The 57,671-nt window shown below is 71.5% G+C and carries 46 protein-coding genes (1 of these 46 running past the window's edge); 16 read left to right on the top strand and 30 right to left on the bottom strand.

The genetic code is table 11. From position 1 onward, the window contains the following. The 4 genes from AX018_RS14950 to AX018_RS14935 all read right to left on the bottom strand — a co-directional run. Positions 1 to 56: the 5' end (the start) of a VirK family protein gene (locus AX018_RS14950; protein WP_111878538.1), read on the bottom strand. Its footprint begins 394 nt before the window's first position; the window shows 56 of its 450 coding nt (coding positions 1-56); its start codon is at positions 54 to 56; its stop codon lies off the left edge, out of view. Positions 57 to 397: 341 nt separating this feature from the next. Further along, complete coding sequence (locus AX018_RS14945; protein WP_111878536.1) at positions 398 to 1,432, bottom strand: tripartite tricarboxylate transporter substrate binding protein; 1,035 nt, start codon at positions 1,430 to 1,432, stop codon at positions 398 to 400. A gap of 83 nt (positions 1,433 to 1,515) precedes the next feature. Next, positions 1,516 to 2,736, bottom strand: coding sequence for a CaiB/BaiF CoA transferase family protein (locus AX018_RS14940; protein WP_111878533.1), 1,221 nt, complete (start codon positions 2,734 to 2,736; stop codon positions 1,516 to 1,518). 78 nt (positions 2,737 to 2,814) lie between these two features. Beyond that, positions 2,815 to 3,816: a hydroxymethylglutaryl-CoA lyase gene (locus AX018_RS14935; RefSeq protein WP_111878531.1), complete on the bottom strand. Its 1,002-nt coding sequence runs from the start codon at positions 3,814 to 3,816 to the stop codon at positions 2,815 to 2,817. Between the two features lie 120 nt (positions 3,817 to 3,936). On the opposite strand from AX018_RS14935, the gene AX018_RS14930 reads away from it, so the two are divergent. From AX018_RS14930 to AX018_RS14915, 4 genes are all read left to right on the top strand, one after another. Beyond that, positions 3,937 to 4,905 (top strand): LysR family transcriptional regulator, encoded by a 969-nt coding sequence (locus AX018_RS14930; protein ID WP_245951563.1) that lies wholly within the window; start codon positions 3,937 to 3,939, stop codon positions 4,903 to 4,905. Positions 4,906 to 5,049: 144 nt separating this feature from the next. After that, on the top strand, positions 5,050 to 5,367 hold the full coding sequence (locus tag AX018_RS14925; protein ID WP_111878528.1) for a winged helix-turn-helix transcriptional regulator: 318 nt from the start codon (positions 5,050 to 5,052) through the stop codon (positions 5,365 to 5,367). A 128-nt stretch (positions 5,368 to 5,495) separates the two neighbouring features. Beyond that, entirely contained in the window at positions 5,496 to 5,855 is a 360-nt protein-coding gene (locus tag AX018_RS14920) for an FKBP-type peptidyl-prolyl cis-trans isomerase (protein ID WP_111878526.1), read from the top strand. Between the two features lie 194 nt (positions 5,856 to 6,049). Further along, the gene (locus tag AX018_RS14915; protein ID WP_111878524.1) at positions 6,050 to 7,132 is read left to right on the top strand and encodes a TIGR03118 family protein; all 1,083 of its coding nucleotides are present in this window, start codon (positions 6,050 to 6,052) and stop codon (positions 7,130 to 7,132) included. 46 nt (positions 7,133 to 7,178) lie between these two features. Here AX018_RS14915 and AX018_RS14910 read toward each other — a convergent pair whose 3' ends face one another. From AX018_RS14910 to ppsA, 4 genes are all read right to left on the bottom strand, one after another. Then, positions 7,179 to 7,658: a hypothetical protein gene (locus AX018_RS14910; protein ID WP_111878521.1), complete on the bottom strand. Its 480-nt coding sequence runs from the start codon at positions 7,656 to 7,658 to the stop codon at positions 7,179 to 7,181. A 114-nt stretch (positions 7,659 to 7,772) separates the two neighbouring features. Continuing rightward, on the bottom strand, positions 7,773 to 9,842 hold the full coding sequence (locus AX018_RS14905; protein ID WP_111878567.1) for a VC_2705 family sodium/solute symporter: 2,070 nt from the start codon (positions 9,840 to 9,842) through the stop codon (positions 7,773 to 7,775). Next, complete coding sequence (locus AX018_RS14900) at positions 9,835 to 10,182, bottom strand: DUF4212 domain-containing protein (RefSeq protein WP_111878519.1); 348 nt, start codon at positions 10,180 to 10,182, stop codon at positions 9,835 to 9,837. The genes AX018_RS14905 and AX018_RS14900 overlap by 8 nt, the downstream gene beginning before the upstream one ends. Before the next feature lie 34 nt (positions 10,183 to 10,216). Beyond that, positions 10,217 to 12,607 (bottom strand): phosphoenolpyruvate synthase, encoded by a 2,391-nt coding sequence (gene ppsA / locus AX018_RS14895; RefSeq protein WP_111878516.1) that lies wholly within the window; start codon positions 12,605 to 12,607, stop codon positions 10,217 to 10,219. Positions 12,608 to 12,835: 228 nt separating this feature from the next. Here ppsA and ppsR point away from each other — a divergent pair, with 228 nt between their 5' ends. Beyond that, positions 12,836 to 13,657, top strand: a complete 822-nt coding sequence (ppsR, locus tag AX018_RS14890) for a posphoenolpyruvate synthetase regulatory kinase/phosphorylase PpsR (protein WP_111878514.1) — start codon at positions 12,836 to 12,838, stop codon at positions 13,655 to 13,657. Positions 13,658 to 13,862: 205 nt separating this feature from the next. On the opposite strand, the gene AX018_RS14885 is transcribed toward ppsR, so the two are convergent. The 12 genes from AX018_RS14885 to ahpC form a co-directional block, all read right to left on the bottom strand. Then, positions 13,863 to 14,666 (bottom strand): heme ABC transporter ATP-binding protein, encoded by an 804-nt coding sequence (locus AX018_RS14885; RefSeq protein ID WP_111878511.1) that lies wholly within the window; start codon positions 14,664 to 14,666, stop codon positions 13,863 to 13,865. After that, the gene (locus AX018_RS14880) at positions 14,663 to 15,733 is read right to left on the bottom strand and encodes a FecCD family ABC transporter permease (RefSeq protein ID WP_111878509.1); all 1,071 of its coding nucleotides are present in this window, start codon (positions 15,731 to 15,733) and stop codon (positions 14,663 to 14,665) included. Before AX018_RS14880 ends, AX018_RS14885 begins: the two co-directional genes overlap by 4 nt. Then, entirely contained in the window at positions 15,730 to 16,626 is an 897-nt protein-coding gene (locus AX018_RS14875; RefSeq protein ID WP_111878564.1) for a heme/hemin ABC transporter substrate-binding protein, read from the bottom strand. The genes AX018_RS14880 and AX018_RS14875 overlap by 4 nt, the downstream gene beginning before the upstream one ends. A gap of 32 nt (positions 16,627 to 16,658) precedes the next feature. After that, positions 16,659 to 17,750 carry a hemin-degrading factor gene (locus AX018_RS14870; RefSeq protein WP_111878506.1) on the bottom strand — a complete coding sequence of 364 codons (1,092 nt, stop codon included), beginning with the start codon at positions 17,748 to 17,750 and terminating at the stop codon, positions 16,659 to 16,661. Continuing rightward, complete coding sequence (locus AX018_RS14865) at positions 17,747 to 18,100, bottom strand: hypothetical protein (RefSeq protein WP_111878504.1); 354 nt, start codon at positions 18,098 to 18,100, stop codon at positions 17,747 to 17,749. The genes AX018_RS14870 and AX018_RS14865 overlap by 4 nt, the downstream gene beginning before the upstream one ends. Before the next feature lie 21 nt (positions 18,101 to 18,121). Then, complete coding sequence (locus tag AX018_RS14860) at positions 18,122 to 20,350, bottom strand: TonB-dependent hemoglobin/transferrin/lactoferrin family receptor (protein WP_245951562.1); 2,229 nt, start codon at positions 20,348 to 20,350, stop codon at positions 18,122 to 18,124. A gap of 188 nt (positions 20,351 to 20,538) precedes the next feature. Further along, entirely contained in the window at positions 20,539 to 21,306 is a 768-nt protein-coding gene (locus AX018_RS14855) for a DeoR/GlpR family DNA-binding transcription regulator (protein ID WP_111878501.1), read from the bottom strand. Positions 21,307 to 21,390: 84 nt separating this feature from the next. Further along, positions 21,391 to 23,583, bottom strand: a complete 2,193-nt coding sequence (locus AX018_RS14850; RefSeq protein WP_111878498.1) for a phosphocholine-specific phospholipase C — start codon at positions 23,581 to 23,583, stop codon at positions 21,391 to 21,393. A gap of 49 nt (positions 23,584 to 23,632) precedes the next feature. Further along, positions 23,633 to 23,803, bottom strand: a complete 171-nt coding sequence (locus AX018_RS25270) for a hypothetical protein (protein ID WP_170146269.1) — start codon at positions 23,801 to 23,803, stop codon at positions 23,633 to 23,635. A 282-nt stretch (positions 23,804 to 24,085) separates the two neighbouring features. Further along, the gene (locus AX018_RS14845; RefSeq protein WP_170146270.1) at positions 24,086 to 26,128 is read right to left on the bottom strand and encodes a patatin-like phospholipase family protein; all 2,043 of its coding nucleotides are present in this window, start codon (positions 26,126 to 26,128) and stop codon (positions 24,086 to 24,088) included. Positions 26,129 to 26,600: 472 nt separating this feature from the next. After that, the gene (gene ahpF, locus AX018_RS14840; RefSeq protein WP_111878493.1) at positions 26,601 to 28,169 is read right to left on the bottom strand and encodes an alkyl hydroperoxide reductase subunit F; all 1,569 of its coding nucleotides are present in this window, start codon (positions 28,167 to 28,169) and stop codon (positions 26,601 to 26,603) included. Positions 28,170 to 28,339: 170 nt separating this feature from the next. Beyond that, complete coding sequence (ahpC, locus tag AX018_RS14835) at positions 28,340 to 28,915, bottom strand: alkyl hydroperoxide reductase subunit C (RefSeq protein WP_111878490.1); 576 nt, start codon at positions 28,913 to 28,915, stop codon at positions 28,340 to 28,342. Between the two features lie 254 nt (positions 28,916 to 29,169). Between ahpC and bfr the strand changes: the two genes are divergently transcribed. Beyond that, entirely contained in the window at positions 29,170 to 29,646 is a 477-nt protein-coding gene (gene bfr / locus AX018_RS14830) for a bacterioferritin (RefSeq protein ID WP_111878488.1), read from the top strand. Between the two features lie 88 nt (positions 29,647 to 29,734). On the opposite strand, the gene xopAF is transcribed toward bfr, so the two are convergent. Continuing rightward, the gene (gene xopAF / locus AX018_RS14825; protein ID WP_146749329.1) at positions 29,735 to 30,556 is read right to left on the bottom strand and encodes a XopAF/AvrXv3 family type III secretion system effector; all 822 of its coding nucleotides are present in this window, start codon (positions 30,554 to 30,556) and stop codon (positions 29,735 to 29,737) included. Between the two features lie 149 nt (positions 30,557 to 30,705). On the opposite strand from xopAF, the gene AX018_RS14820 reads away from it, so the two are divergent. The 7 genes from AX018_RS14820 (at position 30,706) to AX018_RS14790 (ending at position 38,849) form a co-directional block, all read left to right on the top strand. Then, positions 30,706 to 32,799 (top strand): TonB-dependent siderophore receptor, encoded by a 2,094-nt coding sequence (locus tag AX018_RS14820; RefSeq protein ID WP_211322446.1) that lies wholly within the window; start codon positions 30,706 to 30,708, stop codon positions 32,797 to 32,799. A 43-nt stretch (positions 32,800 to 32,842) separates the two neighbouring features. After that, on the top strand, positions 32,843 to 33,151 hold the full coding sequence (locus AX018_RS14815) for a DUF3649 domain-containing protein (RefSeq protein WP_111878559.1): 309 nt from the start codon (positions 32,843 to 32,845) through the stop codon (positions 33,149 to 33,151). Further along, positions 33,148 to 34,821, top strand: coding sequence for a PepSY-associated TM helix domain-containing protein (locus tag AX018_RS14810; protein WP_111878480.1), 1,674 nt, complete (start codon positions 33,148 to 33,150; stop codon positions 34,819 to 34,821). The genes AX018_RS14815 and AX018_RS14810 overlap by 4 nt, the downstream gene beginning before the upstream one ends. A 3-nt stretch (positions 34,822 to 34,824) precedes the next feature. Continuing rightward, the gene (locus AX018_RS14805; RefSeq protein ID WP_111878478.1) at positions 34,825 to 35,169 is read left to right on the top strand and encodes a DUF3325 domain-containing protein; all 345 of its coding nucleotides are present in this window, start codon (positions 34,825 to 34,827) and stop codon (positions 35,167 to 35,169) included. A gap of 130 nt (positions 35,170 to 35,299) precedes the next feature. Further along, positions 35,300 to 36,016 carry a DUF4198 domain-containing protein gene (locus tag AX018_RS14800; RefSeq protein ID WP_111878475.1) on the top strand — a complete coding sequence of 239 codons (717 nt, stop codon included), beginning with the start codon at positions 35,300 to 35,302 and terminating at the stop codon, positions 36,014 to 36,016. 174 nt (positions 36,017 to 36,190) lie between these two features. After that, positions 36,191 to 38,407 (top strand): TonB-dependent siderophore receptor, encoded by a 2,217-nt coding sequence (locus AX018_RS14795; RefSeq protein WP_111878473.1) that lies wholly within the window; start codon positions 36,191 to 36,193, stop codon positions 38,405 to 38,407. A 103-nt stretch (positions 38,408 to 38,510) separates the two neighbouring features. Further along, positions 38,511 to 38,849 (top strand): hypothetical protein, encoded by a 339-nt coding sequence (locus tag AX018_RS14790; protein WP_111878470.1) that lies wholly within the window; start codon positions 38,511 to 38,513, stop codon positions 38,847 to 38,849. Positions 38,850 to 38,879: 30 nt separating this feature from the next. On the opposite strand, the gene AX018_RS14785 is transcribed toward AX018_RS14790, so the two are convergent. Continuing rightward, on the bottom strand, positions 38,880 to 39,884 hold the full coding sequence (locus AX018_RS14785) for a sodium-dependent bicarbonate transport family permease (RefSeq protein ID WP_111878467.1): 1,005 nt from the start codon (positions 39,882 to 39,884) through the stop codon (positions 38,880 to 38,882). 74 nt (positions 39,885 to 39,958) lie between these two features. On the opposite strand from AX018_RS14785, the gene AX018_RS14780 reads away from it, so the two are divergent. After that, positions 39,959 to 40,864, top strand: coding sequence for a LysR family transcriptional regulator (locus AX018_RS14780; RefSeq protein ID WP_111878465.1), 906 nt, complete (start codon positions 39,959 to 39,961; stop codon positions 40,862 to 40,864). Positions 40,865 to 41,091: 227 nt separating this feature from the next. On the opposite strand, the gene AX018_RS25675 is transcribed toward AX018_RS14780, so the two are convergent. The 7 genes from AX018_RS25675 to AX018_RS14740 all read right to left on the bottom strand — a co-directional run bounded on the left by AX018_RS25675 (position 41,092) and on the right by AX018_RS14740 (position 55,308). Further along, positions 41,092 to 42,756, bottom strand: a complete 1,665-nt coding sequence (locus AX018_RS25675; protein WP_146749328.1) for an oleate hydratase — start codon at positions 42,754 to 42,756, stop codon at positions 41,092 to 41,094. A 246-nt stretch (positions 42,757 to 43,002) separates the two neighbouring features. Next, positions 43,003 to 46,332 carry an ATP-binding protein gene (locus AX018_RS14765; protein WP_111878460.1) on the bottom strand — a complete coding sequence of 1,110 codons (3,330 nt, stop codon included), beginning with the start codon at positions 46,330 to 46,332 and terminating at the stop codon, positions 43,003 to 43,005. Between the two features lie 149 nt (positions 46,333 to 46,481). Continuing rightward, positions 46,482 to 47,921 (bottom strand): NAD-dependent succinate-semialdehyde dehydrogenase, encoded by a 1,440-nt coding sequence (locus AX018_RS14760; RefSeq protein ID WP_111878458.1) that lies wholly within the window; start codon positions 47,919 to 47,921, stop codon positions 46,482 to 46,484. 278 nt (positions 47,922 to 48,199) lie between these two features. Further along, positions 48,200 to 49,711, bottom strand: coding sequence for an efflux transporter outer membrane subunit (locus AX018_RS14755; protein WP_111878455.1), 1,512 nt, complete (start codon positions 49,709 to 49,711; stop codon positions 48,200 to 48,202). 29 nt (positions 49,712 to 49,740) lie between these two features. Continuing rightward, positions 49,741 to 52,971, bottom strand: coding sequence for an efflux RND transporter permease subunit (locus AX018_RS14750; RefSeq protein WP_111878452.1), 3,231 nt, complete (start codon positions 52,969 to 52,971; stop codon positions 49,741 to 49,743). A 34-nt stretch (positions 52,972 to 53,005) separates the two neighbouring features. Continuing rightward, complete coding sequence (locus AX018_RS14745; protein WP_111878450.1) at positions 53,006 to 54,256, bottom strand: efflux RND transporter periplasmic adaptor subunit; 1,251 nt, start codon at positions 54,254 to 54,256, stop codon at positions 53,006 to 53,008. Positions 54,257 to 54,474: 218 nt separating this feature from the next. Further along, positions 54,475 to 55,308: an alpha/beta hydrolase gene (locus AX018_RS14740; RefSeq protein ID WP_111878448.1), complete on the bottom strand. Its 834-nt coding sequence runs from the start codon at positions 55,306 to 55,308 to the stop codon at positions 54,475 to 54,477. 165 nt (positions 55,309 to 55,473) lie between these two features. Between AX018_RS14740 and AX018_RS14735 the strand changes: the two genes are divergently transcribed. Both AX018_RS14735 and AX018_RS14730 read left to right on the top strand, forming a co-directional pair. Further along, positions 55,474 to 56,385 carry a LysR family transcriptional regulator gene (locus AX018_RS14735; protein ID WP_111878443.1) on the top strand — a complete coding sequence of 304 codons (912 nt, stop codon included), beginning with the start codon at positions 55,474 to 55,476 and terminating at the stop codon, positions 56,383 to 56,385. A gap of 47 nt (positions 56,386 to 56,432) precedes the next feature. Beyond that, positions 56,433 to 56,711, top strand: coding sequence for a VF530 family protein (locus AX018_RS14730; protein ID WP_111878439.1), 279 nt, complete (start codon positions 56,433 to 56,435; stop codon positions 56,709 to 56,711). Between the two features lie 43 nt (positions 56,712 to 56,754). Here AX018_RS14730 and AX018_RS14725 read toward each other — a convergent pair. Continuing rightward, a partial coding sequence (locus tag AX018_RS14725) for a calcium-binding protein (RefSeq protein ID WP_245951561.1) occupies positions 56,755 to 57,671 on the bottom strand: 917 nt, incomplete at its 5' end.

The following is a 57,671-nucleotide window of genomic DNA, read 5'->3' as shown; positions in this document are numbered from 1 at the left end:
CACAGGGCCGAGGCGATGACGAGGGTTCGGGTGCGGAGACGGTTCTGGGTCGTCATGGAAGTCCTTCCTGGGTGGACGGTTGAAAGAGGGGCGCCGGCACGCGCGGCAGCCCCCGAAAGGCGGGCAGATGCGCGACGGCGGGCCGATGGTAGGCGCTGTCGCATGCGGGACACCATCAACCCGATTCACGCCGACCGGCCCCCGCCCGCCAGCGCCGCACCGGTCCCGCACCCCGGAAACCCTTGCGGCATGCGGCCTGCGGGCGGATTCGCGGGGCGTGCCTAGCGTCCGCCGCATGCCGGCATGGCATGCAGTGCATTAGAAGATTTGCACAATCTGACGGCCCGTTACCGTGAAACCAGACCAGGGGCCGTGCCGTCCGCCCCTCCCGGATCGATCAATCCATGTGCACGTTGGCGTTTTTGACCACCTGCGCCATGCGCGCGGCCTCGCTGCGGAAGAAGGCCGCGGCCTGCTCGGGCGGTGTCAGCTTGATCTCGTAGCCCTGGGCGACGAGCGCGTCGCGCGCCTCGGGCATCTCCATGGCGGCCTTGAAGCCGGCATAGAGGCGCGCCAGCTCGGCCTTGGGCAGCCCGGCCGGCCCCACGGGCGCAATCCAGCCGTCCAGTTCGAAGCCCGGCAGGCCCTGCTCCGCGATGGTCGGAACCCCTGGCAGCATGGGTACGCGCGCCGCGGTGGTCACGCCCAGCGCCCGCAGTGCCCCGGACTTGATGTGCGGCGCGGCCGGTGCCGCCGCCACCACGCCAAGCTGCACCTGCCCGCCGAGGATGTCGTTCATGAGCGGCCCCATGCCCTTGTACGGGATGTGCCTGATGTCCAGCTTCGCCTGGTCCACGAACATCGCCGCGCCCAGGTGCAGGATCGTGCCGTTGCCGGACGATCCGTAGTTGAGCACGCCGGGCTTCGAGCGCGCATAGGCGATCAGCTCCCGTACGTTGGTGGCCGGCACCGAGGGATGGGCGATCAGCACGAACGGCGTGGCGCCCAGGATGGTGATGGGGGTGATGTCGGCCAGCGAATCGAACGGGATGTTCTTGTACACGCTCGGGTTCACCACGTGGTTGTTGGAGACCACGCCGATGACGGAGCCGTCCCGGGGCGCCCGCACGATCTGCGCCGTGCCCGTGATGCCGCCCGCGCCCGGCAGGTTCTCGATCACCACCGGCTGGCCCAGCGCCCGGGAGAGGCTGTTGCCGATCGCGCGGATGGCGCCGTCCGCGCCCGAACCGGCCGACAGCGGCAGGATCACGCGCAGCGGCCTGTCGGCCGGGGGCTGGGCCCGCGCGGGCCGCAGCCCGCCCCATCCCGCGGCGCCCACCAGGGCGGCGGTCCAGGCGGCCGCCCTGCGGCGGGTGAGCGAAGCGGCGGCCCCCACGGGCACGGCGAGCGGGTTCGGGTGCGGGATCGGCATGCGGATGTCTCCATCATTGTGGCGGGCCGCGCGGACGGACGCCGCGCTTGGTCGGGGAAAGGCCCGGGGGAATCGGTCGGTCGTCAGGCCACGGCGCGGGCCTCCTGCAGCGCCGCGATGGCGCCGGGCGCATAGCCCAGGCCTTCGAGCAGCTCGCGCGTGTGCTGGCCCAGGCGCGGCGGATCGGTGCGCACCGGCAGGCGCTCGCCATCCATGCGCAGCGGCATGAGCGTGACCCGCGCGGTCTGGCCGGCGCGTTCGCCGTCGGGCAGCGTGACCTCGGCCAGCCCGCCGGTGGCGTTCAGGTGCGGATCGTCGAAGAGCTGCTCGGGCCGCAGGATGGGCGCGAACGGCAGGCCGTGGCGCTCGAAGATCGCCGCCAGCGCCTCGGCCGTGTGCTCCGCGAGACGGCGGCGCAGCTCGGGCAGCAGCGTCGGGCGGGCGCGCACGCGGTCGTTGTTCAGGGCCAGCGCGGGGTCGGCCAGGAGGTCCGCGTAGCCCATGGCGTCGCAGAAGGTTTTCCACTGCGCATCGCTCACCGCCGCGAGGAAGATCTGCCCGCCCCCCTGCACGCTGAACACGTCGTAGACCGCCCACGAGGAGATGCGGTCCGGCATGGGCGCGGCGGGCTGCCCGGTGACGGCGTACTGCATCATGTGCTGGCCCACCAGGAAGACGTTGTTCTCGAACAGCGCGGAGTCCACCTCCTGGCCCCGCCCCGTCGCGGCGCGCTGCATCAGCGCGGCCATCGCGCCGATGGCGCCGAACATGCCGCCCATGATGTCGTTCACGCTCGTGCCCGCGCGCAGCGGATCGCCCGGGCGCCCGGTCATGTAGGCGAGGCCGCCCATCATCTGCACCACCTCGTCGAGCGCCGTGCGGTGCTCGTAGGGCCCGGGCAGGAAGCCCGCGTGGTTCACGTACACCAGCCGCTCGTTCAGGCGCGAGAGCGCCGCGTAGTCGAGGCCGTATTTCGCCATCACGCCAGGCTTGAAGTTCTGCGCCACCACGTCGGCCGAGGATGCGAGGCGGATCGCCACCTCGAGCCCCCCGGGGCTGCGCAGGTCGATGGCGATGCTTTTCTTGTTGCGGTTGAACATGGGGAAGAACCCCGCGCCCGCGCCCAGCAGGTGGCGGGTGCGGTCGCCCTCCACGGGCTCCACCTTGATGACCTCGGCCCCCAGGTCGGCCAGCACCATGCCGCAGGTGGGGCCCATGACCATGTGGGTGAACTCCACCACGCGCAGGCCGGCCAGCGGCAGGGGATGGGCGGAAGCGGGCGGCGAAGTATCGGGTGCGGTCATGATGAAAGCGGCTCCGGAGCGCGAAGCGGAAAACGGATCAGGAAGGTCGGCGCGCAAAGCGCCGGGCCGGAGTCTGCCTCAGGCCGGAGCGGGCGCGGGCTGCCGCGATGGCGCCTGCGCCACCAGGCCGCCCGTGGGCAGGCCCGCGCGCCAGAGCGTGCCATGCAGCGTCTCGCCGGCGAGCCAGCCCTGCAGGTGCCCGCGCAGCGCCAGCAGCGCGGGCACCTGCAGGCCCGTGTCCACGCCCATGCGCTCCAGCATGAAGGCCAGGTCCTCGGTGGACACGTTGCCGCTGGCGCCGGGCGCGTGCGGGCAGCCGCCGATGCCGGCCAGGCTGGCATCGAAGCGGGTCACGCCGGTCTGCCAGGCCGCATAGGCGTTGGCCAGCCCCATGCCGCGCGTGTCGTGGAAATGCGCGCAGGCCAGCCGGTCGCCGACGAGGGCGCGGGCCTTCTCGAAGAGGCGGCGCACGCCGTCCGGGTCGGCATAGCCCACGGTATCGGCGAGGCTCACGCGGTCGGCCCCCGCGTCCAGCAGCGCCTGCATCAGGCGCAGCACCTCGCTCTCGGCCACGTCGCCCTGCAGCGTGCAGCCGAAGGCCGTGCCCACCCCGCCCTCGATGAGCGTGCGGTGGCCGGCCGCGTCGCGCGCGGCGCGGATGCGGCCCACCTCGGCCACCACCTCGTCGGGGGTCTTGCGCAGGTTGGCGAGGCTGTGGGCATGGCTGGCCGACAGCGGCACCACCATGAGGTGCGCGCCGCACTCCAGCGCCCGCCCGGCCCCCTGGAGGTTGGGCACCAGCACCGAGGCCGTGATGCCGGGCAGCCCGAGGGCGAAGGCCAGCACCTCGGCCGTGTCGGCCAGTTGCGGCAGCCGCCGCGCGGGCACGAAGGAGCCGACCTCGATCTCGCGCAGGCCGGCGGCGTGGGCCGCGGCGATCCATTCGATCTTGCGCGCCGTGGGCAGGATGGTGGCGATGCTCTGCAGGCCGTCGCGCAGGCCGACCTCGCGCAGTTGGGCGCGCGGCCGCTGCGGCGCGGTGGGGCCGGGCGTGCCGGCCTCGTGGGAAATCCGGGTCATAAGGTTTGTCTCCTCGCGCCATCCAGGGTTAGCGATGGTGAGGGCATTCTAGAAATTCCCACAAACTCCATGGAATCAATCTTGGAAGCCCAGCATTTCCATTACGGAACACCTCAATCCATGCGCCCTCTCGATCTGCAGACCCTGCGGCTGTTCGTCGCCGTGTGCGAGCACCGCAACATCGCCCGCGCGGCGGAGCACGCCTCCATCGTGGGCTCGGCCGTCAGCAAGCGGCTCGCGCAACTGGAGGATGCGGTGGGCACGCGCCTGCTGGTGCGCAAGCGCCACGGCGTGGCCCCCACCCCGGCGGGCGAGACGCTGCTGGAGCACGCGCGCGGGATGCTCGCCGCCATGGGCCGCATCGAGCGGGACATGGCGGGCTTCGCCTCCGGCGTGCGCGGCCACGTGCGCATGCTCGTGACGGCCTCGGTCATGGCCGAATCGCTGGCCGACGACGTGGCGGCGTTCCTGCAGGACCCGGCCCACCGCGACATCCAGGTGAGCATGGAAGAGCGCGTGAGCCCCGAGGTGGTGCGCGGCGTGCGCGAGGGCAGCGCCTCGCTGGGCATCTGCTGGGATGCGGCCGATCTGCAGGGCCTGCACACGCGCGCCTACCGCAGCGACCACCTCGCCATCGCGGCCCACCCCTCCCATCCGGTGGCGCGGCACGGGAGCGTGCGCTTCGCCGATGTGCTGGAGCACGAGTTCGTCAGCATGCCGGGGCTCAGCGCCGTGCAGGTGCTGCTCGCGCGCGCGGCCGCGCTGGAGGGGCGCACGCTGGTGCACCGCGTGTTCGTCTCCAACTTCGATGCGGCGCTGCGCGTGGTGCGCGCCAACCTCGCCATCAGCGTGGTGCCGCGCGAGGTGGCCGAGCCCTTCGCGGCCCTCGGCGGCGTGCGGGTGGTGCCGCTCGGCGATCCCTGGGCCCGGCGGCGGTTCGCCATCTGCTCGCGCGCGCAGGACGAACTGCCCGCCGCCGCGGCCCTGCTGGCGGATTACCTGGCCCGCCGCGGCGCCGGCCCGCCCCCCCCCCCTCCGCCGGCCCCCACCAGGCCCGTGGCTGAAGTGCAACAACCCGGTAACACCTGAGTTTTTTGCGCTAGGCGCCTGCCAGATATACCTCTGGAGCTATTAAACTTGTAGCAAAATCATTTCCACGCTATATTCCCCGGCGTCCCGGGGGCACCCCCTGACGCGACGCCGTCTCTCTCTACCGCGCAAGGAGAAGCTTCCATGAGCTCCAAGGAAAACGCCGCCATCAACCAGCTCTTCGAGAAACTCGAATGCCGCTATGCGCTGCGCGTGCTGTGGGCCTTGCGCGACGGCCACCCGCAGACCTTCCGGCTGCTGCAGGACAGCGTGGGCGGCATCACCCCCAACACGCTCAACACCCGCATCAAGGAACTGCGCGAGGCCGGCCTGCTCGACCACGGCAGCGAGGGCTACATCGTCACCCCCTCGGGCGTGGACCTGCTCAAGCGCCTGAGCGACGTGCAGGCCTTCGCCACCCGCTGGGTCGCGGCCCGCGCCGCCAAGGTGCCGAAGCCCTGATACCCCTCAGGCCCCGCTCCACCCCACCGACCCGCGCCCCCGCGCGGGTTTGGTCCATTCAGGGCTCATGTCGCCGTATCTGCTAGACATGCAGCTACATTTTCAATAGCAAACCAAGGAGTTTCGCGATGGCATTCACCACCACCCCGTCCGGCCTGCAGTACGAAGACACCACCGTGGGCGAAGGCGCCGAGGCCACGCGCGGCCAGCCGGTGCGCGTGCACTACACGGGCTGGCTCTACAACGACGGCCAGCAGGGCGCCAAGTTCGATTCCAGCCGCGACCGCAACGATCCGTTCGAATTCCACCTGGGTGCCGGCATGGTCATCAAGGGCTGGGACGAAGGCGTGCAGGGCATGAAGATCGGCGGCCAGCGCACCCTGATCATTCCCGCCAGCCTGGGCTATGGCGCGCGCGGCGCGGGGGGCGTGATCCCGGCCAACGCCACGCTCAAGTTCGACGTCGAGCTGCTGGCCGTCGGCAACTGACGGCCACGGCGCCCGGCAGGGGCGAGGCTTCGGGCGGCGCGGCCCGCCTCCCCCGTTCCGCCGGCCCTGGGGCGTGGGCAGCGCCCGCCCCACGGGCCCGCCCCGCTCCACTTTCCGCACCACGGCAACCTTTCACGCGCCGCCCGGCACCCACGCGCGCAGGACCCCTCCTGCCAACATCCAGTGGAGTACACGTGAAATTTTCCAAATTCCTGCTGGGCCTGGCCCCCGCAGCCGCTCTCCTCGTCGCCGGCTGCGGCGGCAGCGATTCGGCCCCTACCGCCACCGCATTCACCGCCCGGGCCGTCGTCTCGGACGGCAGCATCCCCTCCACCCAGACGGACGCCAATCTCAAGAACGGCTGGGGCATCGCCTTCAACCCGCAGGGCTTCGTGTGGGTGACCGCCACGGCCACCCAGAAGTCCACCCTCTACGACGGCAACGGCGTGCCGCAAACGCTGGTGGTCACCGTGCCCGGCGCCGGCAGCGCCCCGGCCAATCCGACGGGCATCGTCTTCAGCGGCGGCAACGGGTTCCAGGTCACCAGGAGCGGAGTGACCGGCCCGAGCCGCTTCATCTTCTCCAGCGAGGACGGCAGCATCTCCGGCTGGAGCCCCGCGGCCGACCTGAACAACGCCATCGTCACCTACAGCGACGGCACGGGCGGCGCCGTGTACAAGGGCCTGGCCATCGCCTCCAACGGCGGCTCGGACTTCATCTACGCCACCGACTTCCGCAACCGCAAGGTCGATGTGTTCAATGCGTCGTTCGGCAAGGTGCAGCTGGCCGGCAGCTTCTCCGACACGCAGCTGCCCGCCGACTACGCGCCCTACGGCATCCAGGCCATCGGCACGCGCATCGTCGTGACCTATGCGCAGCAGGACACCAACCGCCGCAACGCCGTGGCCGGCAGCGGCCTGGGCGCGGTGAACGTGTTCAACACCGACGGCACGCTGGCCCAGCGCCTGCTGCCGCCCGGCGCACCGCTCAACGCCCCCTGGGGCGTGGCCCTGGCACCGGCCAACTTCGGCGGCGCCAGCGGCAATCTGCTGATCGCCAACGAGGGCGACGGCACGATCAATGCCTTCGACTTCGCCACCGGCCGCTGGAACGGCGCGCTGGCCCGGCGCGACGGCACGGTCCTGCGGGTGGACGGCCTGCGCGGCATCGCGTTCGGCAATGGCCTGAACCAGCAACCGCTCAACACGCTGTTCTACATCGCCGGCCCCAACAAGGGCGTGAACGGCGCCTACGGCCGCGTCGACATCCAGCCCTGACCCGCTGGCGCGAAGGTCGCCGCGCCGGGCACGCCCCGGCGCGCGGTCAGCCGAACAGCGCCTCCTGCAGGCGCCGGTATTTCTCGTCGCCGACCAGCTCGCGGATCTTCGGCGCCAGGGCCGCGAGCTCTTCCATGCTGCGCGCCCCTTCCACGGCCAGGTTCAGGCGGAACCCCTTCAGCCCGAGGCTGGCCGTGAGTTCCGTGGCGACCCGGTAGGCGTTCTGGTAGCGGTCCGCCAGGGCCATGCCCACGCCGGGCGAGGGTGCGGGCGCGGCCGCCGCGTCGCCCGCCGGCGCACCCGCCCGGAGGACCGGCACCTTGCCGCCCGGCGACTCCAGCAGGCCCTGATCGACCATGGTCTGCACGTCTTCCATCGAGATGCCCATCGCCGCCGTGGCCGCGAGCACCTGGGCCACCGTGCGCTGGCCGTCGAACAAGATGAACGCCGACCGCTGGCGCGACGTGAGCCCGCCGTTACGGTCTTTGAGGGCCAGTTGGCCCGCGGGGGTTTTGACGAGAAGCACGGTTCACCTTGGGTCACGGGAGCCGCGGCGCGGCGAAGTGCGAAGCAGAGTCGCATGGGCCCCGCGGTTTGTGAATCGGGGTTTCTGTCCATGCCGGGCGGGCGCGGTCCGCGATCAGGGCGGCGCCGCAGGCCCGGGGTGCGCCGGCCGGGTCGCCAGGCTCACGATCCAGGTCGCGAGCAGGCCCGCGGGCACGCCGAACACCCCGGCGGAAACCGGATCGATGCCGAACCAGGGCGCGTCCAGCCGCAGCCACGCGGGCGCCACGGCGTGGACGGCCTCGGTCTGCGCGGCCAGGTAGTACACCGACAGCCCCAGGCCGCAGAGCATGCCCGCCACCGCGCCCTGGCGCGTCGCGCCGCGCCAGAAGATGCCCAGCACCATCGCCGGCACGAAGGCCGACGCGGCGATCGAGAACGAGGCCGACACCATGGGCAGGATCTCCGAGCGCTTGAGCGCGGCCACGAAGGCCGCGAGCAGCGCCACGGCCAGCAGCGCGAACTTGGACAGGATCACGCGATGCTCGGGCGAGACCGGCCGGCGGCGCCCGTGGAAGAACAGGTCGCGCACCAGCGCATTGCTGATGGTGAGCAGCAGGCCGTCGGCCGTGGAGAGCGCAGCCGCCAGCCCGCCGGCCGCCACCAGCCCCGAGACCACGTAGGGCAGCCCGCCCAGCTCGGGCGTGGCCAGCATGATGAGGTCGGCCCCGAGGCGGATCTCGCCGAACTGCACGATGCCGTCGCCGTTGACGTCCTCCACCGAGAGCAGCGCCGGGTCCACGCGCGACCACTGCCCGATCCAGCCGGGCAGCGCGTCGAAGCGGCTGCCCACGAGGTTCTGCATGACCTCGAACTTCACCAGCACCGCCAGCGCCGGCGCGCTGAGGTACAGCAGCGCGATGAAGAACAGCGACCACGCCACCGACGAGCGCGCCGCCGCCACCGAGGGCACGGTGTAGTAGCGCGTGAGCAGGTGCGGCAGGCCCGCCGTGCCCACCATGAGGCAGAACATCAGCGCGAGAAAATTGCGGCGCGATGCCTCGTAGGCCTGCCGCTCGGCCGGCGTGCCCTCCGGGTCGCCCGCGTAGGCCTGGCCGTGCGGCGGCAGACCGCCCAGGGGATGGATGCGCTCCAGGCTCTCGCGCATCTCCCGCGTCCAGCGCTCGCGCGCGGCCTCCTCGCTCTGCGGCAGGGCCGCCAGCTCGCGGCTGGCCGCCACGATCAGGCCGACGTCGGCGTTCTGGTCGCGCAGCGCGTGGATGCGCAGGCGCGCCGCCTCGCGCTCGCGCTCCAGCGCCGTGCCCACGTCGCGCAGGCGCTCCTGCAGCTCGCGGGCGCGGCGCTCGTAGGCGGCCACCACCTCGCGCTCGGCCGGGGAGTCGAGCAGCCCGTGCTCCAGCGCCGCGATCTTGCCGAGCTGGGCGCCGTACACCGCTGACGCGACCGGGTTGCCGAGCTGCTTGTAGGCCAGCCAGGACACGGGGATCAGGAAGGCCAGCAGGATGACCACGTACTGCGCGACCTGGGTCCAGGTGATGGCCCGCATGCCGCCCAGGAAGGAACACAGCAGCACGCCCCCCAGGCCCAGCATGATGCCGATCTCGAACTGCACGCCCGTGAGGCGCGAGGCGATCAGGCCCACGCCGTAGATCTGCGCGACCACGTAGGTGAACGAGCACAGCACCGCCGAGAGCGCCGCGATCACGCGCGGCCAGCGCCCGCCGAAGCGCACCTGGAAGAACTCCGGGATGGTGTAGAGGTTCATCGCGCGCAGGTGCGGCGCGATCAGCAGCGCGACGAGGCAGAAGCCCCCCGTCCACCCCAGCAGGTAGGCCAGCCCGCCCGCCTGCCCCGGCATGCCCGAGAAGCCCTGCAGGTACAGCGCCCCTGAGAGGCTGATGAACGACGCGGCGCTCATCCAGTCGGCCGCCGCCGCCATGCCGTTGTAGAACGGCGGGATGCGCCGGCCCGCGACGTAGTACTCGTCCGGGTCGGTCGTGCGGCCATAGACGCCGATGGCGGCATAGACCATCACCGACAGGAACAGGAAGATCGGCCCGATCCAGTGGCGCGAGAGCCCGCGCTGCTCGGCCCAGGCCATCAGCGCCAGGAAGGCCACGACGCCCAGCGCATAGAGCGCGAGCATGCGGTGCAGCCGCCAGCCGGCGCCGCGCCCCTCAGCCATGGCCGGGCGGTGCGGCCGGCGGCGCGGCGGGGGCCTGGGGTGCGGCGCCCGCGGCGCGGGCATCCATGCGCTCGAAATGGTTCATCGCCACGCAATAGGCCACGACGATGCCGATGAAGACCAGCACGGCCCCCTGCGAGGCGATCCAGTAGCCCAGCGGCCAGTCGCCCACGCGCCATGCCAGATCGCGCACGAAATAGCAGGCCCCGAACGAGACCGACGCCCAGACCGCCAGCAGCACGGCCTTGAGCCAGAGGTGGCGCGCGTCGTGCAGGTCGGGCGGAAAGGGCGCGCCCGCGGCGCCCTCCTCGGCTTGCGGATGGGGCGGGCGGGCTGCCATGGAGAAGAAGGGGCCTCGCGCGCCGCTGCCGCCGTCAGCCGGCGAGCTTCTGCCAGGTGGCGATCACGCTGTCGGGGTTGAGCGAGATCGAGGAGATTCCCTGCTCCGCCAGCCACTGCGCGAAGTCGGGGTGGTCGCTGGGGCCCTGGCCGCAGATGCCCACGTACTTGCCCTGGGCCTTGCAGGCGGCGATGGCGCGCGAGAGCAGCGCGCGCACGGCCGGGTCGCGCTCGTCGAAATCGGCCGCGAGCAGTTCGAGGCCCGAGTCGCGGTCCAGGCCCAGCGTGAGCTGCGTGAGGTCGTTGGAGCCCACCGAGAAGCCGTCGAAGAACTGCAGGAACTCGTCGGCCAGCACGGCGTTGGAGGGCACCTCGCACATCATGATGAGCTTGAGCCCGTTCTTGCCGCGCTCCAGGCCGTGCTCGGCCAGCAGCTTCGTCACGCGCTCGGCCTGGCCCAGCGTGCGCACGAAGGGCACCATCACCTGCACGTTGGACAGGCCCATGCCGTTGCGCACGCGCTTGAGCGCCTCGCACTCCATCGCGAAGGCCTCGCCGAAGTCCTGGCTGATGTAGCGCGCCGCGCCGCGGAAGCCCAGCATCGGGTTTTCTTCCTCGGGCTCGTAGCGGCTGCCGCCGATGAGCTTGCGGTATTCGTTGGACTTGAAGTCCGACAGGCGCACGATGACCGGCTTGGGCCAGAAGGCCGCCGCGATGGTCGCCACGCCCTCGGCCACCTTGTCCACGTAGAAGGCACGGGGCGACGCATGGCCGCGCGCCACGGATTCCACGGCCTTCTTCAGGTCGGCGTCCACGGCGGGGTAGTCCAGGATGGCCTTGGGGTGCACGCCGATGTTGTTGTTGATGATGAACTCCAGCCGCGCCAGGCCCACGCCCTCGTTGGGCAGCTGGCAGAAGTCGAAGGCGAGCTGCGGGTTGCCCACGTTCATCATGATCTTGGTGGCGATCTCGGGCATCTCGCCGCGCTGCACCTCGGTCACCTCGGTTTCGAGCAGGCCGTCGTAGATCCGGCCGGTGTCGCCCTCGGCGCAGCTCACGGTGACCAGCGTGCCGTCCTTGAGCAAGCTGGTGGCGTCGCCGCAGCCCACCACGGCCGGGATGCCCAGCTCGCGCGCGATGATGGCCGCGTGGCAGGTGCGCCCGCCGCGGTTGGTGACGATGGCGCTCGCGCGCTTCATCACGGGCTCCCAGTTGGGGTCGGTCATGTCGGTGACGAGCACGTCGCCGGGCTGCACCTTGTCCATCTCGGCGATGTCGCTCACGAGGCGCACGGGGCCGGTGCCGATCTTCTGGCCGATCGCGCGGCCCTCGGCCAGCACGGTGCCCGAGCCCTTGAGCTTGAAGCGCTGCTCGGCCTGGCCCTTGGACTGGCTCTTCACCGTCTCGGGGCGGGCCTGCAGGATGTAGAGCTGGCCGTCGGTGCCGTCCTTGCCCCACTCGATGTCCATCGGGCGGCCGTAGTGCTGCTCGATGAGCAGGGCGTAGCGCGCGAGCTGCTCCACGTCGGCGTCGGTGAGCGAATAGCGGTTGCGCAGCTCGGTGGGCACGTCGGTGGTCTTGACCAGCTTGCCGCTGGCCTTCTTCTCCTCGGGCGAGGCGAACACCATCTGGATCAGCTTGCTGCCCAGGTTGCGGCGGATCACGGCCTGGTTGCCGGCGGCCAGCATGGGCTTGTGGACGTAGAACTCGTCCGGGTTCACGGCGCCCTGCACCACCGTCTCGCCCAGGCCGTAGCTGGAGGTGATGAACACCACCTGGTCGAAGCCGGACTCGGTGTCGATCGTGAACATCACGCCGGCCGCGCCCAGGTCGGAGCGCACCATGCGCTGCACGCCGGCCGAGAGGGCCACCACGTCGTGGGCGAAGCCCTTGTGCACGCGGTAGCTGATGGCGCGGTCGTTGTAGAGGGAGGCGAACACCTCCTTCATCTTGTGCAGCACCGACTCGATGCCCACCACGTTGAGGAAGGTCTCCTGCTGGCCGGCGAAGGAGGCGTCGGGCAGGTCTTCGGCCGTGGCGGAGGAGCGCACGGCGAAGCAGGCCTCGGCGTTGCCGCCGGAGAGCGTAACGAAGGCGCCGCGGATGGCTTCTTCGAGGTCGGCCGGGAAGGGCTGGGCCTCGACCATGGCGCGGATCTCGGCGCCGGCGGCGGCCAGGGCGCGCACGTCTTCGGTGTCGAGGGTCTTCAGGCGGTCGCTGATTTTCTGGGCCAGCCCGTCGTGGGCGAGGAACTGGCGGAACGCGTGGGCCGTGGTGGCGAAGCCCGTGGGCACGCGCACGCCCTCGGGCAGTTGGGAAATCATCTCGCCGAGGGAGGCGTTCTTGCCGCCCACCGACTCGACGTCGGTCATCCTCAGGTTTTCAAACGGAACGACCAGGGCGGTCGGATCGAACAGTGCAGACATGGGAAAGCTCCAGAAGTTGAAACCGGGTCTGCGCGCCGAGAGAGGCCCGCGCGCGAAGGCGGGCTGGCGCTGCTGTCACCCCTGCATGCGCTCTGGCTTGGCTGTTCTGGTTGTAGGCCGGCGGAATGCATGGTGGAAATGGGAATAATGGGCGCGATTGTAGGCCGGCCGGGCGCGAGGCGCTCGCGCGGCACGGCCGGCCCGCCCTTTTCCGGAAGCACCCGCCCCATGCACACGCGCACCGTTTTCTTCATCTCCGACGGCACCGGCATCACCGCCGAAACCTTCGGCAACGCCATCCTGGCGCAGTTCGACATCAAGCCGCGCCACGTGCGCCTGCCCTTCATCGACGACGAGGACAAGGCCCACCAGGCTGTGCGCCGCATCAACCACACGGCCGAACTGGAGGGCAAGAAGCCCATCGTGTTCACCACCCTGGTCAACATGAGCGTGCTGCGCATCATCCAGGACAACTGCAAGGGCATGCTGCTGGACATGTTCGGCACCTTCATCCGCCCGCTGGAGGGCGAGCTGGGCATCAAGTCGCTGCACCGCGTGGGCCGCTTCGCGGACGTGAGCCTGAGCAAGGAATACACCGACCGCATCGAGGCGATCAATTTCAGCCTGGACCACGACGACGGCCAGAGCCACCGCGACCTGGACGGCGCCGACGTGATCCTGGTGGGCGTCTCGCGCAGCGGAAAGACGCCCACCAGCCTCTACCTGGCCATGCAGTGCGGCCTGAAGGTGGCCAACTACCCGCTCATCCCCGAGGACTTCGACCGCCGCCAGCTGCCGCCCGCGCTGGAGGCGCACCGCAAGAAGATCTTCGGCCTGACCATCCAGCCCGAGCGGCTCTCGCAGATCCGCAACGAGCGCCGGCCCGGATCGAAATACGCCGACCTCGCCAACTGCCGCCACGAGGTGTCCGAGGCCGAGGCGATGATGCGGCGCTCGGGCATCCGCTGGCTCTCCACCACCACCAAGAGCATCGAGGAGATCGCCACCACCATCCTGCAGGAGGTGCGGCCGGAGCGGCTGGTGTATTGAGCCGCCGGAAGGCGGCGGCGCCCCGGCACTACATTTTTGATAGCAAACTATGTAGAAAACACGGCGACGTGGCCGCGGTTTTCTTCATTCCAAGGCATTCCATACGGGTTTGCAATCAAAAAGAGAACAAGGCGCGAAGCTGCAGACAGTGCAGTCGCACGGCAAAGCGAAGCAACGCCGTTATCTTTTTGATTGCGAAGCCGTATCAGCCGCCGATGAGGAACTGCGGCGTGCCATCGGCAGCCATGGCGGGCGTGCAGGACACGCCCCAGGTGCGCTCGATGGCCCCGGCCTGCAGCACCTCGCCCACCGGGCCGAACACGGCCCCGCCGCCGGCCGCCGGGCCGAGCAGCAGCGCATCGTCGGCGTAGCGCAACGCAAGGTTCAGGTCGTGCAGCACGGCCACCACGCCCACGCCCTCCTCCCGCGCGCGCTGGCGCAGCAGGCCCAGGCAGCGGTGCTGCCAGGCAAGGTCCAGCGCGGCGGTGGGCTCGTCCAGCAGCAGCCAGCGCGCGGCGCCGTCCGGCAGGGGTTCCCAGAGCTGCGCCAGGGCGCGCGCGAGGTGGGCGCGGGCCTTCTCGCCGCCCGACAGGCGCTGCACGCCGCGCCCGGACAGGTGCGCCACGCCGGTGGCGTCCATGGCCTGCTCCACGATGGCGGCCTCGCGCGGGCTGGGGCGCAGGCGGTGCGGAAAGCGCCCCAGCTCCACCACCTCGCGCACGGTGAAGTCGAAGGCCACGGCGCCCTCCTGCGGCAACACGGCGCGCCGCAGCGCGAGGGCCGGCGCGGCGGTGTCCGCCAGGGGCCGGCCGTCGAGCGCGATGCGGCCGGCCAGCGGCGCGCGCTCGCCCGAGAGCAGGGACAGCAGCGTGGATTTGCCAGCGCCGTTGGGCCCCACGATGGCCGCCACGCGCCCCGCCCGGAACGCGGCCGAGACGACGGCCAGCGGCGCGCGCCCGCGCACGCCCACGGCGACGCGCTCGCAGGCCAGGGTGCCGGCGGCGCTCACACCCGCTCCCGGAACTGGCGCAGCATGGCCAGGAAGAGCGGCACGCCGATGCAGGCCGTGAGCACGCCCAGCGGCAGCTCGGCCGGCTGCACGACGGTGCGCGCCGCCGCGTCGGCCACCAGCACCAGCGCCGCGCCCAGCAGCGCCGAACCGGGCAGCACCACGCGGTGGTCCGGCCCGGCCGCCAGCCGCACCCAGTGGGGCGCCACGAGCCCGATGAAGCCGATGATGCCGGTGGTGGCCGTCACCGCGCCCACGGCCAGCGCGGCGGCCAGCACGGCCAGGCGCTTGGTGCGCTCCACCGGCACGCCCAGCAGCGCGGCCTGGGCCTCGCCCAGGGCGATGGCGTTGAGCGCGCCCGCCAGCCGCAGCCCCAGCCCGCCCGCCACCGCCACCAGGGCCGAGACGGTGAGCACCGCGCTCCAGCGCGCGCCGCCCAGGCTGCCCAGCAGCCACATCTGCACGTTGCGCAGCTGCTCGTCGGTGGAGATGAAGCTCAAGTACCCCAGGCCCGCCATGGCGAGCGCGTTCACCGCCACGCCGGCCAGCAGCATCAGCGCCATGCGCGTGCCGCCGCCCGCCTGCGCGAGCAGGTAGATGAACAGCGTCACCGCCAGCCCGCCGCCGAAGGCCGCGGCCACCAGGGCGCCGCTGCCCAGGCCGCGCGGCAGCGCCGGCCACCACAGCCCGCCGAACACGATGGCGGCGCCCGCGGCCAGCGCCGCGCCGCTGCTCACGCCCACGAGGCCGGGGTCGGCCAGCGGGTTGCGGAACAGCCCCTGCATGAGCGCGCCGGCCAGCCCCAGGCCGGCCCCCGCCACCGCCCCGAGGACCAGGCGCGGCAGGCGGATGTGGAAGAAGACGAGGTGCTCCGGGCTCGCGCCCGCCGCGCCGGGCCGCAGGGCCTCGGCCAGCAGCGCGGGCCACTGGCCGGGCGCGATGGCGTAGGCGCCGTGCGCCGCGCCGAACACCAGGGCCGCCGCCACCAGCGCCACGCCCAGCGCCAGGGCCGCGCCGCGTCCCAGGCGACGCGACGGCGCCGACGCGCGGACGGAGGCCGCCGTCATGCGGTGGCGTCGAGCAGCCGGCCGTGCAGTTCGGCCACGGCGCCGGGCAGGCGCGGGCCGAAGCCCAGCAGGTGGTTGGCCTCCATCGCCACCAGGGCCTTGCGGCGGAAGGCGGGCGTCAGGACCAGTTCGGGGCGGCGCCAGAAGGCGTCCGCCCCGCCCAGGGCCTCCATGCCCTGGGTGGTGTTCAGGAACAGGTCCGGCGCGGCGCCGGCGAGCGCCTCGGCGGTGAGCGGGCGGTAGCCCTGGAAGGCCTCGCCCACGGGGTTCACGCCGCCGGCGAAGCGGATCAGCGCATCGGCCGCCGTGCCGCCGCCGGCCACCATGGGGCTGCCCGAGTGCGACAGCAGGAAGATCGCGCGCGGGCGGCGCGGCGCGGCCGCCACGCGCTGGCGCGTGGTCTGCCAGTCGGCGTCCAGCCGCGCCCACAGCGCCTGCGCCTCGCGCTCGCGGCCCGCGACGCGGCCCACCAGCAGGGCCTTGCGCCGCACCTCGTCCCAGGTGTGGTCGGCCTGCACGATCTCCACCGCCACGCCCGCGCCGCGCAACTGCTCCAGCACCACGGCGGGGCCGGCCTCGTGCGTGCCGATCACGCAGTCGGGGCGCAGCGAGAGCAGGCCCTCGGCCGAGAGCTGGCGCATGTAGCCCACCTTGGGCGTCTTCTGCGCGGCCTCGGGATAGAGGCTGGTGGTGTCGGTGCCCACGAGCAGCGATTCGGCGCCCAGGACATAGACCATCTCGGTGAGCGCGCCGCCCAGCGACACGATGCGTCGCGCGGGCGCTCGCGCCGGCTGGGCCCGCAGCGGCCACGGCAGGGTGGCGGCGGCAAGCGCCGCGCCGCCGCGCAGCACCACGCGGCGCGGCAGGGGAGAGGCAAGCGGATCGGAAGGCATGGAAGGCATCGCGGAAGGGAGCGTCATGGGGATCAGGGCAACGGCAGCTGCGCCACCAGGGCGCGCCACCCGGGCAGCTCCGCCCGCCCCGGCTTGCGCTCGCCGAAAAACATGGCCATCACCTCGCCGTCGGCATCGAAGGCCTCCACCGAGGTCACCACGCCATCGGCGGTGGGCTTCTCCACCACCCACACGTGGGCGATGCGGTCGGCCCGCAGGTGCAGGTTGAAGCCGGCATCGAGCACGTTGATCCAGCGCGCGGCGGGCGTCTCCAGGGGTTCGACGCGGTGCACCGTGCCGGTGTGGATCTGGATGCAGCCGGCATTGCCCACGAAGACCATGATGGGCAGTGCGCCGTCGGCGGCCGATCGCAGCAGCGCGGCCACGCTGTCCGGGCCCAGGCGGCGCGCGAAGCGGCCCTCGGCCAGGCGCAGGCCCTGCTGGCGCTCCACGCCGAAGCGCGTGAGCAGGCCGAAGAAGTCGTGCGTGTCCCGCAATTCGGACCAGGCCTGCAGGAAGCCGGCGGCGTCGATGTGCGCGTCGGGCCGGGGCACCGGGGCGGGCGGGCGCGGGCGGAACACGTAGCCCGCGCTGGGCTGGGCGAAGCGCGCCACCAGGGCATCGAACGCGGCGGCGTCGCTGGCCTCGCGCAGGTAGACCTTGTGCACGGCGTCGCCGTGCGGGTCGAAGAACTGCAGGCTGCGCGCGGGCGGCTGGTCGGCCGCGCGGCCGGGCTCGGTGACGGCATAGCCGGCGTGCCAGTGCTGGAAGAACAGGCGCAGGTCGATGTCGGCACCGAGCGCGATCCCGATGCGGCCCTGCGGCCCGGTGGCCGAGATGTTCTGGTAGGTGCCGGTCTTCTCGTGCACCGTGCTTTCGTTGCGCGTCAGGGCCATGAGCGGGCCGCAGGCGCCCAGCGCCTGCAGCATCTCCACCCACGCGCCCTGCAGCGGCACGGCCTTGATCGGGTGCCCGTGCTCGCCGGCGTGGGCGGCGATGGCCGCGCCCTCGGACAGGCCCAGGTGCAGCGCCGCGTCGCGCGCGCGCCGCCCGGCAGCGCGCGCGGCGGCGAAGCTCTCGCGCACCTGCGGCGCGGGCGGGTCGGCGGCCAGCACGGCGCTCATTGCAGTGCCTCCGGCGCCGTGTGCCACAGGCGGCGCTGCAGCTCGTCGGCACTCGGCGCGGCATCGCGCGGATCGGGCTCCAGCAGCCCCAGGCGACGTGCCCAGCGGTTGCGCAGGTTGCCCACCATCGCGCGGAAGTGCGGCGTGAGGCCCTCCATGCGCGAGAGGCTCTGCAGGTGGGCCGCGATCTTGCGGCCCATGGCCAGCCGGTCGCTCTCGCGATCGCTGTGCGCGTAGCCGGTCATCAGCGCCAGCGTGCCGGCGAGCAGCGCTTCAGCGCAGGGCAGCCCGGGCTCGGCGCCCTCGGGCGTCAGCAGGGGGTTGTCGGAGGTCTCAGGGGAGTGGGACACAGGCGTGCTCCTCGCGAAATGTCAGAAATCGGCCACCAGCGCCACGCGGGCGTAGCGGCCGGGCTGGGTGTAGGCGTCGATGAACGCGGCATTGGCGGCCAGGCCGCGCACGTCGGACCAGCGCCAGTACTTCTTGTCCGTCAGGTTGTAGATGCCGGCCGTGAGGCGCAGGTCCTTGCGGATGCGCCACTGGCCCGAGAGGTCGAGCACCGTGTAGGCAGGCGTGAGGAACTGCGTGGCGCCGTTCACGTCGCTGGCCTTCTTGGCCGCGCTGTGGGTGGCGTCCAGGCGCAGCATCCAGCCGGGCGTGTCGTAGCGCAGGCCGGCGGAGAGGCGCTGCGGGTCGATGGAGTTCACCGGCTGGTTCGTGGCCGTGTCCTTGCCCTGCGTGCGGCCGTAGGCGAACGGCGTGCTGAGCATGCCGCCCGCGAAGCGGCCCCAGCGCACGTCGCCCTTGACCTCGAAGCCGCTGATGCGCACCTTGCCGAGGTTGATCGACTGGAACACCAGCGGGTTGCCCGGCGCGCCCGTGCCGCTCACCTGCTGCAGGTCCTCGATGAAGTCGCGGTAGCGGCCCGTGAAGGCGGCCACGTCGAGCGACACGTCCTTCATCCGGCCGCGCACGCCCACCTCGAAGTTCTGGCTCTTCTCGGGCTTCAGGTTCGCGTTCGGGATGGTGCGGTAGTTGCCCACCGGGTTCTCGAAGAAGGCGTTGATCTGCCCGGCGTTGGGCGCGCGGAAGCCCGCCGCGTAGTTGCCGAACACGCTCCACTGGTCGTCCACGCGGTAGAGCGCGCCCAGCTTGGGGCTCAGCTCGGTGCCCGAGAGCGAGACCACCGTGGCGTTGAAGCCCGTCTGGCTCGGCTTGATGCGGAAATGGTCCAGGCGCGCGCCGGGCGTGATGCTCCAGCGGCCGGCGACGATCTCGTCCTGCAGGTAGAGCGCGGTGCTGGTCTCGGTGGTGTCGGGGAAGCGCTTGAGCGGGAAGGTCTCGCCCACGGGCGGCGTCACGCCGGTCTGCAGGTTCTCGACCTGCGTGCGTGTGAAGTCGAGGCCGTAGGTGATCTTCTGCGACCAGCCGCCCTCCATGCGCAGCAGCTTGCCGGCCTGCAGGTTGGCCTGCCAGGTGCGCTCGTCGTAGGTCACGTCGCGCACGCGGTCGGCGGCGGTGTTGCGGTCCTCGTTGATGAGCTCGCGCGAGTGGGCGTCCTGGAAGCTCAGCACGGCCTTCAGCTCGTCGGCCACGGCGGTGTTGACGCGCCAGTTGCCGTCCCAGGTGGCGCGCGTGCGGCGCATGTCGGTGGACGAGCTCGACGACAGCACCGAGGTGGCGGCGAGCGGCGGCGTGGCGCGCGAGGTCAGCAGTTCGTAGTCGGCGCTCTTGTCCACGTGCTCCAGCGTGAACACGTGGCGCTGGCCGCCGCCGGGCGTCACCACGGCCTTGGCGAGCAGGCTGCGGCCCTCGTCCTTCTCGGGGTTGGGGCGCGTGCGGCTGGCATTGGCCGAATCGTTCGTGCCCTGGTTGTCCAGCTCGCGCGAGCGCGACACGCTCGCGCCCACCAGCCACTGCACGGTGTCGTTCGGCCGGCCCGCGAGCGTGGCGCCCAGGCGCTTGCCGTGGTCGTCGCCGTCATAGCCCACGCTGGCGCGGCCGCCGAGGGTCTTGCCGCCTTCGAGGAACTGCGCGGGATCGGCGGTGATGAAGTTCACGAGGCCGGCCATGCCGTCGGAGCCGTAGAGCGCCGAGGTGGCGCCGCGCACCACCTCGATGCGCTGCACGAGGCCGATGTCGAGGTAGTCGCGCCCGAAGGCGTTGGCGCTGAAGGCATAGCTGCGCGGCAGGCGGATGCCGTCCACCATCATCAGCACGCGGTTGCCGTCCAGGCCCCGGATGTTGAAGCCCGCGTTCTGGTCGCGCCCGTTGCCGGTGGCCTGGCCCGCAAGCGTGAAGCGCGCCGGGCTGCGCGCCACGGACACGTTGGGCAGCGAGCGCGCGGCGTCGCGGATGTCGGTGATCTGCTCTTCCTCCAGTTGCCGGGAGCCCAGCACGTCCACGCTCATGGGCAGCAGATCGGGGTCCTGCTCGCTGCGCGAGCCGCTGATGACCACCTCCTTCATCACCGCCTCCGCGGGCGCGGCCTGCGCGGCGGGGGCGGTCTGGGCCTGCGCGCCGACGGCCACGCAGGCCAGGGCGGCGAACCACGCCAGCGGATGGAGAGCGAAATGCGGGAGAGCGGGGGAATGCGCCACGGAAATGAGCCCTTGTGTCTGGATCGGAAAAACGAACAGAGCTGGCTCGGGACAGCCCGCCCGGGGGGCAGCTGCGTGGCTTGCTGGAGGGCGAGTATATGAGAATAGTTATCAATACGTAACCGTGATTCGTGGAATCCCCTTCCGGCATTCCAGGTACGGAGGGCGCGCCAGCGCGCCCCGCGGCGCTATGCCAGCACGACCCGGCCCACGGCCTTGCGCAGCGGCGCCAGCGCGGCCAGGCCACCGGCCTGCCGGTCGGTCACCAGCACCGCCACGTCGCGCGCGGCGCAGTAGGCGACGCGGCTGCCCGCGCCGATCTTGCCGTGGTCGGCCAGAATGGCCACCTGGCCCGCCTGCCGCGCCATCGCCTGCGCCACGGCGGCCTCGTGGTGCTCGTAGCTGCTGGCGCCCTGCTGCGCATTCATGCCCACGGGCGACAGCAGCGCGATGTCGGCGCGGTAGCGGTGGATCTCGTTCACCGTGGCCTCGCCGTAGGTGGCCTGCACGTCGGCGCGGGGCTCTCCGCCCAGCAGCAGCACGCGGTGGCCGGGAGGCCCCTGGGGCGAGAGGGCCAGCGCGATGGCGATGGAATTGGTGATCACGGTGAGGCCCGCCATGGAGCGCAGCTCTTCGGCGAAGCAGCCCATCGTGCTGCCGGCGTCGATGAACAGCGTCTGCCCGGGCGACACCAGCCGCAGCGCGGCCTTGGCGATGGCGCGCTTCTCACGGGCGCGCAGGCGCTGGCGCTCGGCGTAGGGGGCCTCGGGCACCGGATGGAGCGCCACGGCCCCGCCGTGCACCCGGCGCAGCACGCCGCGCGCCTCCAGCGCGAGGATGTCGCGGCGCGCGGTCTCGCGCGAGATGTCCAGGTCCTGCGCGATCCGCTCGGTGCTCACGCGCACGACGGTGGCCAACAGGGATTCGATGCGAAGCAGGCGCTCCTCTTGCAGCATGGTCGGGTCGGGATCTGTCTGGGGGGATGGGGAGCGCGCCATCGTGCCACAGGGCCCGGGCCCCGCGGCGCCCCTCTCCCGTGCCTATCCGGCCTGCCCCATGGCCGGGTCGCTCAGCCCGTCGCGGCCGGTCTCGACGCGGCCCGCGAAGCGCCGCGAGAACCCCGGCAGCGCATCGCAGGTGACCACGAAGTCGTACCAGCTCGCGCTGCCGGACAGGTCCCAGTGCATCTCCTGGGTCTGGCCGGGCGCGACCGTGGCGCTCCACGGGCCGTCGCCGCGGTAGGCCCGGGCCTGCACGGTCAGGGCCGTCTCCGTCCCGCCCAGGTTCATGAGCGTGAGGTACACGTTGCCGTTGGCGACGTCGTAGCACACGCGCACCTCGGGGGCGGGCGTGCCCGGCACGCCCAGCGCGGCCAGGTTGCCCGTGAAGCCCCGGTGGAAGCCGTTGGGGCCCAGCACCCACAGGTCGTAGGCGCCGTTGTCGGCCCCGGTGTTCCAGCGGTCGTCGAGCTGCCTGCCAGCCTCCACCGCGTAGCGCCGGGGCGCGCGGTCCAGGTGCAGCCGGTCGTACACGTGGAAAACGCCGGCGGCGGTGCCCGTGTTGGAGAAGATCATCTGCACCATGCCGGTGGACGGCTCCGCCCGCGCGCTGGCGTGCAGCTCGTAGGGCAGCGCGCGCGAGGGGCGCGTGCCGGCCGTCTGCCGGGGCACGGTCTGCGGCGCGGGCACGGCGATCTGCGGCAGCGCGCCCTGCGCGGCGCGCAGCGCATCGGCCTGGTCCCGGCTGCGCCGGCCCGCCAGCGTGGCCAGGGGCGCCTCGTTGGGCGTCACGAAGTCGAAGGCCGTGGTCAGGTCGCCGAACACGGCGCGGCGGTAGGGGCTGATCTGCGGCTCGCGCACGCCGAAGCGTGTCTCCAGGAAGCGCAACACCGAGGTGTGGTCGAAGTTCTGCGAGTTCACCCAGCCGCCCCGGCTCCAGGGCGAGATCACCCACATCGGCACGCGCGGCCCGGGGCCGTAGCAGTCGCCGTCGGGCGGCGGCATGTCGGTGTTGGGATACGGCGTGTGCGTGTAGTACTCGTAGGCCATGTCCCGCGCCGCCAGCGTGGTCTTGCCGAACGTGCCGCCCTGCCCGTCCAGCGACGGCGCGCACGGTGGCGGCAGGTGGTCGAAATAGCCGTCGTTCTCGTCGAAGTTGATGAGCAGCACGGTCCGGCTCCACACGTCGGGATTGGCCGTGAGGGCATCGAGCACGTCCTGCACGTACCAGCCGCCCTGCACGGGGCTGGAGGGGCCCGGGTGCTCGGAATAGATGGCCGGGGGCACGATCCACGACACCTGCGGCAGCGTGCCGCCCAGCACCGCCTGCCGGAAGGTGCCCAGGAAGCCGCCGTCGGGCATGGTGTTGGCGATGCCCTTGTAGAGCGGGTTGCGCGCGTCGTCGGTGGCCGGGTCGTAGGCCGGGTTGACCTCGCGGTCGGTATAGACCGGCTTGCCCGAGGCCAGGTTGGCCTGCCGGTACTGCCGGAAGCCGATCAGCGGGTTGTCGGTGAAGTTGTCGGGCATGTTCTGGTAGACCATCCACGACACGCCGGCCTGCTGCAGGCGCTCGGGGTAGGTGGTCCAGTCGAAGCCGCCGGTGCGGATGTCGGTGTCGGAGTCCAGCTCGTCCCAGACGTTGTTCACCACCACCTGGGCCGCCGGCCCCGTGGCGCCGTTGGTGCCGGTCCAGTGGAACAGCCGGTTGGAATTGGTGCCGCCGTGCAGCGAGCAGAAATACGCGTCGCAGATCGTGAAGGCCTCGGCCAGCGCGAACTGGAACGGAGCCTCCTGCCGCGTGAAATAGCCCATGGACTGCGGATGCTTGTAGCGGGCCCATTCGTGCATGCGGCCCCGATCCCAGGCGTTGCGCGCATCGATCCAGCTGTGCGGCGTGCCGCTCGCCCGCTGGGCATTGCCCGCCGTCTGGTCCAGGTGGTAGGGCGTCACCGGCTGGCCGTTCGCGTCGAGCTGCCGCCAGACGCCGAGGCCGCCCGGCGCGGGGATGGTGAACCGGTCGCCGAAGCCGCGCACGCCCGCGAGCGTGCCGAAGTAGTGGTCGAACGAGCGGTTCTCCTGCATGACGATGACGACGTGCTCCACGTCCATGATCGTGCCGGTGCGCTGGTGGGCCTGGATGGCCAGGGCGCGCTGGATGCTGGGCGGAAACAGGGCCAGCGCGGCGGTGCCGGCGGAGGCCTGCAGGAACTTCCGTTTGGAGGAGTCGAGGGTCATGGCGGTGCGGGCTTCGGGGTGGAGGGGCGGGCTCGGCGGTGGGGGCCGGTCAGGGAGCGCAGCGCAAACGGGGCTGGGCCGTGCCGGAGGCACTGCTGCTGCCGCTGTCGCCGCCGCCCCCGCAGCTGGCCAGGGCCAGCGCGATCGCCGCGCCGGCCAGCAACGCGAGGAGGCGCCACGCCCGCCGGGGGCGCGAGGGATGGGCATCGATTGGGGTCATCGGGGGCCTCGTGGGTCGGTTGGAAATCTGCCGGATGCCGGGGCGGAAGACACACCATCCGGCCACAATTTGCAGAAAAACACACAAACGCAAAAATCTGCAACCAGAATGATCCGCAGCCCCCATGTCAGCCGGATGACCCAGGCTGTCATCGTTGTTGCCGCCTGCAACCGTTCCTTCAAAAAGCAAAAGCGGCCCGCAGGCCGCCGCGTGCGCCGCGTGGCCACGCCCCCCGGCGAAGCAACGCAGTGATCTTTCGGGTTGCGAGACCGTAACGCAACCTCATGCCGGGTCGGGAAGGGACAGGCGCGCCCGCAACAGGCTTTCCCGGTCCTTGCTCGACAGGTCGTCGCGCCGCAGCGCCTCATCCAGCTTGAGCGCCATGGCCTGGACATCCGAGCGGCCGCTCGCGGCGGCCAGCGTCCTGCCCGCTTCGCCCAGCACGTCGCGGATCGCGGGGGTGATTCCCGCGCGGCCCATCGCCGGATAGAGGATCTGGGTGGACACCCGCAGGCCCTCGCGCCGGGCCGTCTGGTCCGCGTCCTTTTCGCGGCACAGGCGCAGAAAGGGGCCGTCCCCATCCGATGGCTGGCCTCGCACCAGGTCCATGATGCGCTGGTGCGCCGGCTGCGGCGATGCGGTCAGCATCGATGCCCAGGCATCCAGGCGATCGGCATGGCCGTCCGCTTCGGCCTCCACCGTGCGCGCCCAATCGTGGATCTGGTGGCGCAGCGCATCGACCGGCGTGGCGGCGTCCGCGCTCTCCAATGCCCGGGCCATCCGCGCGAGACCGGCACGCATCCATGCCGCGGCCCCGAACGCTTCGCTAAATCCGGGGTGTCCTTCGGGCACGGGATTTTCCGGGCGGCCGATCTGCGCGAACCGATCGCCGTCCAGGCCCGACAGCAGGTGGTCCAGCGACCGGAAGGACACATCGGCACTGCGGGATTGCAGGTGGCTGTCGATCTTGTCGAAGAATGCATCCTGCAGCGCGGCCCGCTCCCGGGAGGTCATTTCCAGGGCCAGGGTGCCTTTGGAGCCGGAATAGTCGGCATCGACACCGGGAACCCCTTTCAACTGCGCCATGACCGTCTTCGGGCGCAGATCCTCCTGGGCCAGCCGTTCAGCGGCGAACTGGCGCGAGGCGTTGTTGAGCCGGCCAGACTCGCTGCTGTTGCGCACATGGTCCACCACCTTGGCCCACAGGCCCGCGTCCCCCGGGCCGGAGGATTCGCCCAGGGCCTCGCTGAAGACGGGGTGCTCCAGGGTCAGCACCAGGCTCTCTTCCTTCGGAGCATCGGCGTCGATCAGTTCGAGGGCCGCGGTGTTCATCAGGACGCCGCCATCCTCGAACCGGATCTTCAGGGAACCATCGGTCGTGTCGTGCGGCAGGCTCTGCGTGCCTTGCGCCACGATGCCGGGCAACGAGGCGGACAGTCTGGCGGCGTGGGAAACCTCCATCCAGTGCAAGTCAGGGTTGTCGGAGCTGAAGACCGCGAGTTGCCGGTCGGGGCGCCGGCCCTCTGTCTCGCTCACGATGGCGGTGCTGGTGCAGAAAAATCCCTTGATGCCCGGAACCTCCCGGCCCAGGCGGTCGACGTCGCCCAGGGTCAGCTCGCCGCAGGCGGCGTCATCCAGCTCAGCCTGCAGGCGCGCCCGCTCCTCCTCCTGCCCAGGGTGGCCGATCAGGCGCTGCAGAGCGCCCCTCGCGACCTCGTAGCGTTCCTGGCGGTGGCGCAGTGCCTCCAGTTCGGGCAGGGCCTCGCCGGCCAGCGCACCGCTGCGCTCCAGGCCTTCCAGCGCGTCGAGCCGTTCGCGGGCCTGCAGCCGGGCCTGGATCCGCCGGATATCGGCCCGCGTGTCCGCCAGCCCCGACGCGGCGATGCGCTGGAGGGCCGATTCGCGGACCTTGCGGTTGAGCAGGTTCGTGAGGTTTGGCATCTCGGTGCCCCGGTTGCTCGCCATCCGGACGAGCGCGCCGATCTTGCCCGGCGGTGGCCTGGACGCGGCGCCCGGCGGGCGGGCCTTCTTGCCCATCATGCCGAGCATGCCGAGCATGTCGAGCTGGTTGACCGTTTCGGCGAGGTCGTCCGGCTGCGCGCCGCTGGCCAGCATGGCGGCCACGAGGGCGCCCGCCGAGGCGCCCCCCACTTGGCGCAGGTGTTCCAGTTGCCCGTGGGCCTGCAGGGCCTTGATGGCGCCGGGATAGACCGCGCCTTTCGCGCCGCCGCCGGTGAGTTCCAGGCGGCGCAGCATGAGCGGCTGCTTCAGGATGGCGGCGCCACGGGCGTCCAGGTGGATGGAAAAGCCCTGGCCTGAAAACACGGGCGGAGGCAGGACGGGCGCCGGAGCCAGCGGTGCCAGAAGACGGGCCACCGGCGGGGGACCCCGCCGCTCCGGCCTCTGGACCGGGCCACTGCCCTGCGCCGTGTCCGCCACGTCCGGGGACCGCATGCAGCCCAGGAGCGCCGATGCCGAGTCCCGCCATGACTGCCGCCGCTGCAACGGATGCCCGGACCCCGGCGCGGGGGTGGACGCGTGCTGCCGAAGCGGGGGAGAGGCCGCATCGGCGGGTCCGGAGGCGCGGATCGGCGCGGAGGTGGACGACAGCAGTCTGGGGATCATGGCGGCGGAGGTGGAATGGTTTCATTCCATCTTCCGGAACCCGGGCCGCCGCCAGCGCACGCGGAGCGAAACGCTCGACGGGAAAACGCATGGCCGGCCACGCCTCCGGCCGCCTTTCCCACGAAGCGGGACAAAGCCGGGCGGCTCGTCGGGCCACCCGGTGAGCCCGCCGTCAGGCCGGAGCGGTGGTGCGGATCAGGTGGTCGAACGCGCCCAGCGCCGCCTTCGCGCCCTCGCCCGCCGCGATGATGATCTGCTTGTACGGCACCGTGGTGCAGTCGCCGGCACCGAACACGCCGGGCACGCTGGTGCGGCCATGCGAGTCCACCACGATCTCGCCGAAGCGCGACAGCTCCACCGTGCCCTTGAGCCAGTCGGTGTTGGGCAGCAGGCCGATCTGCACGAAGATGCCTTCGAGCGCGAGATGGCGCGCCTCATCGTTGGTGCGGTCGGTGTAGCTCAGGCCGGTGACGCGGTTGCCGTCGCCCTTCACCTCGGTGGTCTGCGCGTTGAGGATCACGTCCACGTTCGGCAGGCTGCGCAGCTTGCGCTGCAGCACGGCATCGGCCTTGAGCTCGCCGGCGTACTCCAGCACCGTCACATGGGCCACCACGCCGGCCAGGTCGATCGCGGCCTCCACGCCGGAATTGCCGCCGCCGATCACCGCCACGCGCTTGCCCTTGAAGAGCGGGCCGTCGCAGTGCGGGCAATACGTGACGCCCTTGGTGCGGTACTTGTCCTCGCCCGGCACGTTCATGTTGCGCCAGCGCGCGCCGGTGGAAACGATCACGGTGCGGGACTTCAGCGTGCCGCCGTTCTCCAGCTCCACCTCGATCAGCCCGCCCTCGGCCGCGGCGGGCCGCAGGGCCTTGGCGCGCTGCAGGTTCATGAGGTCCACCTCGTAGTCGCGCACATGCTGCTCCAGCGCGGCGGCGAACTTGGGGCCGTCGGTCTTGCTGACCGAGATGTAGTTCTCGATGTCCAGCGTGTCGTTCACCTGGCCGCCGAAGCGCTCGGCCGCCACACCCGTGCGGATGCCCTTGCGAGCGGCATACACCGCCGCCGCGGCACCGGCCGGGCCGCCGCCGACGATCAGCACATCGAACGACTCCTTGGCGGAGAGCTTGGCGGCTTCGCGCTTGGCGGCGCCGGTATCGAGCCTGCCGATGATCTCCTCGACCGTCATGCGGCCGGAGCCGAAGACCTGGCCGTTCAGGAACACCATGGGCACGGCCATGATCTCGCGGTCGGTCACTTCCTGCTGGAAGGCGCCGCCTTCGATCACGGTGGTGCGGATCTTCGGATTGAGGATGGCCATGAGCGACATCGCCTGCACCACGTCCGGGCAGTTGTGGCAGGTCAGGCTCATGTAGACCTCGAAGTCGAAATCGCCGTCGAGCGCCTGGATCTGCTCGATCACGTCCTGCTCCACCTTGGGCGGATGGCCGCCGGTCCACAGCAGCGCCAGCACCAGCGACGTGAATTCATGGCCGAGCGGCAGGCCGGCGAAGCGCAGGCTCGTCTGCGTGCCCGCGCGCTGCAGCGTGAACGAGGGCTTGCGGGCATCGCTGCCGTCGGTGCGCAGCGTGATCTTGTCGCTGCGCAGGGACTGGATGGTTTCCAGCAGTTCGCGCGTCTGGGCGGAAGCCTCGCTGCCATCCAGGGACGCCACGATCTCGAACGATTGCGTCACGCGCTCCAGGTAGGCTGAAAGTTGGGATTTGAGTTGATCGTCGAGCATGGTGGTGTCCGTGTGAAATCCGGGTCATGCCTCCACCGTATCCGGCCCATGGCCGGCACCGGTGAGAAGCGAATGGGCGAAAAAAAGCCGGACGGCATGGCGCGCACGCCATGCGTCGGTCCGGCCGGGAGGCGCCGGGCGCCCCCATCTGCGAACGGAGGGCGGGTGCCTCAGATCTTGCCGACCAGATCCAGGGAAGGCGTCAGCGTCTTGGCGCCTTCCTTCCACTTGGCGGGGCAGACCTGGCCAGGGTTGGCGGCCGTGAACTGGGCGGCCTTCAGCTTGCGCAGGGTTTCCGACACGTCGCGGGCGATTTCGTTGGAGTGGATTTCCAGGGTCTTGATCACGCCGTCGGGGTTGATCACGAAGGTGCCGCGCAGGGCCAGGCCTTCTTCGGGGATGTGCACGCCGAAAGCGTTGGTCAGCTGGTGCGTGGGGTCGCCCACCAGCGGGAACTTGGCCTTGCCCACGGCGTCGGAGGTTTCGTGCCACACCTTGTGCGAGAAGTGCGTGTCGGTCGTCACGATGTACACCTCGGCGCCGGCCTTCTGGAACTCGGCGTAGTTGTCGGCGGCGTCTTCGATTTCGGTGGGGCAGTTGAAGGTGAAGGCCGCGGGCATGAAAATCAGGACCGACCACTTGCCCTTCAGGTTCGCTTCGGTCACGGTAATGAACTCACCCTTGCCATTGCGGTTCACGAACGCTTCGGTCTTGAAAGGCTGGACTTGGGTATTGATCAGGGACATTGCTGTTTCCTCGGTTGGTGGGTTGACTGAACGAAAACGCAAGTCTATGTCGATTCCACCCATCGATCCAATCAATTGACATAATTCATTTGATTGTCAATAGCTATAAACCCATCCGCCCGGCATGCCGTCCGGGCCAAACGCGAAAGCGACTCAGCATCACACGCACGCAGAGCGCAAAGACGGGGGCTTGCCTTGCACGGCCCGGTACGCGTCACGACAATGCGGCCCAATCACATTACAAGGAGAGCCCCATGAAAGGCGACGCCCAGGTCATTGCCCATCTGCAGGCCCAGCTCAAGAACGAGCTGACGGCCATCAACCAGTACTTCCTGCACTACCGCATGCTCAAGCACTGGGGATTCGACCGCCTGGCGAAGAAGGAATACGAAGAGTCCATCGGCGAGATGAAGCACGCCGACCGCATCATGGACCGCATCTTCATGCTCGACGGCCTGCCCAACCTGCAGGACCTGGGCAAGCTGCAGGTCGGCGAGGACGTGCCGGAGATCCTCGACTGCGACCTGCGCTCCGAGCGCGGCGCCCAGGCCACCATCAAGGAAGGCATCGCCCACTGCGAGACGGTGCGCGACTACGTGTCCCGCGACCTGCTGCAGGAGATCCTGGAGGACACCGAGGAGCACATCGACTTCCTGGAGACGCAGCTCGGCCTCGTCGAGCAGGTGGGCGTGCAGAACTACCTGCAGTCGCAGATGGCCGAAGCGGAGTGATCCGCAGGGGGCCCCGCCCCCTCTTGCGCTGCACCACGGATGGAACGGCCCCCCTGGGGCCGTTTCGCATGGCGGACCGCCCAGGCACCTACTTCGGCGGCACCACGTCCATGACGAACCGCGCCGTGCCATCGTCCTCCACCACGGCCCCCAGGGAGCCGTTGCCATCCATGCCGCCGCCCGTGTCCTCGATCTGGACAGGCACCCCCAGCCCCCGCAGCAAGGCGCGCACTTCGTCCGCCTTCCTGCGGCTCACGGGCTCGTCGTTATCGCCGCCGTGCAGCGCGGCGCGGACCTCGTAGCCGTCCTTTTCCATCTGCTTGACATACCGCGCCACCGGCAACAGATGGTTATGGGGTGCGATATGGAATATCCGCGCCTTGGCCTTCCCATCGGAGTGCTCGGCGGCCAGTGCCACGGCGACGCAGGGCCCCAGTCCATCCGTCAGGCAAAGCACCCCCGCCTGGGAGGTTCCCGTCGTTGCCACCTCATTCGCTTTGCTGGAATAGCCGATGCCCTTGATCGGCTTGCGCGGGCTCAGCTCGAACGCGAATTGCCGCGATGCAGGGGCCTGCTCCAGCCTGTCGGAAACCAGGACGCAGGGGAATCTTTCCTCCGATGCGCGGTTTTTCAGCGGCTTCTCGGGGTGGCTCCGCAGCGCCTGATTCACCGAGGCATCGTGCTGGATGAAATTCGGAGTTCCCGGGCGCGGGTTCTGGACGAAACGATATCTCTGGATGCTCGACATCGCGAATGCCTCCTGAATGGAACGGGGCTCCCCAAGATGCCGCATGCATGCGGCCTTGGCGGCGGCGCGCGCGAACACTCCGGCCGAAAAAAGAAGTTCCGCCCCCATCGCAAGATTCCACATCCATAAATAAGAATACGTCTCAACAACATTAGAATTCATGGCTTTTCCGTAGCCAGCCAGCACACGGGCCCCGTTCCCCGGCAGCCAGCGCGTCTCCCCCCGGTTCTCGTCTCTGCCCTGGAGCCTTGTCGCCCATGCTGCGCCGCCTTGTCCTTCCCGCTGCCGCGGGATGCCCTGCCCCCTTTCCGATGTCCCTGAAGCCGCTGGCCGCCGCATTGCGCGTGCCGGTCGCGCGCGGCGTGTGCCTGCTGGCGCTGCCCGCGCTGGGCTGGGCGCAGGCCGCCTCCGGCGAGGTGGCCCCGGCACTGGGCGAGGTGCAGGTGAGCGCCGACCGCGCGGGCGAGGCCGCCGCGCCCGCGCGCCGGGCGCAGGGCTCCTCGCGCCTGGGCCTGTCGGTGCTGGAGACGCCGCGCGCCGTGAGCGTGGTGGAGCGCGAGCTGCTCGACCAGCAGGGCGCGACCACCGAGCGCGACGTGCTGCGCAACGCCTCGGGCGTGGCCTCGCGCAGCGAGTACTACGGCTCGTATTCGCAGTTCTCGATCCGCGGGCTCTGGGCCAACAACACCTACAACTACCTGCGGGACGGTGCCAAGTTCATGCACCTGATCGACCCGCCGCTCTTCAACGTGGAGCGCGTGGAGGTCATCAAGGGCCCGGCCGCGCTCGAATACGGCCAGGTGGCGCCCGGCGGCCTGATCCACTACGTGAGCAAGCAGCCGCAGGCCGAGGCGATGCGCTCGGTGCGCCTGGGCGCGGGCAGCCAGGGCTGGCGCTCGGGCGAGTTCGACCTGACCGGACCGCTCGACGCCGAAGGCACCCTGCTCTACCGCCTGACCGGCGGCGCCAGCCGGGGCGGCAGCGCCGTGGACGGCATCACCCCCGAGAAGCGCGGCCTGGGCGGCAGCCTGGAGTGGCGCATCTCGCCGCAGACGCGCTGGCGCGTGCAGGCCGAGAGCTTCCGCCTGGACACCACCTCCTACCCCGGTATCCCGGTGCCCGTGCCCACCGACGTGGGCAGCGCCGACGCGGTGCGCGGCGGCAATTTCTACGGCGAGCCCTGGCTCACCTCCACGGGCCGGCTGCGCTTTTACGCGAGCGAGCTCACGCACCGCTTCAGCGACGCGCTGGACGCGCGCCTCTACGTCTCGCGCAACGAGACGGACCGCGACATCCTGCTGACCACGCTCGCGGGCGTCTCGGGCAACCGCGCGGCGCGCGGCTACTGGCTCGCGCCGGGGCAGCGCTTCACCTCCGACACGGTGCTGGCCGAGCTGCGCGGGCAGTGGCGCACCGGCGCCGTGGAGCACCGCGTGCTGGCCGGCATGGACTGGCGCGCGATGGAGAGCCGCTACGGCGCGCGCGGCACCGGCGCCATGGCCGGCGTGGATCTCTGGAACCCCGTGGCGGGCCAGGTGCCGCCGGTGGCCGGCGACACGCGCAACCCCGGCTTCTACGTGCAGGACCGCATGGCCTGGGGCCCCTGGGCGCTGACCGCCGGCCTGCGCCACGACACGCTCAAGGACGCCTATGCCAGCCCGGTGCTGGACCAGAGCAAGACGCAGCCCTCGTTCGCGCTGAGCTACGAGGCGCGCCCGGGCACGGTGCTGTACGCGAGCCACGCGCGCTCGTTCCAGGCCAACGCCGGCACCCTGCTGGCGGGCAACGTGGCCGCGCCGCCCTCCGAGGGCAAGCAGCTCGAAATGGGCGTGAAGCAGGAGTGGCTGGGCCAGCGCCTGCTCACCACCGTGGCGCTGTTCGACCTGGAGCTGACCAACAGCCCCGCCAACGATGCCGCCAACCCTGGCTATTCCGTGCTCACCGGCCGCCAGCGCATCCGGGGCCTGGAGCTGGAGGCCAAGGGCCGCATCGCGCCGGGCTGGACGGTGACCGCCCAGGCCAGCTTCATGGACCCGAAGGTGCTGGCCGACACCGTGGCCGGCGCCAACGTGGGCCACCGCGTGGCCCTGGCCACGAAGCGCACCGCCTCGCTCTGGACGCAGTACCGCATCGCGGCGGTGCCGGGGCTGTGGGTGGGCGGCGGGTTCACGCACCAGGGCGACAAGTTCCTGGCCAACGACAACCGCTGGCGCCTGCCGGGCTACACCGTGGCCGACCTCGCCGTGGGCTACGAGATGGCCGGCGGCGTGCGCCTGCAGGCCAACCTGAAGAACGCCGCCGACAAGCGCTACTACCTGGACGGCACCAGCAACGCCGCCGGCTTCACCTCGGTCACGCCGGGCGAGCCGCGCGCGCTGCGGGTCACGCTGGACTACACCTTCTGACGGACACGGCCCGGCCGTGCGCCGCACCTCTTTCGACGATCCCATGAAACCCACCCGACCCCTCTGGCGCTACCGCCTCGCGATCGCCTCGCGCTCCATGGCTGCCGTCCTGGGCGGCTATGCGCTCGCGGCCGCGGGCGCGGCGGCCTTCTCGCTCGCCCTGGCCCTGGCCATGCCGCGCGTGGAGGCGGTGCTCGCGGCCACGATGCTCTCGTGGCTGGTCTATGCCGTGGCCGTGGGCTGGGCCTTCTACGCGCGCACGGCGTGGTCGGCCTGGGGCGGCGTGCTCGGCCCGGCGCTGGCGCTGGGCGCCTGCGCGCTGGCGCCGCGCTGGTGGGGGGGCGCGGCATGACGGCGCCGGTGAAGGACTCCCCCGCCCCGGCGGCCCCCGCCGAGCGCGAGGGCTTCCGGCAGGCGATGTCGTGGCTGCACACCTGGGCCGGGCTGCTGCTGGGCTGGCTGCTGTTCGCCATCTTCGCCACCGGCACGCTGAGCTTCTTCAAGAGCGAGTTCAACCTCTGGATGCGCCCCGAGATGCACGGCCTGCCCGCCGCCAGCCCCGACGTGGCCGAGCGCGCCCAGGCGGCGCTGCGGCGCCACGCGCCGGGCGTGACGCAGTGGATCATGCGCCTGCCCGACGAGCGCATGCCCGCCGTGACCGTGCTCTGGCGCGACAGCGGCAACGGCCGCTTCCAGACGCTGCTGATGAACCCGGCCACCGGCGAGGCCCTGCAGGCCCGCGAAACCATGGGCGGCGAGTTCTTCTACCGCTTCCACTTCGAGCTACGCACCGCGCACCAGGGCCGCTGGACGCTGGAGGGCCGCTGGGTGGTGGGCGTGGCCACGCTGCTGATGTTCATCGCCCTGCTCACGGGGGTGGTCACGCACCGGCGCATCTTCAAGGACTTCTTCACCTTCCGGCCGGGCAAGGGCGGGCAGCGCGCCTGGCTCGACGCGCACAACGTCTCGGGCGTGCTGGTGCTGCCGTTCTACCTCGTCATCACCTTCAGCGGGCTGATGATCTTCCACTCGCTCTACATGCCCTCCGGCATCGCGGCCACCTACGCCACGCCCAAGGGCACCGATTCGCAAGCCTACTTCGCCGAGATGCAGGGCGACACGCCCGGCGCGCGCGGCGCCCGGCGCGGGCGCGGCGCGGGCGGCGAGGCCGAGCCCCTGCCCGCCATCGACCTCGCGCCCCTGATCGCCAGCGCGCACCGCACCTGGGGCGAGGCGCGCATCGGCGGCCTCTCGGCGCGGCGCGAAGAAGGCACCACCGTGGTGGAGATCACCCGGCACGACGGCGACCGCCTGCAGTACGGCCCGGCGCGCCTGCGCTTCGACGGCGCCACGGGGCAGCAGCTCGCGCACATCGACCCGCACACGCCGGCCATCCAGACCTACCGCGTGCTCTACGGCCTGCACCTCGCGCGCTTCGCCGGGCCGGGCATGCGCTGGACGCTGTTCGGCTTCGGCGTGCTGGGCAGCCTGATGATCGCCTCCGGCATGGTGCTGTGGACCGTCAAGCGCCGCGCGCAGGCGCAGCGCAAGGCCGCCGATGCGCGCCCGCCCTTCGGCGAGCGGCTGGTGGCCAGCCTGAACGTGGGCCTGCTGGGCGGCCTGCCGCTGGCCGTGGCCACGATCCTGGCGGCCAACCGCCTGCTGCCCCTGGCCACGCCGGGCCGCCCCGACGCGGAGCTGGCCTGGTTCTTCGGCGCCTGGGGCCTGGGCCTGGCCGTGGGCATCGGCTGGCCCGACCGGCGGGGCTGGGCCGCGCTGCTCGGCGCGGCCGGCGCGCTGTTCGCGGGCCTGCCGGTGCTGAACGCGCTCACCACCACCGCGCACCTGGGCGCCACGCTGCCGGCGGGCGACTGGGCCTGGGCGGGCATGGACCTGTCCTTCCTGGCCGCGGGCCTCGTGTTCGGCGGCCTCGCCCGCCACCTGCTGCGCCGCGCCCCGCGCGCGGCCACGGCCGGCCCGCGCGCCCCCGCCCGTGCCGCCACGCCGGCCCAGGGAGCCTGACCGATGCTGGAACTGCTGATCTGCTTCGCCGGCTGGTCCGGCATCGCCTTAGGGCTGGACCGCCACCACGAGGACGCCTGGGGCCAGGAGGCCGCCGAGCCGCGCCTGCGCGCGCTGCGCCGCGCGGGCTGGGGCCTGCTGGCGCTCTCGCTCATGCTGGCGCTGCTCTGGCCGCGCGCGGCCAGCGTGCCGCTGGCGGCCACGTGGTGGGCGGTGGCGCTGTCGGCCGCGGCCCTGGCGGCCACGGCGGCCATCACCTGGTGGCCGCGCCGCGTGCCGGCGCTGGCGGCGGGCGCGCTGATCGCGAGCCTGCCCTGGGCGGCGGTGACCGCCCTGCTGCCCGGCTGAGGGGCCCTCCAGCCGCCTTGACCAGCGTTCTCATGCCTTTGGGCCTCCATGTCGCCGTATTTGCTACGTTTTCAGCTATTCATTTGATAGCAAACCAGTTTCCAACCCTTTGATTCGAAGGAGCTTTCCGATGCACCATTCCCTCAAGCCCCGGGCCCTGGCCCTCTTCGCCGCCTGCGCCGTCGCCGGCACCGCGCAGGCCCACCAGGTCTGGATCGAGGCCAGCGGCACGCAGGCCCGCCTGCACTTCGGCGAGTACGCGGACAGCCTGGTCGAGAAGTCGCCCGGCGCGCTGGACAAGTTCCAGGGCGTGCCCGTGCTGCAGGCGCAGCGCGCCGGCACGGCCTCCCGCGTCGAGGGCCAGAAGACGGCCACCGCCTTCGCCTACACCCTGCCGGCCGCCGCCGATACGCTGCTGGCCGAAGCCGGCTACCCGATCATCGACCGCAGCAAGAGCGGCCAGCCCGCCCTGCAATGGCGCCCCGCCGCGCGCTGGGTGGCCGGCCTCTCGCAGGCCGTGGCGGCCACGGCGCCGCTGGACGTGGTGCCCACCGGCCGCGCGGGCGAGCTGCGCGTGGTCTTCAACGGCCAGCCGCTGCCCAAGGCCCATGTGACGCTGGTGGCGCCCTCGGGCTGGGCGCGCGAGGCCACCACCGGCGCCGATGGCACGGTGCAGTTCGCCCTGCCCTGGAAGGGCCAGTACGTGGCCGAGGTGAAGCACGCCGACAAGACCGCCGGCGAGCGCGCAGGCGAGAAATACGGCGAGACGGCCTTCCTCACCACGCTCACCTTCGCGCAGGCCGAGGGCATGGAATCGCCCGCGCTGCCGCCCGCTCCGGCGCGCTGACGCGCTGACGCGGCCCCCTGCCGGGGCCCGGCGCGCACGCCACGGACCGCGCACCGCGCGCGGTCCGGCGCGGGAGCCCTCCCGCGCCCCATCCACCGCCTCTTTTCTTTCCGCCATCCGCCTCCCGCGCCGATCGCAGCATCGCCGTGGGCGGCCCTTGCCTGGACCACCGCCATGACGCATTCACTGCACGCCCCGCACCCCGCGCTTTTCCCGCACACCTCCCGTCCGCCCGCGCGCCCCCGCACGTTGCCCGCCGCCCTCTCCGCCGCCCTGGCCACGCTGTGCGCCGTGGCCGCCCACGCGCAGCAGGCCGCGCCCGGCGCGGCGGAAGCCACGCTCGCCCCCGTCACGGTCAACGCCGGCTCGGAGAAGGAGAACCCCACCGCCCCCGTGGCCGGCTTCGTCGCGCGCCGCGCGCTCTCGGCCACCAAGACCGACACGCCCCTGATCGAAACCCCGCAGGCCATCAGCGTGGTCACGCGCGACCAGATGGAGGCCCAGGGCGTGCAGACGCTGCGGCAGGCCACTGCCTACACGGCGGGCGCCGTCTCCAACTATTTCGACAGCCGCGTGGACAGCTTCAACGCGCGCGGCGCCACGGTCACCCAGTACCAGGACGGCCTGCTGCGCAGCTACGGCACCTACAACACCACCCGCCCCGACCCCTACACGCTGGAGCGCGTGGAGTTCCTGCGCGGCCCCACCTCGGTGCTCTACGGCCAGGGCAGCGTGGGCGGCGTGCTCAACCTCACCAGCAAGCGCCCGCAGGCCGAGGCCCTGCGCGAGGTGCAGGTGCAGGTGGGCAACTTCGGCCGCAAGCAGATCGCCACCGACCTCACCGGCAAGCTCGACGCCGACGACCGCTGGCTCTACCGCCTCGTGGCCGTGGGCCGCGACAGCGGATCGCAGGTGGACCACGTGAGCGACGACCGCCTGGTGCTCATGCCCTCGCTCACCTGGCAGCCCGACGCCGACACCTCGCTCACCCTGCAGGCCCTGCACCAGAAGGACAAGAGCGGCTCGCTGATCGGCTTCTTCCCGTGGCAGGGCACCGGCCTGCCCGGCCGCTACGGGCAGATCCCGCGCTCCACCTTCATCAGCGAGCCCGGCTGGGACGCCTACGACACCACCAACGACTCCTGGGGCTATCTGTTCAGCCACCGCCTGAACGACGCCTGGACGCTGCGCCAGAACCTGCGCCGCACCGTGAGCGACGTGGACTACCGCACCCTCTACACCAGCTTCACAGCCAACCCCGCCACGGGCCGGCCCGCGCGCCCCGTGTTCGACGCCAACGGCCGCACCCTGGCGCGCGACGCCGTGTGGAACGTCAACACCGGCCGCATGCTGCTCATCGACACGCAGCTCGAAGGCCGGCTGCAGGCCGGCGCCACCGAGCACACCCTGCTCGCCGGCATGGACGCGCAGCGCAACCACACGGGCCAGCAGGCCTGGCGCGCGCTCGCCTCCTCCATCGACGCCTACAACCCCGTGTACGGCAACTTCACGCCGCCCACCGCCGCGCAGCTGGTGCGCCAGCCCAACGTGGCGCAGAAGCAGCTGGGCTTCTACGCGCAGGACCAGATCCGCTGGGGCCGCTGGACCGCCACGCTGGGACTGCGCCACGACAGCGCCAAGACCGACACCGAGGGCCGCCCCGCCGCCGCCGTGGACGACAAGGCCTGGACCAAGCGCCTGGGCGCCACCTACCAGATGGACGGCGGCTGGGCGCCCTACGCGGGGTACTCGGAATCCTTCCAACCCCTGGGCGGCGTGGACGTGTACGGCACGCCCTTCAAGCCCCAGCGCGGCGAGCAGTGGGAGGCCGGCGTGAAATGGCAGCCCCCGGGCCGGGGCATCAGCGGCTTCGTGGCGCTCTACCAGCTGCGCGAGAAGAACCGCAAGACCACCGACCCCGCCAACCCGCTCAACAGCGTGCAGATCGGCGAGACCAAGACCAATGGCCTGGAGGCGGAGATCACCGCCAGCCTCGCGCGGACCTGGGACTTCACCCTGGGCTATGCCTACACCGACGCCGTGATCTCCCGCAGCAACGCGGGCGACCAGGGCCAGCCCGTGGCCAGCGTGCCCCGGCACACCGCGTCGGCCTGGCTCTCGCACCGCTTCGCCACCGAAGGCCGCGGCGGCTGGACCGTGGGCGCCGGCGTGCGCTACACCGGCTCGCAGTGGAGCGGCACCACGGCCATCCGCACGCCCTCGGCCGCCATCGCCGACGCCATGGTGGCCTACGACGCGGGCGACTGGCGCCTGGCGTTCAACGTGGTCAACCTGACCGACAAGGTGCAGATCACCCAGTGCCTGGCGCGCGGCGACTGCTTCTACGGGCAGGCGCGCACCTACATGCTGACCTCGACCTACCGGTTCTGAGAAAGCGGGCCCCGGCCGGGGCGGCGGCCGGGGCCTCCTCCGGGGGCGCCATGACCGGGGCCCGGCACAATGCGGCACGCCACCACTGACCGGACCCCCTCGCATGCTTTCCCTCGAAAAATCGTCCCGAAGCACCGCCGTCATCCTGGGCGCCATTCGCGAACTCGTGGATGACACCACCTACGCCGCGTTCGACGCCACCGTCTCCGCGACGGTCGGCGGCAAGCTGAAGATCGATGCCGAACCCATCCACGTCCTCTTGATCAACAGCCGCCCCAACTACGCCCTGATCGACGTCATGTGGGAAGACGCCGGCTACAAGAACTACCAGGACATGGGCCTGTTCGGCCGCATGAGCACCCAGTGGCAGACCGCCGAGAAGATCGCGCCCAGGACGATCCGGGTGGCCGGCGACACCTACCACGTCGACATCGTTTATTGACGCGGCACCGGGCCTCGGGAACGGCCCGCATCACCCCAGCCACCACCGCGCCACCGCGCCGTACAGCGGTATGCCCAGCACCAGGTTGAACGGGAACGTGATCCCCAGCGACAGCCCCACGTAGATCGCGGGCCGGGCCTCCGGCATGGCGTGGCGCAGCACGGCGGGCACGGCGATGTACGAGGCGCTGGCGCCCAGCACGGCCAGCAGGGTGGCCTCGGGCACGGCCAGCCCGGCGACCTTGGCCAGCCCCAGGGCCAGCAGGCCATGCGCCACGGGGCCGGCGACGGCGAACAGGCACAGCAGCGGCCGCATGCCCCCCAGGCCGCCCAGGCTGCGCGCGGTCAGCAACCCCATGTCCAGCAGGAAGAACGCCAGCAGGCCCTTGAACAGGTCCACGGTGAAGGGGTGCATGGCCTGCTCGCCCTTCTCGCCGGTGACCAGCCCCACCAGCAGCGCGCCCAGCAGCAGCACGGCGCCGCCATCGGTCAGCGCCTCGCGCAGCACCCCCGCCACGCGGGGGCCGGTGCCCGCGCCGGGCCCGGCCGCCAGCGCGGCCTGCCCGCCCACGGGCACGACGGCGGCGGCCGGCGCCCGCAGCCAGTGCGCCAGCACCACTGCCAGCACGATGGCGGGCGACTCCATCAGCGCCATCGCGGCGGCCATGTAGCCGCCGGCGGGCGTGCCCTGCTGTTCCAGCAGGTGGCTGGCCGTGACGAAGGTCACGGCGCTCACGCTGCCATAGGTGGCGGCCACGGCCGCCGCGTCGAACGGCGGCAGCAGCCGGCGCAGCACGCACCAGGCGATGGCCGGCACCACCAGGGCCAGCAGCACCGCGCAGGCCATCGCCGCCGCCACCTGCTGCGTCCAGCCGGACTGGGCCAGCGCGAAGCCGCCCTTGAGCCCCAGCGCCATCAGCAGGTAGAGCGAGAGAAAACGCGACAGCGGCGCGGGAATCTCCAGGTTGGAGCGCAGGAGCCCGGCCGCCAGGCCCAGCACGAAGAACAGGATCGCGGGATCGAGAAGATGGTTCATGGTGCCGGAATGCTAGGGCTGCGGGACAATCCTGAAAAATCGATCTTCTCGATCCCATCCATCGACTTTCATCTATGCATGCCACTTTCCGACAGCTGCAGCTCATGCTGGCGCTCGCCGAGACCGGCTCCATCACCGGCGCCGCGCGCCATTGCCACGTGACGCAGCCCACCGCCTCGATGCAGCTCAAGGAGCTATCGGACGCGATCGGGCTGCCGCTCTACGAGCGCGTCGGCAAGCGCCTGCACCTCACCCAGGCGGGCGAGGCCGCGGCGGCCACGGCGCGGGCCATCGCGGCGGAATGGGAAACGCTCTCGCAGCGCGTGGCCGCGCTCAAGGGCGTGAGCCAGGGCCGCCTGCGGCTGGCAGTGGCCAGCACGGCCAAGTACTTCATCCCGCGCATGCTCGGCCGTTTCTGCGCCGAGCACCCGGGCGTGGACGTCTCGCTGCAGGTGCTCAACCGCGACGGCGTGGTCCAGCGGCTGCTGGCCAACGAGGACGACCTCTACATCCTCTCGATCCCGCCGCGCAACGTGCCGCACGACCGGCAGGTGCTACTGGGCAATCCGCTGGTGGTCATCGCCGCGCACGACCACCCCCTGGCCGCGCGCCGGCGCGTGCGGCTGGAGCAGTTGCGCAAGGAATCCTTCATCCTGCGCGAGACGGGATCGGGCACGAGGCTCGCCACCGACGAGCACTTCAAGGCCCTGGGCTTCGCGCCGCGCGTGCGGCTGGAACTGGGCAGCAACGAGGCCATCAAGCAGTCGGTGGCGGCGCGCATGGGCCTGGGCCTGGTCTCGCGCCACGCGCTCGCCGCCGACCCCGCCACGGAAGGCGTGGCCGTGCTGCGCGCCGAACGGATGCCGGTACCTTCGTCGTGGTACGTGCTGTGGCCCCGTGGCAAGCGCCTGTCACCCATCGCGGAGACCTTCCTGCGGCAGTTGTTGCAGCAGGCGCGCGGCTGGGAAGTGCACTCTTGAAATGAAGCCACCCCCCTGTGGCGCTTTGCACCTCAGGGGGGGTGTTGTTTCACTTCAGTTTTCCATGGCGCTGCGCGCCACCCGCAACGCATGCAACTGGCGCGGCCCAGGCCAGTGGCCGCCGCGCAAGGGCCGCCCTGCCGCGCTGGCGGCGTCCCCCTCCCGCATCGCATCGCGAGGCGAGAGAGGGGGAAGACGCGAAGCGGCTCAGGGGGTGTCGTCTGATCTCAGTGCGGCAGCACCCAATCGCTGAGCTCCTCGGCCTGCTCCATGCACTGCTCCAGCAGCCCGGCGCCATGCGTCCATCCGCCGACGAACAGGAGCGGCGGCACGGCGGCGCACGGCACGCGGCCCTCGCCCTCGCTCCAGCCCTGCGCAAAGGTTTCGTTGAGGATGCGGATATCCACCTGCGCCTGCATGCAGGACGCGTCGAGCACGTTGTGCTTGAACGCCGCCCAGGCCTTGTTCTGCAGTTCCGAACCGCCGGACTGCAGGGGGTCCCGGTAGCCGGCGTCGAATTCCCCGGCCTCCATCTGGCGCAGGGTCGATGCGGGAATGGCATCGCGCAGCGAGGTGGGCAGCGTGGAGATCCCGGCCACGCGGTCGAGCATGTCCTCGCTCGGAATGGCGCGCAGGTCGTCCACCAGCGACACGAAATACGCCGGCGCGCCGTCATGGCAGACCTGCGGGTGCGCGTCGTCGTTCTGGTGGAAATTCACCACGTAGTTGATGTGGTAGGGCCAGTACCGCGCGTCCGCGGGGCGCGCGGCGATGTTGTAGGTCCGCCAGTCGCCCGGCTCGTCCGGGAGCAGGTCGGCGCAGGTGTGGCACACCGCATAGCTGCGCGCATAGCGCACGCTGTCCAGGATGCGGCCCACGCGGGCGCCGAAGGCGGCGGTGGCCGTATCGAACGACAGCGCCCCCATGGCGTCGTCGGCATGGTTGGCCATCACGCAGAGGTCGAACAAGCGCGTCTGGCCGGCATGCATCACCTCCACCGCATCGCCCATGACCCGGACCTGCGCGCGCTCGCCGGTCCAGATCGATACCGAGACCTGCCCATCCGAGCGGGCCTCCAGGTTGGCCGCCAGCGTTTCGATCCACTTCTGCGAGCCGTGGTCGAAGTAGCAGCGCCGGGGCGACTCGCTGCCCTCCTGCAGCCGGAAGTACTCCAGCGGCGCCTTCAGCGGCATGCCGCCGGGGCCGTCGGGATCGGCGAAATACATGGCGGCGATGCGCGGGTAGTAGTAGTGGTCGCGCGCCCGCACGATGCGCCCGGGCAGTTCCGCGCACGCCCAGTCGATGGCGATGCCCAGGCCGCGCGCGGCCTCGCCCAGCATGCCCTCCGGGTCGTCCAGGCAATCCTGGAAGAAGCGGTCGCAGGTGTAGTCGAGCGTGATGTGGCCGCGCAGATCCATGGCGGCCCGGTGCACTGCGCGAATCAGGGGCGCCAGCAGCCCGCCCTCGGAATGCGCGAGGCCCGTGGCGGTGTCCGCGCACTCGCCCGCGCCGTCGGTCCACAGCGTGGCCCCGTCCGGGCCGAAACAGCACTTGGTGTCGGAAAGCGGGCGCATGTGGTCGAGGTAGCCGACATCCTCCATCGCGCGCTGCATGCGCTCGTAGGTCGCGAGGTTGGCGTCGTTCACCCCCAGGTCCGCCCAGCGCAGATAGCTCAGCTCGCCGGCCTCCTCCCCGGTGCTGCGCGCCAGATCCACCACCACGGTGTCGGCGTTGCCTCCCAGGGTCTGCTTGGCCTCGAAGACGTGGATGTCCAGGCGCGCGCCGAGATGGCGTGCGCGCTGCATCAGGTAATAGGCCGATGCCAGCCCCGAGATTCCACCGCCGATGATCGCCACATGCAGTACGTCGTCTGCATCAACGTGGTTTGACATGATTGCTGCCCTGTTTCGTTGCACTGCCGGCGAATATGCCTGCGGGCCGGTGCGCCTTCAAGATGCCACGCGCCTGTGATACCGAACTGATCCGCCAGATGGAAAATCCGTTACGAAGCCTTTACAAACCGCGCATCAACTGCCCACAAAACAGGCCATTCCCGCCAGAAAACGCCGCGAAAATCGGTCTTTTTCCACTTTTTCCGCGAAGCGCCGCACGCAAAAACGAAGCCCTTCCGAGCCGCGTCACTCCCCGCGCAGCAGGGCATCCAGGCGGGGCATCACGAGGGCCATGCCGTCCTCGTCGGCCTGGCGGCGCAGCGTCCGCAAGACCTCGCGGTTGTCCTCGCCGGGCACGTCCAGCCACCGGGCACAGGCGGCCACCGTGCGCGCGTGGTGCTCCACCCAGGGGCACGGCCCCTCCTCGCCGGCCAGCGCACGCAGGCGCTCGGCCTGCGCCACGGCTCCCGCCCCATCGCCGAGCAGCAGGGCCACTTCGGCCGCGGCCACATGGAAGCGGAAATGGTTGTGGGCCACGCAGCCGGCCGCCAGCATCTCCTCGCCCCGCGACAAGGCCTGGCTGCGCTCCTGCGCGTCGTCGCTGAGCAGCGCCAGCGTGCCCATGAGCCAGGGGCCGATGAACCGCTGGAGATGGAGCCGCTGCACGCCCTCGCAGGCCTCGCGGATCAGGCTCAGCGCGCGGTCGGGCTGCCCCTGGGCGAACCGGATGCGCGCCAGGGATTCGGCAAGGAACGGCTCGAAGCGCGCGGCCCCCATGGAGCGCGCGATCGCCAGCCCCTCCTCCACCTGCGCCTGCGCATCGTCCAGGCGCGCCATCGAGAGCAGCACCCATCCGGCGGTGAGGCGCGAGACGATCTCCGCGCGCCGGTTGCCCACGCGGTGCCCCAGGTCCGCGGAGGACAGGGCATCGTCCAGCGCCTCGGCCGTGCGCCCGAGGTAAATGCGCGCCGTGCCGCGCATGAAGCGGTTGGATGCCTTGATGCTGACCAGCCCGTGCGCCTCGCAAAGATCCAGGCAGTCCGCGAACACCGCATGCGCCTCCACCATGCGTCCCTGGGCATAGAGCGAGTCGCCCAGGCCGCTCAGCGCCAGGGCCTCCAGCGCGCGGTCGCCTCCCAGGCGGGCGTGGCGCAGGGCCTGCCCGTGGAGCTGCCGGCTGGCGGAGAAATCGCCGCGCGGGAAATAGATGTTCCCCTTCAGGTACAGCAGGCGGGCCTGCGAGGCCTGCGAGCCGTGGAGCGCCGTTTCCTCGTGGAGGCCATCGAGCAGCGCCTCTTCCTCTTCCGTGCGGTCCAGCACGTTGAGGACCGCCGCCATGCCCAGGGCGGCGTCGATGCGCTGCTGCGGGGTCACCGCCAGGCTGCGCGCCCGCCCGTAGCTCGCCAGCGCCTCCGGGTTGCGCATGGTGCGCATCGCCGCCTCGGCGGCCAGCATCTCGAGCGCATGGCCATCGGAGGCGCACATATCCAGCAGGCGGCACTGCGCCACCAGTTCGGTGGCCGATTCGTAGCCGTGCTGGGCCATCTGCCCGCGAATGGCCTGCAGGTAGGCGGCCACCGCCTGGGCGTCGCCCGCGCGGCCCAGGTGCCGGGCCCAGAGCACGGCATCGCGTTCCCGGTAGAACCCCGCCAGCCGCGCATGGATGTGGCGGCGCCAGGCCGGCGCCGTGGATTCGTAGATGCAGTCCATCACCAGGGCATGCACGAATGCGCCGCACTCTCCCGCCGGTGACTTGAACAGATTCGCGCGCTCCGGCCCGTCGGTGCGGTAGCCGGGGTCCCCCAGCATCTCGCGCAACAGCGGCAGCGGGAACTGCTGGCCCATGGCCGACGCGATGCGCAGTGCCCGGCGGTCCTGGGGCTCCAGGCGATCGATCTGCGACTGCACCAGGTGCCGCAGGCTGTCGGGCAGCGGCCCCTGCGGCGACATCAGCAACTGGGTGAGAAAGAGCGCGTTGCCGGCCGCGCGCTCCACGCACTGGCTGCGGTAATCCTCGTCGCCCAGGCCGCACTGCAGTGCCAGCCCCTCGGCCTCCGCACGCCGCAGCGGCCCCAGGTCGAACACCGTGAGCGGCTGGTCTTCGCAGCTGGCGCGCAGGCGCGCATCCAGCGGGTCGCCGTCGATGCGCGAACTCAGCACCCAGGTGATGGCGGCGCCGCTCACCAGCGGCAGCAGCAGGGCGAAGAGGTCGAGGAAGGGCCTGTCGGCCCAGTGCAAATCCTCCAGGATCAGCACCAGCGGCTGCGTCATCGCCGCATGCAGGATCATCGTGCGCAGCGCCTCCACGGTGCAGCGCCGCCGCTCCCCATGCTCCATCCCCGCGAGAACGAGCGCCTGCTCCGAGGTCTGCGGCAGCCCCAGCAGGACCTGCAGCGGCACGGCCTGCTCGCGCTCCAGGCCGATGCGCAGCAGCCCTTCCGCCCAGGCGGCGGCGTCCTGCGCCGCCCCCGCCGCGCCCGGGCCCTCGGACTCCGGGCAACCCAGCAGGCCGCGGGCGATCCGCCGCCACGGCGAGACGGCCGCCTCCGCGCCGAAATCGAGCGCGCCGGATTCATGGCACGCGAAGCCCCACTGGCGCGCGATGTCCGCGAATTCGCGCACCAGCCGCGACTTGCCGATGCCCGCCACGCCGCGCACGTGCACCACGTGCCCGCATTGCATCTCGCGGGCGGCATCCAGGATCACCTTGAACTGCTGCAACTGTGCGTAGCGCCCGATCAGCGGCCGCCGGGGCCGGCCCGCCGACTCCGCGGCGCCCGTCTCCAACACCCGGTAGGACGCAGCCGCGCCCTCTTGCGCAAGCAAGCCGAAATCGAACTCGTCCCAGAGCAGCGCGGCGCAGGTCTGCTCCACCAGGACGTCCGGCAGCCGCACGCCCGGACCATGGACGGGGGGCGCAGGCCGCGTGCCCGTCGGCCACCACAGCGCGCCGTCGGCCCATTCGCCCTGCCGCACCACGATGCCGCCGCAGGCCGCACCCAGGCGCCGCCGTAGCGCCACGGCGCACTCCACGCAGCGCTCCGCATCGCTGCAGAACGCCCGCGGCAGCCCGAACACCGCCTGCAGCCATGCCTGCGGCGCGGGAACCGGCAGCCCGCCGAACTGCGCGACGAGGCGCATGGCCTCGGCCAGATCGGCCGCCCCGCCGGCCGAGGGGATCGTCAGCACCACCACGCTGCGGAGCGCCGCGCCATCGCCGACGGCGAATGCCGCGTCCTGGGCCTCTTGCGGCTCCGAGCCCGCCCCGTCCTGCGCCTCTTGCCCAGCGGAGAGCAGAGAAGCCGGCGCCCCGGCGAGCATGCCCTCCAGCGGCACGCCATACGCTTGCGCCAGGTGCCGCGCGGTCCGGTAGAGCACGGGCCTGCCGCACTCGGCGCGCTTGATGGACGCGATGGACACACACAGCCGCTGCGCGAAGCAGTGCGCGGCCAGCGCCTCCTGGCTCAGGCCGCGCTGCAGGCGCAGCGCCTTCAGCCGCTGGGGTTCGAGCGTTACCCGGCCATCGGACGATACGGAGGCGATGCCGGCCTCTCCATGCTGCTCGGTGGATTTCATGAATGCGGCCCTACCAGAAACACTCTTTGAGCAATAGGACGCATTGTCATATGGGCCGCGCGAATACGCAGCCGGCGCAACGACGCCAATGCGTATTCCGCCACAGTTCCTCACGAAACCCACCGGGCGGCGGGCGCCCGCCGCCGGACTCAAACGTTCGTGATCGACACCGCGCGCGTGTTGAGATGGGCCTCCAGCGCCTCGGGGCCGCCCTCGGAGCCATAGCCCGAATCCTTGAGCCCGCCGAACGGCAGCTCGGCCGACGGCGATGCGGGCTGGTTGATCCACAGCATGCCCACCTCCAGGCGCTGCGAGAGCAGGTGCGCGTATTTCAGCGAGCTCGTGAAGGCATAGCCCGCCAGGCCGTATGGCAGGCGGTTGGCCTCGGCGATGGCGTCCTCGATCTTCTCGAAGCCGCGCACGGCGGCCACGGGGCCGAAGGGTTCCTCGTTGAAGATGCGGGCCGACAGGGGCACGTCGTTGAGCACCGTGGGCTGGAAGAAGTTGCCCTCGCTGCCGATGCGCTCGCCACCGGCGGCCAGCTGGGCGCCGTGCTGCACGGCATCCTGCAGCAGCTCGGCCATGGCGGTGATGCGGCGCGGGTTGGCCAGCGGGCCCATCTGCGTGCCCTCGGCCAGGCCGTCGCCCACCTTCAGGCCCTGGGCATGGCGCGCGAGCGCGGCCACGAAGTCCTTGCGGATGCTCTCGTGCACCAGGAAGCGCGTGGGCGAGATGCAGACCTGCCCGGCGTTGCGGAACTTGGCGCCGCCCGCGGCCTTGATGGCCAGTTCCACGTCGGCGTCCTCAGCCACGATCACCGGGGCGTGGCCGCCCAGCTCCATGGTCACGCGCTTCATGTGCTGGCCCGCCAGCGCCGCGAGCTGCTTGCCCACGGGCGTGGAGCCGGTGAAGGTGACCTTGCGGATGACCGGGTGCGGGATGAGGTAGCCGGAGATCTCGGCGGGGTTGCCATAGACCAGGCCCACGGCGCCGGCCGGCACGCCGGCATCGGCGAACGCGCGGATCAGCTCGGCGGGGCTCGCGGGCGTCTCCTCGGGCGCCTTCACGAGGATCGAGCAGCCCGAGGCCAGGGCGGCGGCCAGCTTGCGCACCACCTGGTTGATGGGGAAGTTCCAGGGCGTGAAGGCCGCCACGGGGCCCACGGGGTCCTTGAGCACCAGCTGGCGCACGGCGAGGCTGCCGCGCGCGGGCACGATGCGGCCGTAGATGCGCTGGCCCTCGTCGGCGAACCATTCGATGATGTCGGCGGCGGCATTGGCCTCCATCCGGGCCTCGGCCAGCGGCTTGCCCTGCTCCAGCGTGAGGATGCGGGCGATGGCGTCGGCGCGCTCGCGCATCAGCGCGGCGGCGCGGCGCATGGTGCGGGCGCGCTCCACGGCGGGGATGTCGCGCCAGACTTCGAAGCCCTTCTGCGCGGCTGCCAGGGCGCGGTCCAGGTCGGCCTTGCCGGCATGGGCCACGCGGCCGATTTCCTTGCCCGTGGCCGGGTTGTGCACGGCGATGGTCTTGCCATCGGCAGCATCCTGCCATTCACCGGCAATGAAAAGGCGTGTGCTCGGGTAGGTCATGCAATCTGCTCCTGCGGTAGGTGAGAGGGTGGAAGAAACGGGGGATGGCGGGCCCGCGCCGTGCGGGGCCCCGGCCGCGCCCGGGCCGGGAGGCCCGGGCGCGGCGGCAAAGGGGCACTATAGGCCCGTTGGCACATCCCCGCAGGCACCGGGGCGACCGCCGCGCGGCGTGTTTCCCATGCTGCGGACCTTCACATGCGCATCGGCAATCCCATGGATAACGAAGCGCAGGGCCAGCGGACCCTGCTCCACCGGAGCAGGCCGGGGCAGCGTGGCCGTCACTCCGATGCCGGCCCCGGGTCCGGCGCCCGGGCCACGATGGCGCCTGCCGGCGCGGCGCCAAGGCGGGCAGCCTCCTCGCCCCAGCCGCCGCCCAGCGCGCGGATCAGGCCCACGGTGGCCGTGTACTGCGCGGTGCGCACCTGCAGGGCCTGCCGACGGTTGCGCAGCTCGCTGCGGCGCGCGTCCAGCAGTTCGAGCTGGCTCACGAAGCCGTTGCGGTAGCGCGAATCGGAGAGCTGCGTGGCGCGCGCCGAAGCATCCACCGCGCGGCCCTGGGCCTCGGCCTGGGCCGCGAGCAGGCGCAGGCTGCCGAGCTGGTCCTCCACCTCGCGGAAGGCCGCGAGCACCTGGCCCCGGTGCGCGGCCAGGGCCTCGTCCAGCCGGGCCCGGGCGCCCTCTTCCTGCGCGGCGCGGCGGCCGCCGTCGAAGAGGGGCAGCGAAAGCAGCGCCCCCACGCTCCAGGCGCGGGACGACCACCGGAAGAGGTCGCCCAGCTCGGGCGAGGCATAGCCGCCGCTGCCCGTGAGCGTGACGGCCGGGAACCACGCGGCCTGCGCCACGCCCACGCGCGCCTGCGCGGCCAGCACCGCCGACTGCGCGGCGGACACGTCGGGCCGGCGCGCGAGCACCGTGCCCGGCACGCCCGCCGGAATCACCGGCAGCACCGCATCGCCCGGGGCCGGCGCCACGGCGAAGCCCCCGGCCACGTCGCCCGCCAGCACGGCCAGCGCGTTCTGCTGCAGCACCTGCTGGCGCTCCAGCGCCAGGGCCTCGGCCTCGGTCGCGGCCACCTCGGTGCGCACGCGGGCCAGGTCCAGCTCGGCCACGTCGCCGGCCTGGTAGCGCCGCTGCGTGAGGCGCAGCGTATCGCGGTAGGCCGCGAGGCTTTCATCCACCAGCGCGCGCTCGGCCTGCACGGAGCGCAGTTGCAGATAGGTCTGCGCCACGTCGGCCTGCACCAGCAGGCGCGTGCTGCGCAGCAGCGCCGCGCGCGCCTCGGCATCCAGGCGGGCGGCGTCGCTGGCGCGGGCCAGGCGGCCGAACAGGTCCAGCTCGTACGACGCGTTCAGGCCGGCCGTGCCCAGCGTGGCGGGCGTGGCCCCGCCCGCCGTGTTGGCGCCGGCCTGCCGGGTCACGCCGGTGGAGACGCCCAGCTGCGGCGCGCGGTCGGCATCGGCCGAGCGCAGCAGCGCCCGCGCCTCGGCCAGGCGCGCGGCGGCCTGGCGCACGTCGGTGTTGGCATCGCCCGCGCGCTCCACCAGGGCGGCGAGCACGGGGTCCTGGAAGGCGAGCCACCAGGCGCCGCGCGGCTGCGCCTCGGCGGGCGGCGCGGTGGTCCACGACGGCGCGCCGGCACCGGCCTGGGCGAACGCGGCGGGCACGGCCACGCCCGCATGGGGGTCCGCCGGCGCGAGCGGCGCGCCCATGCAGCCGGCCAGCACCAGGGCCGCGGCCAGCGAGGCCAGCCGCAGGGGCCTCGCGGAAGACATCGTCCGGAAGGGGTTCATCGCAACGGTTCCTCGTTCACTCGGGTCGCTCATTCATGGTCTCCACGGGGGGCCGCCAGCACGGGGTGGGCCGCGGCGCCGTGGCCGGGCTCGGTCAGCGGCGCGGTGTGGCCGCCGTGGTGCTGCAGCGGCCGGTTGCCGGCCAGGCGGCGCAGCGCCACGTAGAACACGGGCGTGAGGAACAGGCCGAAGGCCGTCACCCCGATCATCCCGGCGAACACGGCCACGCCCATGGCGCTGCGCATCTCCGAGCCCGCGCCGGTGGAGAGCACCAGCGGCAGCACGCCCATCACGAAGGCCAGCGAGGTCATGAGGATGGGCCGCAGCCGCAGGCGGCTCGCCTCGATCGCGGCCTGCACGGGTGTGCGCCCGGCGAACTCCAGCTCGCGCGCGAACTCCACGATCAGGATCGCGTTCTTGGCCGACAGCCCCACCAGCACGATGAGCCCGATCTGCGTGAACACGTTGTTGTCGCCACCGCTGAGCCACACGCCCGCCATGGCCGCCAGCAGGCCCATGGGCACGATGAGGATGATGGCGATCGGCAGCGTGAGGCTTTCGTACTGCGCGGCCAGCACCAGGAAGACGAGCAGGATGGCGAGGGGGAACACCAGCACGGCCGAGTTGCCGGCCAGGATCTCCTGGTAGGTCAGCTCGGTCCACTCGAAGGCGATGCCCTGCGGCAGCGTCTCGGCGGCGATGCGCTCGACGGCGGCCTGGGCCTGCCCCGACGAGAAGCCGGGCGCGGGCCCGCCATTCACGTCGGCGGCCAGGAAGCCGTTGTAGCGCATGGCGCGCTCGGGGCCGAAGCTGGGCTCCACTTTCATCAGCGCCGACAGCGGCACCATCTCGCCCGTGGCGGAGCGCACCTTGAGCAGGCCCACGTCCTCGGGCCGCGCGCGGTGGGCCGCGTCGGCCTGCACGCGCACGCTGTAGGTGCGGCCGAACTGGTTGAAGTCGTTCGCGTAGAGGCTCCCCAGGTAGATCTGCAGCGTCTCGAAGATGTCGGTCACGGGCACGCCGAGCTGCCGCGCCTTGGTGCGGTCGATGTTGGCGTAGAGCTGCGGCACGTTGACCTGCCAGCTCGTGAAGAGGCCGGCCAGCTCGGGCGTCTGGTAGGCCTTGGCCATGAAGGCCTTCACGGCCGCGTCCATGGCCTCGTAGCCGAGCGACGCGCGGTCCTCGATCTGCAGCTTGAAGCCGCCCGTGGTGCCCAGGCCCGCCACCGGCGGCGGCGGGAACATGGCGATGAACGCATCCTGGATGCCGCCGAAGGCCTGGTTCAACTGCCCCGCCACCGCGCCGCCGCTCTGGTCGCCGCGCCGGCGCTCGGCGAAGGGCTTGAGCGTGACGAACACGATGCCGGAGTTGGAGCTGTTGGTGAAGCCGTTGATCGACAGGCCTGGGAAGGCGATGGCGTCCTCCACGTTGGGGTTCTTCCTGGCGATCTCGCCCATGCGGCGGATCACGTCCTCGGTGCGGTCCAGCGTGGCGCCGTCGGGCAGCTGCGCGAAGCCCACCAGGTACTGCTTGTCCTGCGCGGGCACGAAGCCGCCCGGCACGGCCTTGAACAGGCCCCAGGTGACGCCCACCAGCGCCAGGTAGATCGCCAGCATCAGCGCCTTGCGGCCGATCACGCGGCGCACGCCGCCGCCGTAGGCCTCGGAGCCCCGGTGGAATACGCGGTTGAAGCGCCGGAAGAAGCCGCCCAGCACCCGGTCCATGCCGCGCGTGAGCGCGTCCTTCGGCTCGTGGTGGCCCTTCAGCAGCAGCGCGCTGAGCGCGGGCGAGAGCGTGAGCGAGTTGATGGCCGAGATCACCGTGGAGATCGCGATGGTGACCGCGAACTGCCGGTAGAACTGCCCCGTGAGCCCGCTGATGAAGGCCAGCGGCACGAACACCGCCACCAGCACCAGCGCGATGGCGATGATGGGGCCCGAGACCTCGCGCATGGCGCGGTAGGTGGCCTCGCGCGGGGTGAGGCCGGCCTCGATGTTGCGCTCCACGTTCTCCACCACCACGATGGCGTCGTCCACCACGATGCCGATGGCCAGCACCAGGCCGAAGAGCGACAGCGCGTTGATCGAGAAGCCCAGCAGGTGCAGCACCGCGAACGTGCCCACCACCGACACCGGCACGGCCAGCAGCGGGATGATGGACGCGCGCCACGTCTGCAGGAACAGGATCACCACGACCACCACGAGCGCGATGGCCTCCAGCAGCGTCTGCACCACCGACCGGATGGAGGCGCGCACGAACTGCGTGGGGTCGTAGGCGATGCGGAACTCCACGCCCTCGGGCATGTGCTTTTGCAGCTCCGCCATGGTGGCGTGCACGTTGGCGGAGATGTCGAGCGCGTTGGAGCCCGGCGCCTGGAAGATGCCCATGCCCACGGCCGGGTCGTTGTTGAGCAGCGATCGCAGCGAATAGTCGGCCGCGCCCAGCTCCAGGCGGGCCACGTCGCGCAATCGCGTCACCGCGCCGTCCGCGCCCGTCTTGACGATGATGTCGCCGAACTCCTCCTCGCTCGTGAGGCGGCCCTGGGCGTTGATCGAGAGCTGCATGTCCACGCCCGGCAGCCCGGGCGACGCGCCCACCACGCCGGCGGCGGCCTGCACGTTCTGCCCGCGGATGGCGGCCACCACGTCGCCGGCCGACAGCCCGCGCTGCGCGACCTTCTGCGGATCGAGCCAGGCGCGCATGGAGTAGTCGCCGCCGCCGAAGATCTGCACCTGCCCCACGCCCTGGATGCGCGCGAGCCGGTCCTTGACGTTGAGCACGGCGTAGTTGCGCAGGTAGTCGATGCCGTAACGCCCGTTGGGCGACACCATGTGCACCACCATGGTCAGGTCCGGCGCGCTCTTGACGGTGGTCACGCCCAGGCGCCGCACCTCCTCGGGCAGGCGCGGCTCGGCCTGCGAAACGCGGTTCTGCACGAGCTGCTGCGCCTTGTCGGGGTCGGTGCCCAGCTGGAAGGTGACGGTGAGCGTCATCACGCCGTCGGTGGTGGCCTGGCTGCCCATGTAGAGCATGCCTTCCACGCCGTTGATGGATTCCTCCAGCGGCGTGGCGACGGTCTCGGCGATCACCCGGGGGCTGGCGCCCGGGTACGTGGCGCGCACCACCACGGAGGGCGGCGCGACCTCGGGGTACTCCGAGATCGGCAGCACGCGCATGGCGATGAGCCCGGCCAGGAAGATGAGCACCGACAGCACGCCCGCGAAGATGGGGCGGTCGATGAAGAAGCGGGAGAGATTCATGTCCTTGTCTTTCTCGGGATGCGCCCTCGCCCGTTCAGGCCGCGGGCTGGCGCGCGGCGGCGCGCGCCTGCGCGCCCTCGCCGGCCAGCTCCGCCTTGGAGGCCATGGGCACGTCCTGCGGCGCGACCTGCATGCCGGGGCGCACGCGCTGCAGGCCGTTGACGACGATGCGCTCGCCGGCCTTCAGCCCCGCGGTGACGATGCGCAGGCCGTCCACCGGCGCGCCCAGTTGCACCTCGCGGTACTGCGCCTGGTTGCCCTCGCCCACCACCAGCACGAACTTCTTGCTCTGGTCCGTGCCCACGGCGCGCTCGTTGATGAGCACGGCCTGCGTGCTGCGCGGCTGCGCCATGCGGATGCGCGCGAACTGCCCGGGGATGAGGGCGCCGTCGGCGTTGTCGAACACGGCGCGCACGCGCACCGTGCCGCTGCGGGCATCCACCTGGTTGTCGATGAGCTGCAGGTGGCCCGCATGGGGCGTTCCGCCGCTGGTGCCCGTGCCCATCTGCACGGCGATGCTCTCGATCAGCGAGCGGGCGCTCTTGCCCGAGCGCAGGCCCTCCAGCGCGCGCGTGACCACCTGCTCGTCGGTGTCGAAGCTCGCGTAGATCGGGCTCACGGACACCAGCGTGGTGAGCATCGGCGCGCCGGGCCCCGAGGCCACGAGATTGCCCACCGTGACCTCGACGCGGCCCGCACGGCCCGCGACCGGCGCACGCACCTGGGTGTAGCCCAGGTTCAGGCGCGCGGTCTGCAGCGCGGCCTGCGCGGCGCGCAGATTGGCGTCGGCCTCGCGCTGGGCATTCACGCGCTCGTCGTGCTCGCGCTGGGCGATGGCGCGCTCTTCCCACAGGCGCGTGGAGCGCTCCATCTCGCTGCGGGTGTACGAGAGGCGGGCCTGCGCCGCGACCACCTGTGCCTCGGCGCGGTCCACCTCGGCGGCGTAGGGCGCCGGGTCCACGGTGAAGAGCAGGTCGCCCTGCTTCACCAGCGCGCCCTCGCGGAAATGCACGGCCTGCACGGCGCCGGCCACGCGGGGGCGCACCTCCACGCGCTGCACGGCCTCCAGGCGGCCCGAGAACTCGTCCCACAGCGTGACCTCCTGCTGCAGCACGGCGGCTACCGAAACGGGCACGGCCGGCGGCGCCGCGTTCGCGGCAGGCGACTCGGCATGCGAGCTGGAGAGCCCGAACACCGCGCCCGCGGTGGCGACCAGCGCGGCCGTGGCCCCGGCGGCGGTCCACCAGCGGCGCGCGGGCGAGAAAAGGAAAGAAGGCGATGGCATGGGAGATCCTCCGTGTCTTGCAAACTCGAACGTCGAAAAAAACCAGTGATTCGGACAACACCCGTCCCTCCGGCACGGCAGGCCGGAAAAATCAAAAAGGCAGGATGGAAAACGGCAAGGCCGCGAAGGCCCTGATGGCGCGGGATTGTCAAACCTCAACCTTTGTCGAGGTCAACACCCTCTTGCGAAAAACCCCGGGGCTCAGCGCCCGGGCCGCATCAGCGCGCCGCCGGACATCGGGTGGCCTCGAAGAAGCGGCGCAGGCGCTCGCGCGCCTCGTCCGCGCAGGGGCAAGGTTGCGGGCCGGGCTGCAGCAGCGCATCGGGCCACCGCTCGGCCTTCCTCAGCACATGGAGGTTCACCACGAGGCCCGCGGCCTCCAGGCGCGCCGCATAGGCCAGGGCTTCGTCGTGCATCGGGTCGGTATCGCCCACCAGCAGCAGCGTGGGCGGCAGGCCCGCCAGGCGCTGGGCCGTGCCCGGCACGGCATAGGGGTGCTCGGCATCGCGCGCGCAGCGCAGGAACTTCTCCCACCCGTCGGCCCAGCGACCGGCCGTCGCATCGCACGTGGCCGCGCGCAGCGACGGGGTGCCCACGCAGGGATCGAGCATGGGCGAGACCAGGATCTGCCCCGCCAGCGGCGGATGGGACTGGTCGCGCGCCATCAGGCACACGCCCGCCGCCAGATTGCCGCCCGCCTCCTCGCCCGCCACGTACACCGGCGCACCGGCACCGGCCAGCCGCGCGCGGTACTTGAACGCCCACCGCAGCACGGCATAGCCGCTCTCCTGGGGCTGCGGAAACGGATGCTCGGGCGCCAGCGGATAGGCCACGGACACCACCAGCGCGCCCGCCTCCTGCAGCAGCCCGGCCACGGTGCAGCCGCTGTCGAGGTCTCCCGACACGAACGCCCCGCCGTGGAAATGCACGACCAGCGGCGACGTCTCGCCGGCTTTCTTGCGGCCGTACATCCGCACGGCGACGTCCTGCCCCGGCCCCACCGCAATGGTGGATTCGGAGCGGGCGGAAGGTGTGTGCGAAGTGGTGGACATGGCGGTGTGCCCGGCAGCAGGCCGGTACAGGAAATGTAGGGGCGCGATCGCCGACGATAAACCAGGCGAAGCGGGCCGCACTGTTTCCGATCCCCGAACAATCGGGCCGCATGCCGCGTGTGAGAATCCTTTCCGCCCCATCGGGGGCCCGAAGGAAGGAACGCCATGGACCAGATCCAGGCCATGCGCATCTACGCGCGGGTGGTGGAAGCCGGCACGTTCACGCGCGCGGCCGACTCCCTGCAGCTGCCCAAAGCCACCGTGACCAAGCACATCCAGGCGCTGGAGGCACGCCTGCGCGTGCGCCTGCTCAACCGCACCACGCGCCGCGTCACCGTGACGCCCGACGGCGCGGCCTACTACGACCGCGTGGTGCGGCTGCTGGCCGATTTCGACGACATCGAGGCCAGCATGACGCACGCGCGCGCCACGCCCAGCGGCCGCCTGCGCGTGGACGTGAGCACCGCGATGGCGCGCCTGCTCATCATCCCCCGGCTGGAGGAGTTCCAGGCCCGCTACCCGGACATCCAGCTCGACCTGGGCGTGAGCGACCGCACCGTGGACCTGATCGGCGACAACGTGGACTGCGTGATCCGGGGCGGCGACCTCATCGACCAGTCGCTGGTGGCGCGGCGCATCGGGCAGCTGGAGTTCATCACCGTGGCCTCGCCCGCCTACCTCGCGCGCCACGGCACGCCCCGCGAGCCGCTGGACCTGGAGCGGGGGCACAAGAGCGTGATCTTCTTCTCGCCGCGCACCTCGCGCCGCTATCCGCTGGAATTCCACCGCGACGGCGAATCGATCGAGATCGGCGGGCCGGCGCAGCTCTCGGTGAACGAAAGCAACGCCTACATGGCGGCCGTGCTGGCCGGGCGCGGCGTGGGGCAGGTCACGACGCTGCAGGCCGACCGGCACCTGGAGAGCGGCGAGCTGGTGCGCATCCTGACCGAGTGGGGCCACCCGCTGCTGCCGGTGTACGTGGTCTATCCACCCAACCGCCACCTGAGCGCCAAGGTGCGTGCCTTCGTGGACTGGACCGCGGAACTGTTCTCCCGGGAACGCCTGCTGCAGCACTGACCCCCGCCGGCCACGGCACGGCGCCGTGCGTCTATGCTCGGCGCCCTATGAACGACTCCGCCCCGCCGCCCTCCGGCGCCCCCGCCCAGCCCCGCAACCCGCTGCACGGCATCACCCTGGAAGCCATGGTGGTGGCGCTGCAGCAGCACTTCGGATGGAAGGGCCTGGCCGAGCGCATTCCCGTGCGCTGCTTCCAGAGCGACCCGAGCGTCGCCTCCAGCCTGAAATTCCTGCGCAAGACGCCCTGGGCCCGCGAGAAGGTGGAGGGCCTGTACCTGTTCATGCTGAGGGAGCGCAAGCGCCAGGGCAGCCTCTCCCCAGGCTGACGCCCGCACCGGGCCCGGCGCCCGATGCGCCAAGCCCCTTCAGTCACTTCCAACTCGCAGCGAGCGTGGTCTCCAGGCTGCTCTGGTAGTTCGCCGGCAGTTGCGTCTGCCCCGCCGCCGGCGGCGAGAACGACGCCATCGCCTGCACCAGGCTCTGCACCTGATTGGCCTGCAGCGCCCTGCCATCGCCGGCCTCGAAGCGCTCCAGTTGGTACTGCGAACCCCGGTACCAGTCCGTCACCACGAACTTGTCGCTCGTGCCGATGATGCTCACCTCCAGGTTGTTGCCCGCCTTGCGGAACCAGAGCTGCCGCGACGACACGTCCCCCGCGAACTTCGCGATGTCCTGGTTGCCGCTGGTGCTGTCGTTCTCCTGGATCGTGTCCGTGCCGTGGCCTCGCGCCAGCCAGTACGTGTCGTTGCCCAGCCCGCCCACCAGCGTGTCGGCCCCGGCTCCGCCGTCCAAATAGTCGGCGCCCGCGCCGCCCGTGAGGACGTTGGTGCCCGCATTGCCCGTGAGGCGGTTGTCCAGGCCGTTGCCCGTGCCGTTGATCGCGCCTGAGCCTGTGAGCACGAGGTTCTCCACGTTGGCCGCGAGCGTGTACGTCACGCTCGACATCACCGTGTCGGTACCGGCATTGGCCGCCTCCACCACCCGGTCGCCCGTGTTGTCCACGATGTAGGTGTCGTCGCCCGCGCCGCCCGACATGGTGTCCGCGCCGGCCAGCCCGTCGATCGTGTCGTTGGCCGCAGTGCCCGTCAGCGTGTCGTTGCGCGAGGTGCCCGTGATGGTGGAGGCCTGCACGGTCACGGCGAAACGCTGCGCCGCCTGCGCGCCCCAGGGGTCCTTGGCGCTGACCGCGATCTCGTAGGTGCCCGTGGGTGCATTCGCCGCGGCCTGGAACGTCTGCGTCTGCGCATCGAAGCTCAGCCAGGCCGGCAGCGCCGCGCCGCTCGCGA

The sequence above is a fragment of the Paracidovorax anthurii genome, assembly GCF_003269065.1.
GTDB classification, from domain to species: Bacteria; Pseudomonadota; Gammaproteobacteria; order Burkholderiales; family Burkholderiaceae_C; genus Paracidovorax; species Paracidovorax anthurii.
This window is presented reverse-complemented; position numbering and strand designations above follow the sequence as displayed.

Bases quoted from the DNA above. Each gene is read 5' to 3' on its own strand.
- AX018_RS14760 (WP_111878458.1), bottom strand. From the start codon at position 47,921: ATGACCTACCCGAGCACACGCCTTTTCATTGCCGGTGAATGGCAGGAT.
- AX018_RS14945 (WP_111878536.1), bottom strand. From the start codon at position 1,432: ATGCCGATCCCGCACCCGAACCCGCTCGCCGTGCCCGTGGGGGCCGCC.
- AX018_RS14780 (WP_111878465.1), top strand. From the start codon at position 39,959: ATGCATGCCACTTTCCGACAGCTGCAGCTCATGCTGGCGCTCGCCGAG.
- ahpC (WP_111878490.1), bottom strand. From the start codon at position 28,915: ATGTCCCTGATCAATACCCAAGTCCAGCCTTTCAAGACCGAAGCGTTC.
- ppsA (WP_111878516.1), bottom strand. From the start codon at position 12,607: ATGTCTGCACTGTTCGATCCGACCGCCCTGGTCGTTCCGTTTGAAAAC.
- AX018_RS14855 (WP_111878501.1), bottom strand. From the start codon at position 21,306: ATGCTGCAAGAGGAGCGCCTGCTTCGCATCGAATCCCTGTTGGCCACC.
- AX018_RS14765 (WP_111878460.1), bottom strand. From the start codon at position 46,332: ATGAAATCCACCGAGCAGCATGGAGAGGCCGGCATCGCCTCCGTATCG.
- ppsR (WP_111878514.1), top strand. From the start codon at position 12,836: ATGCACACGCGCACCGTTTTCTTCATCTCCGACGGCACCGGCATCACC.
- AX018_RS14900 (WP_111878519.1), bottom strand. From the start codon at position 10,182: ATGGCAGCCCGCCCGCCCCATCCGCAAGCCGAGGAGGGCGCCGCGGGC.
- AX018_RS14875 (WP_111878564.1), bottom strand. From the start codon at position 16,626: ATGCCTTCCGATCCGCTTGCCTCTCCCCTGCCGCGCCGCGTGGTGCTG.
- AX018_RS14850 (WP_111878498.1), bottom strand. From the start codon at position 23,583: ATGACCCTCGACTCCTCCAAACGGAAGTTCCTGCAGGCCTCCGCCGGC.
- AX018_RS25675 (WP_146749328.1), bottom strand. From the start codon at position 42,756: ATGTCAAACCACGTTGATGCAGACGACGTACTGCATGTGGCGATCATC.
- AX018_RS14925 (WP_111878528.1), top strand. From the start codon at position 5,050: ATGAGCTCCAAGGAAAACGCCGCCATCAACCAGCTCTTCGAGAAACTC.
- ahpF (WP_111878493.1), bottom strand. From the start codon at position 28,169: ATGCTCGACGATCAACTCAAATCCCAACTTTCAGCCTACCTGGAGCGC.
- AX018_RS14820 (WP_211322446.1), top strand. From the start codon at position 30,706: ATGTCCCTGAAGCCGCTGGCCGCCGCATTGCGCGTGCCGGTCGCGCGC.
- AX018_RS14800 (WP_111878475.1), top strand. From the start codon at position 35,300: ATGCACCATTCCCTCAAGCCCCGGGCCCTGGCCCTCTTCGCCGCCTGC.
- AX018_RS14935 (WP_111878531.1), bottom strand. From the start codon at position 3,816: ATGACCCGGATTTCCCACGAGGCCGGCACGCCCGGCCCCACCGCGCCG.
- AX018_RS14745 (WP_111878450.1), bottom strand. From the start codon at position 54,256: ATGCCATCGCCTTCTTTCCTTTTCTCGCCCGCGCGCCGCTGGTGGACC.
- AX018_RS14730 (WP_111878439.1), top strand. From the start codon at position 56,433: ATGAACGACTCCGCCCCGCCGCCCTCCGGCGCCCCCGCCCAGCCCCGC.
- AX018_RS14750 (WP_111878452.1), bottom strand. From the start codon at position 52,971: ATGAATCTCTCCCGCTTCTTCATCGACCGCCCCATCTTCGCGGGCGTG.
- AX018_RS14735 (WP_111878443.1), top strand. From the start codon at position 55,474: ATGGACCAGATCCAGGCCATGCGCATCTACGCGCGGGTGGTGGAAGCC.
- AX018_RS14805 (WP_111878478.1), top strand. From the start codon at position 34,825: ATGCTGGAACTGCTGATCTGCTTCGCCGGCTGGTCCGGCATCGCCTTA.
- AX018_RS14755 (WP_111878455.1), bottom strand. From the start codon at position 49,711: ATGAACCCCTTCCGGACGATGTCTTCCGCGAGGCCCCTGCGGCTGGCC.
- AX018_RS14870 (WP_111878506.1), bottom strand. From the start codon at position 17,750: ATGAGCGCCGTGCTGGCCGCCGACCCGCCCGCGCCGCAGGTGCGCGAG.
- AX018_RS14880 (WP_111878509.1), bottom strand. From the start codon at position 15,733: ATGACGGCGGCCTCCGTCCGCGCGTCGGCGCCGTCGCGTCGCCTGGGA.
- AX018_RS14810 (WP_111878480.1), top strand. From the start codon at position 33,148: ATGACGGCGCCGGTGAAGGACTCCCCCGCCCCGGCGGCCCCCGCCGAG.
- AX018_RS14815 (WP_111878559.1), top strand. From the start codon at position 32,843: ATGAAACCCACCCGACCCCTCTGGCGCTACCGCCTCGCGATCGCCTCG.
- AX018_RS14940 (WP_111878533.1), bottom strand. From the start codon at position 2,736: ATGACCGCACCCGATACTTCGCCGCCCGCTTCCGCCCATCCCCTGCCG.
- AX018_RS14905 (WP_111878567.1), bottom strand. From the start codon at position 9,842: ATGGCTGAGGGGCGCGGCGCCGGCTGGCGGCTGCACCGCATGCTCGCG.
- AX018_RS14785 (WP_111878467.1), bottom strand. From the start codon at position 39,884: ATGAACCATCTTCTCGATCCCGCGATCCTGTTCTTCGTGCTGGGCCTG.
- AX018_RS14920 (WP_111878526.1), top strand. From the start codon at position 5,496: ATGGCATTCACCACCACCCCGTCCGGCCTGCAGTACGAAGACACCACC.
- AX018_RS14795 (WP_111878473.1), top strand. From the start codon at position 36,191: ATGACGCATTCACTGCACGCCCCGCACCCCGCGCTTTTCCCGCACACC.
- AX018_RS14740 (WP_111878448.1), bottom strand. From the start codon at position 55,308: ATGTCCACCACTTCGCACACACCTTCCGCCCGCTCCGAATCCACCATT.
- xopAF (WP_146749329.1), bottom strand. From the start codon at position 30,556: ATGAATTCTAATGTTGTTGAGACGTATTCTTATTTATGGATGTGGAAT.
- AX018_RS14790 (WP_111878470.1), top strand. From the start codon at position 38,511: ATGCTTTCCCTCGAAAAATCGTCCCGAAGCACCGCCGTCATCCTGGGC.
- AX018_RS25270 (WP_170146269.1), bottom strand. From the start codon at position 23,803: ATGACCCCAATCGATGCCCATCCCTCGCGCCCCCGGCGGGCGTGGCGC.
- AX018_RS14930 (WP_245951563.1), top strand. From the start codon at position 3,937: ATGCGCCCTCTCGATCTGCAGACCCTGCGGCTGTTCGTCGCCGTGTGC.
- bfr (WP_111878488.1), top strand. From the start codon at position 29,170: ATGAAAGGCGACGCCCAGGTCATTGCCCATCTGCAGGCCCAGCTCAAG.